General features: G+C 73.1%; 30 protein-coding genes and 2 pseudogenes. 16 read left to right on the top strand and 16 right to left on the bottom strand.

The window, feature by feature from the left end; all coding sequences use genetic code 11:
• Positions 1–172: 172 nt before the first annotated feature.
• The 4 genes from ABZX30_RS26760 to ABZX30_RS26745 form a co-directional block, all read right to left on the bottom strand.
• Complete coding sequence (locus ABZX30_RS26760; protein WP_355937800.1) at positions 173–2,104, bottom strand: RICIN domain-containing protein; 1,932 nt, start codon at positions 2,102–2,104, stop codon at positions 173–175.
• Positions 2,105–2,339: 235 nt separating this feature from the next.
• Entirely contained in the window at positions 2,340–3,116 is a 777-nt protein-coding gene (locus tag ABZX30_RS26755) for an SDR family oxidoreductase (protein ID WP_355937798.1), read from the bottom strand.
• A gap of 115 nt (positions 3,117–3,231) precedes the next feature.
• Complete coding sequence (locus ABZX30_RS26750) at positions 3,232–4,812, bottom strand: AMP-binding protein (protein WP_355937796.1); 1,581 nt, start codon at positions 4,810–4,812, stop codon at positions 3,232–3,234.
• 204 nt (positions 4,813–5,016) lie between these two features.
• Entirely contained in the window at positions 5,017–6,234 is a 1,218-nt protein-coding gene (locus ABZX30_RS26745) for an acetyl-CoA C-acetyltransferase (RefSeq protein WP_355937794.1), read from the bottom strand.
• A 299-nt stretch (positions 6,235–6,533) separates the two neighbouring features.
• On the opposite strand from ABZX30_RS26745, the gene ABZX30_RS26740 reads away from it, so the two are divergent.
• The 7 genes from ABZX30_RS26740 (at position 6,534) to ABZX30_RS26710 (ending at position 12,912) form a co-directional block, all read left to right on the top strand.
• Positions 6,534–8,183 (top strand): class I adenylate-forming enzyme family protein, encoded by a 1,650-nt coding sequence (locus tag ABZX30_RS26740; RefSeq protein WP_355937792.1) that lies wholly within the window; start codon positions 6,534–6,536, stop codon positions 8,181–8,183.
• A 37-nt stretch (positions 8,184–8,220) separates the two neighbouring features.
• Positions 8,221–9,381 (top strand): acyl-CoA dehydrogenase family protein, encoded by a 1,161-nt coding sequence (locus ABZX30_RS26735; protein WP_355937790.1) that lies wholly within the window; start codon positions 8,221–8,223, stop codon positions 9,379–9,381.
• A gap of 34 nt (positions 9,382–9,415) precedes the next feature.
• A complete protein-coding gene (locus ABZX30_RS26730; RefSeq protein WP_355937788.1) occupies positions 9,416–9,910 on the top strand; it encodes a MaoC/PaaZ C-terminal domain-containing protein in 495 nt (164 codons plus the stop codon).
• Positions 9,907–11,094, top strand: coding sequence for a lipid-transfer protein (locus ABZX30_RS26725; protein WP_355937786.1), 1,188 nt, complete (start codon positions 9,907–9,909; stop codon positions 11,092–11,094). Before ABZX30_RS26730 ends, ABZX30_RS26725 begins: the two co-directional genes overlap by 4 nt.
• Positions 11,091–11,552, top strand: a complete 462-nt coding sequence (locus ABZX30_RS26720; protein WP_355937784.1) for an OB-fold domain-containing protein — start codon at positions 11,091–11,093, stop codon at positions 11,550–11,552. Before ABZX30_RS26725 ends, ABZX30_RS26720 begins: the two co-directional genes overlap by 4 nt.
• Positions 11,553–11,721: 169 nt before the next feature.
• A complete protein-coding gene (locus ABZX30_RS26715; RefSeq protein WP_355937782.1) occupies positions 11,722–12,393 on the top strand; it encodes a TetR/AcrR family transcriptional regulator in 672 nt (223 codons plus the stop codon).
• A gap of 9 nt (positions 12,394–12,402) precedes the next feature.
• On the top strand, positions 12,403–12,912 hold the full coding sequence (locus ABZX30_RS26710) for a nuclear transport factor 2 family protein (protein ID WP_355937781.1): 510 nt from the start codon (positions 12,403–12,405) through the stop codon (positions 12,910–12,912).
• 73 nt (positions 12,913–12,985) lie between these two features.
• Here ABZX30_RS26710 and ABZX30_RS26705 read toward each other — a convergent pair whose 3' ends face one another.
• Positions 12,986–14,857, bottom strand: a complete 1,872-nt coding sequence (locus ABZX30_RS26705; protein WP_355937779.1) for an acyl-CoA dehydrogenase — start codon at positions 14,855–14,857, stop codon at positions 12,986–12,988.
• 353 nt (positions 14,858–15,210) lie between these two features.
• Here ABZX30_RS26705 and ABZX30_RS26700 point away from each other — a divergent pair, with 353 nt between their 5' ends.
• Complete coding sequence (locus ABZX30_RS26700) at positions 15,211–16,986, top strand: hypothetical protein (protein ID WP_355937778.1); 1,776 nt, start codon at positions 15,211–15,213, stop codon at positions 16,984–16,986.
• Positions 16,987–17,203: 217 nt separating this feature from the next.
• On the opposite strand, the gene ABZX30_RS26695 is transcribed toward ABZX30_RS26700, so the two are convergent.
• The 5 genes from ABZX30_RS26695 to fae form a co-directional block, all read right to left on the bottom strand.
• Positions 17,204–18,367 (bottom strand): iron-containing alcohol dehydrogenase, encoded by a 1,164-nt coding sequence (locus ABZX30_RS26695; RefSeq protein ID WP_355937776.1) that lies wholly within the window; start codon positions 18,365–18,367, stop codon positions 17,204–17,206.
• 47 nt (positions 18,368–18,414) lie between these two features.
• Positions 18,415–19,350 carry an NAD(P)-dependent oxidoreductase gene (locus ABZX30_RS26690; RefSeq protein ID WP_355937774.1) on the bottom strand — a complete coding sequence of 312 codons (936 nt, stop codon included), beginning with the start codon at positions 19,348–19,350 and terminating at the stop codon, positions 18,415–18,417.
• A gap of 70 nt (positions 19,351–19,420) precedes the next feature.
• Positions 19,421–20,941: an aldehyde dehydrogenase gene (locus ABZX30_RS26685; protein ID WP_355937772.1), complete on the bottom strand. Its 1,521-nt coding sequence runs from the start codon at positions 20,939–20,941 to the stop codon at positions 19,421–19,423.
• Positions 20,938–22,050 (bottom strand): mandelate racemase/muconate lactonizing enzyme family protein, encoded by a 1,113-nt coding sequence (locus ABZX30_RS26680; protein ID WP_355937770.1) that lies wholly within the window; start codon positions 22,048–22,050, stop codon positions 20,938–20,940. Before ABZX30_RS26680 ends, ABZX30_RS26685 begins: the two co-directional genes overlap by 4 nt.
• The gene (gene fae, locus ABZX30_RS26675; protein ID WP_355937768.1) at positions 22,047–22,586 is read right to left on the bottom strand and encodes a formaldehyde-activating enzyme; all 540 of its coding nucleotides are present in this window, start codon (positions 22,584–22,586) and stop codon (positions 22,047–22,049) included. The genes ABZX30_RS26680 and fae overlap by 4 nt, the downstream gene beginning before the upstream one ends.
• 223 nt (positions 22,587–22,809) lie before the next feature.
• Here fae and ABZX30_RS26670 point away from each other — a divergent pair, with 223 nt between their 5' ends.
• The 3 genes from ABZX30_RS26670 to ABZX30_RS26660 all read left to right on the top strand — a co-directional run bounded on the left by ABZX30_RS26670 (position 22,810) and on the right by ABZX30_RS26660 (position 26,721).
• Positions 22,810–23,619, top strand: coding sequence for an IclR family transcriptional regulator (locus ABZX30_RS26670; protein ID WP_355937767.1), 810 nt, complete (start codon positions 22,810–22,812; stop codon positions 23,617–23,619).
• 139 nt (positions 23,620–23,758) lie between these two features.
• A complete protein-coding gene (locus ABZX30_RS26665) occupies positions 23,759–25,237 on the top strand; it encodes an NAD-dependent succinate-semialdehyde dehydrogenase (RefSeq protein WP_355937765.1) in 1,479 nt (492 codons plus the stop codon).
• 110 nt (positions 25,238–25,347) lie between these two features.
• On the top strand, positions 25,348–26,721 hold the full coding sequence (locus ABZX30_RS26660; RefSeq protein WP_355937763.1) for an MFS transporter: 1,374 nt from the start codon (positions 25,348–25,350) through the stop codon (positions 26,719–26,721).
• A gap of 204 nt (positions 26,722–26,925) precedes the next feature.
• Here the strand turns inward: ABZX30_RS26660 and ABZX30_RS26655 are convergent.
• The 5 genes and pseudogenes from ABZX30_RS26655 to ABZX30_RS26635 form a co-directional block, all read right to left on the bottom strand.
• A pseudogene (locus ABZX30_RS26655) lies at positions 26,926–27,150 on the bottom strand (ATP-binding cassette domain-containing protein); the annotation flags it as partial.
• Positions 27,151–27,222: 72 nt separating this feature from the next.
• Positions 27,223–28,374: a homoserine O-acetyltransferase gene (locus ABZX30_RS26650; RefSeq protein ID WP_355937761.1), complete on the bottom strand. Its 1,152-nt coding sequence runs from the start codon at positions 28,372–28,374 to the stop codon at positions 27,223–27,225.
• Positions 28,375–28,379: 5 nt separating this feature from the next.
• Positions 28,380–29,741 carry a bifunctional o-acetylhomoserine/o-acetylserine sulfhydrylase gene (locus ABZX30_RS26645; protein ID WP_355937759.1) on the bottom strand — a complete coding sequence of 454 codons (1,362 nt, stop codon included), beginning with the start codon at positions 29,739–29,741 and terminating at the stop codon, positions 28,380–28,382.
• 331 nt (positions 29,742–30,072) lie between these two features.
• Positions 30,073–30,563: pseudogene (locus ABZX30_RS26640) on the bottom strand (LysR family transcriptional regulator substrate-binding protein); the annotation flags it as partial.
• Between the two features lie 95 nt (positions 30,564–30,658).
• The gene (locus ABZX30_RS26635; protein ID WP_355937757.1) at positions 30,659–31,288 is read right to left on the bottom strand and encodes a response regulator transcription factor; all 630 of its coding nucleotides are present in this window, start codon (positions 31,286–31,288) and stop codon (positions 30,659–30,661) included.
• Positions 31,289–31,860: 572 nt separating this feature from the next.
• On the opposite strand from ABZX30_RS26635, the gene ABZX30_RS26630 reads away from it, so the two are divergent.
• The 5 genes from ABZX30_RS26630 to ABZX30_RS26610 all read left to right on the top strand — a co-directional run bounded on the left by ABZX30_RS26630 (position 31,861) and on the right by ABZX30_RS26610 (position 41,810).
• Positions 31,861–34,812, top strand: a complete 2,952-nt coding sequence (locus ABZX30_RS26630; protein ID WP_355937755.1) for a BTAD domain-containing putative transcriptional regulator — start codon at positions 31,861–31,863, stop codon at positions 34,810–34,812.
• Positions 34,809–35,651, top strand: coding sequence for an alpha/beta hydrolase (locus tag ABZX30_RS26625; protein WP_355937753.1), 843 nt, complete (start codon positions 34,809–34,811; stop codon positions 35,649–35,651). The genes ABZX30_RS26630 and ABZX30_RS26625 overlap by 4 nt, the downstream gene beginning before the upstream one ends.
• A 218-nt stretch (positions 35,652–35,869) precedes the next feature.
• Positions 35,870–37,180, top strand: coding sequence for an RICIN domain-containing protein (locus tag ABZX30_RS26620; protein ID WP_355937751.1), 1,311 nt, complete (start codon positions 35,870–35,872; stop codon positions 37,178–37,180).
• Positions 37,181–37,205: 25 nt separating this feature from the next.
• Positions 37,206–40,475 (top strand): BTAD domain-containing putative transcriptional regulator, encoded by a 3,270-nt coding sequence (locus tag ABZX30_RS26615; RefSeq protein ID WP_355937749.1) that lies wholly within the window; start codon positions 37,206–37,208, stop codon positions 40,473–40,475.
• Positions 40,476–40,532: 57 nt separating this feature from the next.
• Positions 40,533–41,810 (top strand): S8 family serine peptidase, encoded by a 1,278-nt coding sequence (locus tag ABZX30_RS26610; protein ID WP_355937747.1) that lies wholly within the window; start codon positions 40,533–40,535, stop codon positions 41,808–41,810.
• A gap of 364 nt (positions 41,811–42,174) precedes the next feature.
• Here the strand turns inward: ABZX30_RS26610 and eccCa are convergent, their stop codons facing one another.
• Positions 42,175–46,173 (bottom strand): type VII secretion protein EccCa, encoded by a 3,999-nt coding sequence (gene eccCa / locus ABZX30_RS26605; RefSeq protein ID WP_355937745.1) that lies wholly within the window; start codon positions 46,171–46,173, stop codon positions 42,175–42,177.
• Between the last annotated feature and the right edge of the window lie 354 nt (positions 46,174–46,527).

Below are 46,527 nucleotides of genomic sequence, written 5' to 3'. Positions count from 1 at the left end.
GACTACACCGTCGAGACCGGCCGCAGCATCGCCGACCTGCGGCTCGGCGCGCACCTGACGGTCTGACGAGCCGGCCGGGGCCACCCGGCCGGCCGTCGGGCTCCGGGGGCGGGGCCTGACACCCGCCCCCGGTCTGCCGTGCCCGCCCCCGGTCGCGGGCGGGCCGCCCGGGTCAGGACGGCACGATCCGCCACTGCTGCTGCGGAGCCGCGAGGTACGTCCACTGGTCGATGCCGGCACCGTCGTCCGTGGAGCCGCCGCTGACGTCGAGCGACAGGCCGCTGAGACGGTTGACGAGCAGGTGGTGGCCGTCGCCGGTGGGGGTCACCGCCCAGTGCTGCTGGGGCGCGTCGGCGTCCGCCCATGTGGCGACGTTCCCCGCGTCGGCCCGGGACAGCCCGGCGACCTCCAGCAGCTTGCCGCTGCTCACGCTGCGGATCTTGTAGTAGCCGTCGCCGGTGGGCACGAAGGTCCACTTCTGGTTCGCCCCGCCGTGCCACGTCCACTGCACGACGTCGGTGCCGTCGGCGGTGCCCGAGGAGGCCACGTCGGCGACCTTGCCGCTGTGCCGGGCGACCAGCCGGTACACGGTGCCGTCACCGGGCAGTGCGGTGGACACCAGCGCCGGTCCGGCGCTGCGGCCGCCGATCCTGACCCCGCCGATGTTGGCGTAGCCGCCGGTGGCCGCGTCGACCCGGATCCGTACGAAGCCCACGTTCCCGGCGGGCCACTCAGCCGTTTTCAGACTGCGGTCGCCGGCCCAGGTGCCGGCCGCGACCTGGGTGAAGGTGGTGCCGTCGGTGCTGGTGGAGATCGTGTACGACGTGATGTCGCCGTCCGTGGAGCCGGTGCGGTTCCACTGCTTGGGCAGGTACTCGAGGGCGGAGACGTCGCTCCACACTCCGCCCAGGTCGATCGTGATCGACTGGGGGAGCGGCAGGCTCCAGGTCGACCAGCACGTCTCGACGCTCTTGTCGCTGAGCCCGTCGATGGCGTTCAGCGGGCCTTCACCCGTGTGGAATCCGGTGGCGTAGGCGCTGACGGGGGTGACGGGGTGCTCGACCCGCGGCGGCTGCGGGGGCAGCGGGGCCCGGGAGGGGTCCGGGCTCCAGGCGGCACCGACCTCGGCGAGCCGGTTGACGATGTTGGTGTCCAGCACGCCGTCGCGGTTGGGCGGGCAGTTCAGGATGAACGAGGTGTACTTGGGCTCCAGGTCGGCCAGATGGGACAGGATGGAGGCCTTGCTCATCGGGTCCGCGGCCGGCGTACTGGGATGCCAGAACCAGCCGTCGCTGATCGTCTGCCCCTGCAGCCCGGCGTAGGTGTTGCCCGCGGGGGCGGTGACGCCGAGGGGTTCCTCGAAGAAGATGGCGTCGCCGAGGAACGGCACGGACAGCCCGCCGATGTCGATCATGACGATGTCCGGCTGCAGCGACTTCACGTGCTCGCGGACGCGTTGGTACGACACCGCCTGCTGGCCCATCTGCCAGGCGTACCCGTCCGTGACGAACAGGTCGATGGTGCCGTAGCCCGTCAGCAGTTCCGTGATCTGGCCCAGGACGTAGGTCAGGTCCGCGGGCTGGATGGCCTCGGCGCTGCCGACGCCGTGGCGGGTGTCGTAGGCCTCGACGCCGTGGGTGCGGTCCCAGATCGAGAAGTAGAGGCCGACCTTGAGGCCTCGCGCCCGGAACGCGGTGACGTACTGGGCGACGACGTCCTGCGGGTAGGAGCTGTATGCGACGTTCTGCTTGTTGTATGCGGTCGGCCACAGACAGAATCCGTCGTGGTGCTTCGTCGTCAGGACGCCGTACCCCATCTTCGCCGCCGCTGCCGCCGCCGCCCACTGGGCGCAGTCGACGCCCGTCGGGGCGAACAGCGCGGGATCCTGGTGCGGTGCCGCCCACTCCTCGTCGGTGAAGGTGCCGAGGTTGAAGTGGTTGAACATCCCGAAGCGCAGGTCGACCAGCCTGCTCAGACCGTCCTGTGGTGCGGCGGCGAACGCCGGGCCGGGTAAGCCGATGCCCGCGGCGACGGGCAGCGCCGTAGCGGCCACGGCGGCGCCCGCGGCGCCGATGAACCTCCTGCGGGGCAGTCCTCCTGACACCTGTTCACTTCCGATCTGACGGCCACTGTGGTGGGGGGCTGGTGGATCCTGCGGAACGGTGGAGCCGAGAACTCCGACCTATGGATGTCATCCGGCAGAGACGGAAGTCAATCCCCGTGCATGGATGAATGGCCGATGGATTGTGCAGATCGAAGTCACTGTGTGCGTTTTCATTCCTTTTCTCTGTCGGCAGACAGGGGATGTTTCGCCCTGGTACGGCCGTCCCGGTATCGGCTCAGGCGGAGTAGCCGCCGTCGACGTCGATGGTCTGGCCGCTGACATAGCTCGCGCGCTCGGATGCCAGGAAAGCCACCACCTCGGCGATCTCGTGGGAGAGGCCGAAGCGCTGCAGCGGTGTGAGCCGTTTGGTGATTTCGATCGACGCCGGGTCGAAGGCGCCGCTCTCCATCAGTGCCACACCCATCGCGTCCTCGACGACACCCGGCCCCACCGCGTTGGCGCGGACGCCGAACTTGCCCTCCTCGCGGGCGACCCCCCGTACGAGGACCTCGATGCCGCCCTTGGGAGCGCCGGACAAGATGTCCTTCACCGGGAAGCGGCGGACCGCGATGCTCGTGACCGCGGTGAGGGAGCCCGCCGTCCGGCGCAACAGCGGCAGCGTCGCGTGCACCACGTTGAAGAACGCGTTGAGCTCCGCGTCGACGTGCGAGGCGAATTTCTTGGGCTCCAGCGCGCTGATGTAGATCTGGTCCACGAACGGACCACTGGCGTGCACCACCGTCTTGACCGGGCCGAGCTCGTCATCGACCTGCCCGACGAACGTCTTCACCGCGTCGGTGTCCGTGAGGTCCGTTCGCTGCGCTCGCGCGACCGCCCCGGCGGCCTCGAGTTCGGTGACCAGCTGCCGCGCCTTGGCCGTGTTGGAGTGATACGTGAAGGCGACGTCGTGGCCGTCGCGCGCGAGCGCACGGCACGTGGCCGCGCCGATTCCGCCGGTGCCGCCGGTCACGAAGGCGACGGGGCGGGGTTCACGGTCGGGTGTGGTGGTCACGGAGGAGTCCTCTCATGGTGTGCGGGGGTCGGGCGGGAGACAGGGAGCCGGCCGCGACGGCCGGGCGGACCGGAGACCGCCTGGCCGGCGCCGGGCGGCACCTCGTGTCACGGCCTCAGTCGGACGTCGTGCCGGCCGCGTCCGCCGCGCGGTCGCGCAGCACCCGGCGCAGCAGCTTGCCGGACGGGTTGCGGGGCAGGGCCGCCACCATCTCCACCGAGGTCGGGCACTTGTAGCGGGCCAGGTTCTGGCGGGCGTAATCGATCACCTGCTGCGGTTCCGGTGCGGTGCCCTCCACCGGTACCACGTAGGCCTTGGGGGTCTCGCCCCATGTGGGGTGCGCGACGCCCACGACAGCGACCTCCGCCACGTCCGGGTGACCGGCGATCACCTCCTCCAGCTCGGAGGGGAAGATGTTCTCGCCACCGGAGACGATCATGTCCCCGACCCGGTCGGACAGGAACAGGTATCCGTCCTCGTCCAGCCGGCCGAGGTCGTTGGTACGCAGGAAACCGTCCGCGGTGAGGACCTCCGCGGTGAGCTCGGGCTGTTTGTAGTACCCGATCATGTTGCCGATGTACTTGACCCAGATCTCACCGACCTCGCCCCGCTTCGCCTCCTCACCGGTGAGCGGGTCGACCAGCCGGACCGTCAGGCCGGCGACGGGACGCCCGGCCGACTGAAGGCGCTCGGGATGCCCGCTGTCGTGGTGGGCGGCGCCGTCGAGAAGCGTCACGGTCCCCCAGGCCTCGGTCAGGCCGTAGATCTGGGCGAGGTCTGCCTGCGGCAGGAGGTCGAGGACCGCGTGCAGCACGGATGAGGAGATGGGGGAGCCGCCGTAGGCGACGAGCCTGAGCGAGGACAGGTCGGTGGTCCTTGCGGCCGGGTGGGCGCAGAGCCACTGGATCATGATCGGCGCCACCACCGTCGAGGTGACGCGGTTCCGCTCGATGGCGCGCAGCAGGTGGTCTCCCGAGATCTCGTTCTGGACGACGATGGAGATGCCCGCCGACAGGGCGCCGGCGACGGCGCCGATGCCGCCGACGTGGAACCAGGGGAGGGCCGGCAGCAGCACGGCGCCCGGATCGAGCTTCCACACCCCGGCGACCAGGCGGACGGTGGCCCGCAGTCCGGCGCAGCTCAGCATGACCCCCTTGGGGATGCCGCTCGTTCCGGAGGTGTAGAGCTGGGCCGCCACGTCGGTGTCCTGCAGGACGGCGAAGCGCTCGGGTGCCAGAGGGGCGGCCGAAGCCTTCCACTCGTCGTAGCCGAGCTCGCCGTGCGTGGCGGAGCCGCCGATCACGATCACGTCTTCCACACGGTCGGCGTTCTCGAGGGCCGCGCGGGCCAGTCCGAGCAGCTCGGACTGGACCACGACGACGGTCGCGTCCATGTGCTCGATCAGCGCGTGGGTCTCGCGGACGCTGAGCCGCCAGTTGACCGGGACCACGACGGCCCCCAGCATGCCGGCTCCGGCGGTCAGCTCGATCTGCTCGACCGAGTTCCTGCCCACGTAGCCGATCCGGTCGCCCTGCTCGACGCCGAGCGCGGCCAGCGCGCCGGCGACCGTACGCGAGCGGTCGCGCAACTGGGTGTAGGTGACCTTCCGGTCATCCTCGATGACGGCGGTCGCACCAGGGGTGCGGTCCGCCCAGGTCTCGACGCCTTCTACCAGGCTGTGGTGGGACGGCACCATGCACTCCTCGGGATGAAGGGAAGCGGTATCGATGGTGGTGCGGGCGGGGTACGACAGGCCCCGGCGGACCGGATGAAGGGGACCCGGCAGGGCCGGAGGCGGCGGCGGCCGGTGCCTGGCGCAGCCCGACGGTGGGCGCGGACGCCGAGGCGGCGGGCTCGCGGGGAAGGTTTTCCCGGGGGTGTCCTGCGTGGACGCCGCACGTCAGGAGAGTCGCTCGATGACCATGGCCATGCCCTGACCGCCGCCCACGCACATCGTCTCCAGGCCGAACTGCTTGTCCGTCACCTGCAGCCCGTTGATCAGCGTGGAGGTGATCCGGGCGCCGGTCATGCCGAACGGGTGGCCCATGGCGATGGCGCCACCGTGGACGTTGAGCCGTTCGGGGGCGAGGCCGAGCTCCCGCGCCGAGGCGATGACCTGGGCCGCGAAGGCCTCGTTGATCTCGACCAGGTCGATGTCGGAGAGGGCGAGACCGGCCCGCTCCACCGCCCGGCGCGAGGCCTCCACCGGGCCGAGCCCCATGATCTCGGGGGACAGGCCGCTGACCGCGGTGGAGACGATACGCGCCAGCGGTGTCAGTCCCAGTTCGGCGGCCTTGGTGTCCGACATGATCACCAGGGCGGCGGCGCCGTCGTTGAGCGGACAGGCGTTGCCCGCCGTCACCGATCCGCCGGCGACGAACACCGGGTCGAGGGCGCCGAGCGACTCCATGGTCACACCGCGGCGGGGACTGTCGTCGGTATCGGCCACCTCTCCGCCGGGAAGGGTCACCGGAATCAGGTCGCGGTGCCAGAACCCGTCGGCCTGCGCCTTCTCGGTGAGGTGCTGGCTGCGCAGCGCGAACTCGTCCTGGTCGGCGCGGCTGACGCCGTTGCGCCGGGCCACGTTCTCCGCCGTCAGCCCCATGGCGATGTAGGCGTCCGGCAGCTCGCCCGCCTCCCGCGGGTCGCTCCACGGCTGTCCGGCGGCCATCCGGTCGGCGGTGCGCGCGGCAGCGGCGGAGAAGGCCGGATTCCGGGTGTCGGGCAGGTTGTCGCTGTGGCCCTTGACCGAGCGGCTGACGGTCTCGACTCCGGCGGAGACGAACACGTCCCCCTCACCCGCCCGGATGGCGTGCAGTGCCATGCGGGTGGACTGCAGGCTGGAGGAACAGTAGCGGTTGACCGTGGTACCGGGCAGGTGATCCATGCCCATGAGCAGGGAGACCACGCGTGCCATGTTGAAGCCGGACTCTCCGCCCGGCAGCCCGCACCCCAGCATCAGGTCCTCGATGTCGGCCGGGTCCAGGGCCGGCACCTTGTCGAGGGCCGCGCGGACGACCTGGGCGGCCAGGTCGTCCGGCCGGATCCGGGCGAGTGAGCCCTTGAACGCCCGGCCGATCGGAGAGCGGGCGGTGGCGACGATGACTGCTTCACGCATGGGCGTAGGACCTCCGAAGCGTCGAACAGGAGCTTGGCGGGGGGATTCCGCAGATTGTCGTCACGTCTCTTTCCGTGCGTCAACGGTTGCGTTGATGGTGATCCGACGACGCGGGCGGTTCCCGGGCCCCCGGCACGTCGCCGGCCGGGCAGCCGGAGGTGAGGGCGGGGCCGATGGCCGGGCACCCCGTAATCAACGCAAGTGTTGACGCTTGTCTCCGTGTGTGCGCACACTGAATCAACGTCAACGTTGACGACGGAGCCGTCGATCGCTCCTCACCAGGAATGAGCAGGTTTCCCATGTTCTATGAGTGGTTCGGCCAGAGCCTTGCGGGAGTCCTCGACCACACGTGCCGCTGCCACCCCGGCCGTGAGGCCCTCGTCGTCGGGGACCGGCGCCTCACCTATCGCGAGCTGCAGGACGCGGTCCTCGAACTGACGGCCGGCCTCCAGACGATCGGCGTCGGTCCCGGCAGCCGGGTGGCGGCCCTGGTCAGCGGCTCCGAGGAGCTCGCCACCGTGGTGCTCGCCCTGCACCGGCTCCAGGCGGTCCTCATCCCGCTGAACCTGAGCTGGACCCCTCGTGAGCTGGTGCAGTCCTTCCAGCTGACCGATCCGGACCTGCTGATCACCGTCGAGGAGTTCCGCGGCAACCGGATCGTCGCCGGACTGGAGGAAGCCCTGCCGGAGCTGGCCGCCGGATCCTTCGGGGAGCTCCGGCTCGCCGACGCTCCCACGCTGCGCGGCGTCGTCACGGTCGGCGCCTCCTCCGGCCGCCCCTACGCGCGGAGCTTCGCGGACGTCAAGGCGGCCGGCCGGGGGTACGACCGTGACGCGCTGCTGCGCCTGTCGGAGACCGTCGACCCCGAGGCACCCGTGCTGTGCCTGCCGACATCGGGCTCCACCGGCACCCCCAAACCGGTGGTGCACTCGCAGAACAGCTTCCTGGCCAACTGCGCCAACTTCGCCGACGCGGCGGAATTCGGCCCCGGGGACCGCTTGCTCAACTACGGCACCACCTACCACGTCTCCGGCCAGCTGCTCTTCTTCATGCCACTGCTGCGCGGCGGCTCCCAGGTGCTGCTGGACTGGTTCGAGCCCCGGACCGCGCTGGAGCTCATCCAGCGCGAGAAGATCACCGTCACCTGGGGCTTCGACGTGCACTACCTGATGATGCGGCGCCATCCGGACCTGGCCGACTTCGACATCAGCTCGCTGACCCGGGCACTGATCGGCAGTGATCCCGCCACCTTCGACGAGATCGCCGAGCTGGGCTTCGAGCACCACGGCAACATCTACGGCTGCTCGGAGTACGTCTCCAACCTGTTCCCCTACCGGGACCGCTTCGACCGTGAGCGGATGAAGCACTCGCACGGCCGTCCCACGGAGGGACTGCTCCAGAAGATCGTCGATCCCGCCTCCGGCGAACGGGTGCCGACCGGCCGGACCGGCGAGATCTGCCTCAAGGGTCCCGGCCTGTTCAAGGGCTACTACAAGATGCCCGAGGTGACCGCGCGGGCCTTCGACGACGAGGGCTACTTCCACACCGGTGACCTCGGCTACGTCGACGACGCCGGCTACACCTACTACCGGGGCCGGCTCAAGGACGTCGTGAAGACCGGGGGCGAGAACGTCTCCGCCCGCGAGGTCGAGCTCTTCCTGCAGACCGAGACCCCCTACGTGCGGATGGCCCAGGTCTTCGGCATCCCGGACCCGAAGTGGGGGGAAGCGGTCACCGCGATGGTCGAGCTCCGCGCCGGCGTCCGGGTCACCGAGCAGGAACTGCGCGACTTCTGCCGCGGCAGACTGGCCGGCTACAAGATCCCCAAGCGCTTCGTCATCGTCGGCGAGGACGACTGGATCGTCGCCCCGACCGGGAAGCTCGACAAGAAGGCCCTGCGCAGCCGCGCGCTGCGCGAGATCGAGGCGTCCGACGCCGCCCGCCGTTGAGACCCGGGCACACGACCCCACCGAGTGAGGACACTTCATGGATTTCGACATCTCCGAGGAGCAGAAGGCGATGGTCGCCGGCGTGCGGGACGTTCTGCGGGGAAAGTTCAGCGGCTCGCACTTCCGCGAACTGGAGGACAACGCCGAGTGGCCGTGGGAGGCGATGCGGGCACTGGGCGACCACGGCTACCTCAGCATCCTCGCGCCCGAGGAACTCGGCGGCGCCGGTGGTACCAGCCTGGACGCGATGCTGTGCCTGGAGGAGGCCGCCCGGGTGATGGGCGGCCCGGCGATGGCCTACTTCACCACCATGTGCTTCGGGGTGCGCTCGCTGGTCGAACTCGGCACGCCCGCGCAGCAGGAGAAGATCCTGCCGGGACTGATGGCGGGAACCAGCTTCGTGGGTCTGTCCCTCACCGAACCGGACGGCGGGACCGACGTCCTCGGCGCCATGCGCACCCGTGCGAAGCAGGACGAGGACGGCAGCTGGGTGATCAACGGCGCCAAGATCTTCACCACCGGTGCGCACATCGCCGACTACGTCATCGCCGTGGTCCGGACCGGCGGATTCGACAAGCGCGGCAGCCACGGCGTGACGATGTTCCTGGTGCCCACCGACGCGCCGGGCCTCACGATCACCCCGATACCGCTCTTCGCGCAGCGCACCACCGGCGCCAACAACGTGGTCTTCGACGACGTCCGGGTGCCCGGCGACGCGATCCTCGGTGAGGTCGACAAGGGCCTCTACGCCCTGTTCGGCGTGCTCAACGACGAGCGCATCGGTGCCGCCACGATGGCCCTGGGCATCGCGCAGGCCGCTTTCGACGAGGCCCTGGAGTACGCGAAGACACGGACCGCGTTCAACCGCCCGATCGGCCAGTTCCAGGCCGTCCAGCACAAGCTCGCCGAGATCTGGGTCCGGATCCAGGCGGTGCGCCAGCTGGTCTACCGCGCCGCGTGGCTGCAGACCGAGGGCAAGCCCGCCGAGATGGAGTCGTCCGGCGCCAAGCTACTGGCCTCGGAGACCTGCATCTGGGTGGTCAACGAGTGCATGGACGTCCTCGGCGGCTACAGCCACACCCTGGAGTTCAACATGAGCTACTACCTGCGGGACGGCCGCTACACCTTCGCACCCGTCACCAACAACGCGGTGAAGAACCTCATCGGCGAACGCCTCGGGCTGCCGAAATCCTACTGACCCACCCTCTCGAACCGACCCCCCTCGCACACCCATGAGAACGGACGGCACCGTGCAGGAACGCGACTCCTTCGAGGACTACACGATCGGTGAGCGGCTGGTCAGCCCGGCCCGCACCATCACCGAGTCGGACGTGGTCAACTTCGCGATGATCACGGGTGACTGGCACCCGATCCACGTCGACAAGGAATACGCCGAGAAGAGCGGCTTCGGGCAGCGCATCGCCCACGGCATGCTCACCATGAGCCTCGGCGGCTCCATGTGCATGTGGATGGGCCCGAACGTCTTCGCCCCCAAGAGCTTCATCGCGTTCCTGGCCATGGACGAGATCCGGATGAAGAACCCCACGCTGATCGGCGACACCATCCACTGGGAGGGCGAGGTCGTCGGCCTGGAACCCAAGAGCAACGGGCGCGGCGTCATCACCTACGCCTGCGAGGTGCGCAACCAGCGCGACGAGGTGTGCGCCTCCTACGTGCAGAAGATCCTGGTCGGCCGCAACAGCGACGAGAACGGGGCGAACCGATGACCCTCTCCGGCCGTGCGGCCATCACCGGCCTGGGCGAGACCCGCTTCGCGTCGGGTGCCACACGCAACCCCCTCGCCCTCGCCCTGGAGGCCGTCCAGAAGGCCGCCGACGACGCCGGCATCGCCGTCGAGGACATCGACGGCATCGTGCGCTACTCGATCGACGGCTCGGCCAACGACCAGATCCTGCACCAGAACCTCGGCATGAAGGACCTGTCCTTCTCCGTGGAGATCCCGTACTACGGCGGGTCCGGCGCGGCGGCGGTCGGGGCCGCGGCCGCCGCCGTCCACTCCGGGCTCGCCAGGAACGTGGTGGTCTACCGGGCCTTCACGCTCAGCGACATGACCCACTTCGCCAAGCGGAACTCCGCCACCGTGTGGGCCATGCAGGGAGGCGTCGCCGATTTCATGCGGCCCTACGGGTGGCTGTCGATGATGGACACGTACGCGCTGACCTACGAGACCCACCGTGCGAAGTACGGCACCACCACCGAGCAGCTCGGCGCGATCGCGGTGGCGATCCGCAAGGCCGCCAACCGCAACCCCAACGCGATCCTGCGGGACGTGCCGCTGACACTGGAGGACCACGCCCGCGCCAACCCGGTCTCGGGGCGCCTGGTCGTGGACGACGTCACCCTCAGCGACTGCGAGGGGGCGGCCGCCGTCATCGTCAGCTCCGTGGAGCAGGCCCGCGACGGGCGGCACAGGCCCGTGGTCATCCTCGGGGCGGCGGCCGGCCTCGGTCCGGACCCGTCGCTCAACTGGGAGATGCACCTCTTCAAGGACGACCCGACGGTGTCGCCGGCCCACTACGTGGCGCCCAAGGTCTTCGGCATGGCCGGTGTCTCACCCGCCGACATCGACGTCGCCCAGATCTACGACTGCGCGACCGTCAACGTCCTGCTGCAACTGGAGGACTACGGATTCTGCGCCAAGGGCGAGGGGGGTTCCTTCGTCGAGAACGGCAACGTCGAACTGGGAGGCGCGCTTCCGATCACCACCAGCGGCGGCATGCTGGCGGAGGCGTCGATCCATGGTTTCAACCACGTCATCGAGGGGGCCAAGCAGATCCGCTCCACCTCGACCAGCCAGGTCGACGACGCCGAGCTGTGCCTGGTCACCAGCTCCGTTCCCACGCCCACCAGCGCCGTGATCCTCGGCACCGACCGCGGAGGTTCCCGATGACCGGCACCTACGACCGTCCCCTTCCCCGCTTCTACGCCGAGGGGGCCAGGGAGTTCTACGAGGCGGCGCGCGCGCACGAGCTGCGGATCCAGCAGTGCGCCGACTGCGCCGCGTTCCGGTTCCCGCCGCAGCTCATGTGCCCCTCCTGCCGCTCGACCCGGTCGCGGTGGACCCGGGTCTCGGGCCGGGGCACCGTGCACACCTTCACCGTGGTGCGCGGCTACGAACCCCGCTCGGTCCCCATGTACTCGTGGCCGGCCGAGCGGTATCCGATCGTGGTGGTGATCGTCGAGCTCCCCGACGCCGACGGGGTGCACATCGTCAGCAACATCGTCGACTGCGACCCGGACGAGCTGCGGGTGGGGATGCCGGTGGAGGTCGTGTTCGACGACGTCACGGACCAGGTGACCCTGCCCAAGTTCCGCCCGGTGCGGGACACCGCCGAAGGGTCGGCATGACCGTCCCCTGGGTGCCCGCCGACCCGCGGTGACCGGCACGGCCCCGCACTGCCGAAAGGGGCGCCCGGCCGGCCCGCATCCCCCGCGCCGGGCGCCCGTCGGAATCCCGCGGACCGCCCGGGCGGGGGCCACTAGAGTTGGCGTCCCGTACAGGCCGGTCAGGAGACGTATGTCCGAGAGCAATATCGCCCGACGCCGTGCGCTCGCACGCAAGGAGGGGAACGCCGCCTACCTGGAGAAGCGCGCTCAGGTGGTCGCCGCTGCCACGCACCTCTTCAAGCAGAAGGGCTTCGGCGCGACGACACTCGCCGACATCGCCGAGTCCGTCGGGATCGACCGTGCCTCGCTGTACTACTACTTCCCGAGCAAGGACGAGATCCTCCAGGAGGCGGTCGCCGGGGTCACCAGCCGCAACCTGGAGATGATCCAGGGGCTGCGCGGCTCCGGTCTGTCGTCGTCCGAGCGGATAGAGCGCCTCATCCACAACGCGCTGGTGTCGTTCCACGACAACTACCCCCAGGTCTTCGTCTACATCCAGGAGGACATGACCCGCATAGGCAGCCGCAAGGACCTGTGGGCCAAGACCATGCTCAAGCAGACCCGCGAGTTCGAGGAGGCGCTGCTCGACCTGATCAAGGACGGCGTCACCGAAGGGGTCTTCCGCCCCGACCTCGACCCCGACCTCGTCGCCCACGCGCTCTGGGGCATGATCAACTGGACGCACCGGTGGTACCGGCCCGGTGCCGTCGAGCCCGATCGGATCGCACGGGAGTTCGCAGCCGTCTTCCTGCGCGGCATCGAACGCCGACCCGAGAACACCCACGGACCGACGAGAGAGTAGGACGGCCCCGTGCACGACCTCGACGAACTGGCGAGCCGGCTCGCCATCCAGAACAGGATCGCCCAGTACGCGCACGCCGTGGACCGGCGTGACTTCGAGCTGGTCCGGGACTGTTACCACCAGGACGCCTATGACGACCACGGCCGTTACAAGGGCGGACTCGACGGCCTCATCGACTACTTCCACCGGCTCGCCCGCAAGCTGGACAGTACGTATCACCTGATGGGAACGCCCTACATCGTGCTGGAGGGCGACACCGCCCGGGTGGAGACGTTCGCGCTCCATCGCGCCCAGGTCACCGGCGACGCCCCGGTCCTGCAGGGGCTGCGGTACGCCGACCGGTTCGAGCGGCGCGAGGGTGACTGGCGGATCGCCCACCGGCTGGTGATCCTCGACTGGGAGCACGCCGCCGGCGACGCGCCGCGGCTGCCCAGCCCCCCGGAGTGGCTCCGCGGCGACCTGGGCGAACGGGACCCGGCGTACGAGATGTTCCGTGAGGCGCGGCCGGCGGCGGAATGAACACCTCGCCCGGCTGATGACGTGAGGGCCGCCCCGGCCGGGGCGGCCCTCGCCGTTCGGGTGCCCGGCCGGGTCAGAAGGACGCCTCGTCCAGGTCCATGAGCGAGTTGTCGGTCGTCTGGGCGATCACCCGCTCGGCGGCCAGCCGGGGCAGTACGGTGCGGGCGTAGAAGGACGCCGCGGCGATCTTGCCCTCGTAGAAGTGCCTGTCCCCGGTGCCGACGTCGCCGAGCAGTGCCCGCCGCGCGACCTCCGCCTGGCGCAGCAGCAGCCAGCCGATGACGAGGTCGCCGGCCGCGAACAGCAGCCGTGTGGTGTTCTGGCCGACCTTGTACACGTTGCGCGGGTCGTTGGCCGCGTCACGCCGCGGGTCGGACTTCGCCAGCTCGTCGGTCATGAAGCCGAGGATGCCCAGCACGTCCCGCAGCCCCTCGCGCAGCAGCTCGCGCTCGGCCCGCAGGAACCCGGTGCCGTCCTCGCGGGCGGCGAACTCCTCGATCTGCGCGGTGAGGTGGGTCAGCGCCCGGGACCCGTCCTTGACGATCTTGCGGAAGAAGAAGTCCTGGCCCTGGATCGCGGTGGTGCCCTCGTAGAGGGTGTCGATCTTGGCGTCGCGGACGTACTGCTCGATCGGGTGGTCCTGGAGGAAACCGGAGCCGCCCAGGACCTGCAGCGACTCCTGGCCGAGGAGCACCCAGGCCCGTTCCGAGCCGACGCCCTTGACGATCGGGAGCAGGAGGTCGTTCACCCGGTCGGCCGTCTCGGCGGCGCTTCCCTCCTGCGGTCGCCCGCCGCCGGACTCCAGGAGCGCCTGGTCGACGAGGTCCTGCTGCGTCGCGGTGTAGACGACGAGGGCGCGCAGACCCTCGGCGTACGCCTTCTGCGTCATCAGCGAGCGCCGGACGTCGGGGTGGTGGGTGATGGTGACACGCGGTGCGTCCTTGGCCGGGACGGCCGGATCCGAGCCCTGGACCCGCTGCCGGGCGTAGTCGAGTGCGTTGAGGTAGGCGGTGGACAGCGTCGAGCTCGCCTTGGTGCCCACCATCATCCGGGCGTGCTCGATGACGCGGAACATCTGAGCGATGCCGTCGTGCCGGTCGCCGAGCAGGGTGCCGACGGCCGGCTCCCGGTCGCCGAAGGTGATCTCGCAGGTGGGAGAGGCCTTGAGACCCATCTTGTGTTCGAGGTTGGTGACGTGGGCGCCGTTGCGTCCCGTCAGCTCGCCGGTCTCCAGGTCGACATGGAACTTGGGAACGATGAACAGCGACAGCCCCTTGGTGCCGGGTGCGCCGCCTTCGGGGCGGGCGAGCACGAAGTGCACGACGTTGTCGGCCAGGTCGGAGTCGCCGGAGGTGATGAACCGTTTCACCCCGGTGATGTTCCAGGTCCCGTCGGCGTTGCGCGTGGCCCTGCTGCGGCCGGCGCCGACGTCGGAGCCCGCGTCGGCCTCGGTCAGCACCATCGTGCAGTGCCAGCCCTTCTCCAGGATCCAGCGGGCCATCCTCCGCTGCTGCTCGTTGCCGAGCCGGTGGAGGAGCTTGCCGAAGAAGTAGGAGGCCGCGAACATCGCGATGGCCGGATTGGCCCCCAGTACCAGCTCGTTCATCGCCCACCTCAGGCTCGGCGGGACCACCGTGCCGCCGAGCCGGTCGGGCACGTCGACGTTCCAGAAGCCCGCGTCCAGGTAGGCCCGGTAGCTCTTCGCGAACGATGCGGGCATGGTCACCGAGCCGGTGGCGCGATCGTGGACGGGCGGATTGCGGTCGGCGTCGGCGAACGACTCGGCCAGCTCGTGCTCGGCCAGCCGGGCGAGCTCTCCCAGCATGGTCCGGGCCGTGTCCGCGTCGATCTCGGCGTACGGGCCGCGGCCCAGCACGTCCTGGCGGCCGAAGACCTCGAACAGGTTGAACTCGAGGTCCCGCAGGTTGCTCTTGTAGTGGCTCACTGGACCGTCCTGGAGTCGTGGCAGGGGCGCGACCTCTGCAGACTAGGTCCCCGGCGGCATCCGATCAACGGAAGTGTTGACTATTTTCAACGTTGCCGTTGACGGTTGTCGGCCGCGTGGCGCGGCGTCGGCGAACGGGCGGCCCCGCGTCGTGCGGGGAGTGTCCGCACCTCGGGCGTTGGTCGGTGTGCTCCGTTGTGGGAGCCCTGCCCGTTTCGTCAGGGACCCTCTGCGTACTCGCGGGAAACATCCCGCCAATCCTTGGGAGTTGATGCGATTGGTGGGGCATGTGGGGTGGAAAACACTGGCAGACATGGGATTTTTGTCGGCGGGACGAGCCGAAGGGACAGACGATGCGACAGGGGTACAGCCGCAGACAGGTGCTCGCGGGCGGCGGGGCGGCCGTAGCGGGTGCGGCCACCGCGGGGCTCGCGACCGGTACCGCGTCCGCCGGGGAGCGTGACGCAGGCGGCCGACGGCTGCCGTGGATCCTGGACACGGTCATGTGCAACCCGGGCGAGGGCGTGGTCCTGACCGCCTTCAACGACACCCGGCGGCTGCGGGACTACGGCTACAACGCCCAGGTCGTCAGCGAATGGCATCCGCCGAGCGCCGCGATCACCTACGACTCGCTCGCCGCGGACATCCTTCCCCAGGGCTCCGACGAACGGACGTGGGTGGAGACCAACGCCGGCCGCATCGAGGCCCGCATCCGCCAGATCCGGGCCGCCGGGCTCAAGGCGCTGTACTTCATCGACATCATCACCCTGCCCAAGCGGGTCGTCGACCGGTACGCGAGCCAGATCCTCGACTCGTCGGGCCGGATCAACCTCGACTACCCGCAGACCCGGGCCATCCTCCGGGTGATGCTGGCCGAGATCTTCGACCGCTTCCCCGACCTGGACGGCCTGGTCGTCCGCACCGGCGAGACCTACCTCCCCGGCGTCCCCTACTTCCGCGGCAACAACCCGGTCACCCGCGGCGCCGACAGCCACGTGATCCTGCTCGACATCCTGCGTGACGAGGTGTGCGTCCAGCGCGACAAGCTGCTCTTCTACCGGACGTGGAGCTTCGACGGCTTCACCACCAGCCCGGACTACTACCTCAGCGTCACCGACCGGATCGAGCCCCACCCCAACCTGGTCTTCTCGGTCAAGCACACGGCCGGTGACTTCCTGCGGACCTACAAGTTCAACCCCACCCTCACCCTGGGGCGGCACCCGCAGATCGTCGAGGTGCAGTGCCAGCGCGAGTACGAGGCCAAGGGCGCGGTCCCCGACTACGTCCTGAACGGCGTGATCGACGGCTTCGAGGAGTACGAGGGGAACACCGGCCCCCAGGGCCTCGCCGCCATCAAGGACCATCCCAACTTCCAGGGCGTGTGGACCTGGTCGCGGGGCGGAGGCTGGCGCGGGCCGTACATCCCGAACGAGATGTGGTGCGACCTCAACGCCTATGTGGCCGCGCACTGGGCGCGGGACGTGGACCGCACCGAGGAGGAGGTCTTCGGCGACTGGATGAGCAGAGCGGGGCTGAAGGGCGCCGACCGGGACCGGTTCCGCAGGCTCGCGCTGCTGTCCGCGACGGGGACCCTGCACGGCAAGTACACCGCGCTGTTCACGATGGCCAACCCCTTCTGGATGCGGGACCAGTTCATCGGGGGCTCCGACGGCCAGCTCAAGGCCGACTTCGAACGGATCCGGCGCGAGGGACTGACCGACACCGCGATCCGGGAGAAGGCGGACGCCGTCGAGACCTGGCGGGAGGTGGCCCGGCTCGCCCGCGGCATCCACCTGCCCGACCGCGCCGACCGCGACTACCTGCGGATATCCAGCGAGTACGGCCTGCGGCTCTACACCGTCGTGTACCACGCCTGGGCCGTCATGCTCAAGGGCGTCGAGGGCGACGGCAGCGGCACCTACGACACCGCGGCGATGCGCGAGCACCTCGCCGCCTTCGACACGGCCTGGCAGGCGTACCAGCAGCTGCACGAGCATCCCCAGTGCCCGACGCTCTACGTGCCGTACGCTTTCGGCGGCCAGGACGCCAACGGCCTGTACCACGCCGACCTCACCCGGGGCGCGAAGCCCACCCTGGACCACTACCGCGCGATCGTCGGCGACGGCTGACCCCCGCGCCCCGCACCGGCCCCGGTGCCCGCACCGGAGCCGCTGTGCGGCCGGTCCGGGCACCGCGGCCGGTGGCCCGGGGTCCTTCGCCTGGATCGGACCGGACCATGGAGCGGGGTCCGGTGAGGGGGGTACCTCCCATGCCGCTCAGGCGGTAGGGGAGCGGTGCCGGGCCCCGCGAGCCCGGCGTGGCCGGAACGAGCGGCCCCTAGGGCCCCTAGTACGCCAGCGTGAGGATCTCCATGACCTCGGACTCGCTCGGCAGCCGGGGAGCGTTCTTCGTCACCGCGTCCGCGACCGCTCCGGCCGCGATGGACCGCAATGTGTCGCGGTCGGCGCCCAGTTCGCGCAGGGGCCGCTTGACCTCGACGGCCCCGGCGATCTCGCGCACGCCCTGTACCGCCGCCCGCGCCCAGTCGCCGTCGGCGGGCGGGGCGAGGCGCATGGCGCGGGCCACCTGTTCGTAGGCGTCCCGCGCGGCCGGGGCGCTGAACTCCATGACCTCCTCCAGTACGGCGGCGAGCGCGACGCCGTGCGGGGTGCCGGTGTGGGCGGTGAGGGCGTGGCCGATGCCGTGGACCAAGCCGAGTCCGGACAGGGTGAGCGCCTGGCCCGCGAGGTGGGCGCCCATCATCAGCGCGGCGCGGGCGTCGAGGTCCGCGCCGTCCCGGTACGCCGCCGGCAGCGCGGCGCTCACCATCGTCACGGCCTGCGTGGCGTAGGCGGCGGAGACCGGGCTGGCGCCGCGCGAGGCGAGCGACTCGATGCCGTGGACCAGGGCGTCGATGCCGGTGGCCGCGGTGGCGGGCGCGGGCAGGCCCAGGGTCAGTTCGGGGTCGAGCAGGGCGACGACGGGCTTCACGGACGGGTGTCCGATATAGACCTTGCGGCAGGCGACGGTGTCCTCGATGACGCCGAAGCCGTTGGTCTCGGCACCGGTCCCGGACGTGGTCGGGACGGCGACCAGGGGCAGTCCGTCGGCCGCCTCCCACAGCCGGTCGGCGTCGGCGGCCACGGCATCCGGGTTGCCGACGAGCAGGGCGATGCCCTTGGCCGCGTCGAGCACCGAGCCGCCGCCGAGGGCGACGACCGCGGCCGGCCCGAAGGCACGGGCCCGGGCGGCGCCCGCGTCCACGTTGCCGGTGGAGGGGTTGGGGGCCACCTCGTCGTACACGGTGTGCTCGATCCCGGCGGCGTGGAGCAGCTTCAGGACGCCGTCGACGATGCCGGCCGCGCGCAGGCCGCGGTCGGTGACCACGAAGGCACGGGTGTGGCCCGTCGACGCGACCAGTTCGGGGAGGCGTTCGATGCGGCCGGGGCCGAACTCGATGCGGCAGGTCGGTTCGATGCTGAGCGGCGCGAGGCCGTGGAGGAAGGTCATGGGTGCGGCTCCTGGCTTCTTCGTGCGGGGGCGGATACGGCGGGCCGTCAGACCCCGGCCACCGCGCCGGCCGGCGCGGCCGTCGGGTCGGGCAGCCGGAACTCCCGCCCGGCGAGCGCCTCGTAGAGGCGGACCGGGCTCATCTCGCCCGCCAGGTCGCCGTACTGGGCCTTGGCGCGGCGGTAGATCTGCTCGACCAGCGCGGACAGCTCCGTGGACACGCCGATGTCGCGGCCGAGGTCGACGGCGAGCCCCAGGTCCTTGCAGGCGAGCGCCATCGCGAACGAGTCGTCGTAGTCGCCGTCGGTGAGCACGCACAGCACGTCGTTCTCGAGGAAGTTGGAGGCGGCCGGGCTGGCGAGCAGCGCGTTGCGCAGCACACCGAGGTCGACGCCGGCCTTGACGCCCATCGCCAGCACCTCGGAGGTGGCGACGAGGTGGCTGAACCACAGCAGGTTGATCATGAGCTTGACGGTGTACCCGGCGCCGAGCGGCCCGACGTGCAGGATCCGCTCCGGGTCGCCCATCGCCTCCAGGGCGGGCAGCGCGCCGCGGAAGTCCTCCACGGCGCCGCCGACGAAGATCTGCAGGGCCCCGGCCTCGGCGCCGCGCGCCATGCCGCTCACCGGAGCGTCCAGCCGGCGCACCCCGCGCCGGTCCAGCACCTCGGCGGCGACCCGCTCGGCGGCGGCCGGGGTGGAGGTCGACATGTCGATCCAGAGGGCGCCCTCGGGCAGTGCCTCGGCGGCCCCGCCGCGCAGCAGCACGTCCTCGACGATGCGCGGGTTGGGCAGCATGGTGATCAGCAGTTCGGCGCCGTCGGCGCACGCCGCGGGGGTCTCGGCCCAGTGGGCGCCGAGCGCCAGGTGCTCGGCGGCCGCCTCGGGCCGGGTGTCGTGCACGGTGACCTGGTGTCCCGCGTGGATCAGGTGGCGGGCCATGTGGCGTCCCATGTTGCCCAGGCCGATGAAACCGATCCTCATTGTGTCCTCGCTACGGCTCTGTAGAGGTCTTGCAGGTAAGGGAAGGTGAGGGGGTGGAGCGGGGGCCCGTTCAGGCCAGGTTGATCCAGGTGGTCTTGAGCGCCGTGTAGGCGTCCAGCGCGTGCAGCGACTTGTCCCGTCCGGCGCCGGTGGCCTTGAAGCCGCCGAACGGGGTGATGACGTCGCTCGCGTCGAAGGTGTTGATCCACACGGTGCCGGCCCGCAGCCGTTTCGCCGTGCGGTGCGCCACGGTCACGTCACGGGTCCACACGGAGGCGACCAGACCGAAGTCGCTCTCGTTCGCGAGCCGTACGCCCTCCTCGACGTCGCCGTCGTACGACACCACGGCGAGCACCGGACCGAAGATCTCCTCCTGTCCGACCGCCGAGGTGTTCTCGACGCCGTCGAGGATCGTCGGCTCGACGAAGCTGCCGCCCGACTCGACGCGGGTGCGCTCTCCGCCGAGCAGTACGGTCGCCCCGTCCTGCCGGCCGCGCTCGATGTAGCCGAGGATCTTGCCGAGTTGGGTCTCGTCGACGATGGGGCCCATGACGGTGGCCGGGTCGAGCGGGTCGCCGACCCGGAAGGTCCCGTCGGTGATCCGCCGTACGGCGGCGAGGAGTTCGTCCTTGACCGAGGCGTGGACGACGACCCGGGATCCCGCGTTGCAGGTCTGCCCGGCGTTGTAGAAGATGCCCCAGGCCACGGCCGACGCGGCGGCCTCGAGGTCGGCGTCGGGCAGCACCAGCTGCGGTGACTTGCCGCCGGCCTCGACGGCGACCTGCTTGCCGTTGGACTCGCCCGCGTACACCTGGAAGAGCCGGGCCACCTCCGCCGAGCCGGTGAAGGCGATCTTGTCGACGTCCGGGTGCCGGCCGAGCGCCTGCCCGGTCACCTCGCCCCGGCCGGGAACGACGTTGAGAACACCGTCCGGCAGCCCGGCCTCGGTGGCGAGCGCGGCCAGCCGCAGGGCGGCCAGGGACGTCTGCTCGGCCGGCTTGAGGACCACGCTGTTGCCCGTCGCGAGGGCGGGGCCGAGCTTCCAGCTGGCGATCAGCAGCGCGTAGTTCCACGGCACGACCGCGGCGACGACACCCAGCGGCTCGCGGGTGATCAGCGCCAGGGCGTCGCCGGGGGTCGGCGCCACCTCGTCGTACGTCTTGTCGATCGCCTCGGCGTACCAGGCGATCGTCTCCGCGGCTTTGGCCACGTCGATGCGCACCGACTCGGTGATGGGCTTGCCCATCTCCAGGGTGTCCAGCAGCGCCAGTTCCTCGGCGTCGCGGAGGATCAGCTCCGCCCAGCGCAGCAGGACGCGCTTGCGCTCCTTGGGCGCGAGGTCGCGCCAGCGGCCGTCCTCGAAGGCGGCCCGCGCGCAGCGCACCGCCCGGTTCACGTCCGCCTCGCCGGCCGCCTGCACCTCGGCCAGCACCGATCCGTCGCGCGGCGAGACGCTGGGGATGCGGTCGCCGGAGGTGGCGTCCGTGAAGGCGCCGTCGATGAACAGCCGCGTCTCGAAGGCGAGCTTGCCCGCCGCGGCCAGCCAGTCGTCGTGCGAGCGTGCCAGCAACTCGTCGATGGAGTACGTCACTTGATCCTCCAGCGGTCGATCGCGTCCTCGTCCAGTTCGATGCCGAGACCGGGCTTGTCGGGTACTTCGAGGCAGCCGTCGGCGTCGACGCGCACCGGTTCGGCGAGCATGAAGTCGCGGCGTTCGGGGGTCCAGCCGGGCGGGTCGTAGGGGAACTCGAAGAACGGTCCGCCGCCGACGCCGGCCGCGACGTGCAGGTTGGCGAGCACTCCGATGCCGTTGGTCCAGCTGTGCGGGGTGAACTGACGGTGTTTCAGCTGGGCCAGTTCGGCGAGGGTGCGGGCGCGGTGCATGCCGATCGCGAGCACGACGTCCATCTGGTAGATGTCGAGGGCGTCCTCTTCGAGGTAGCGCAGCAGCTCGGTGGGGGAGTGGTGCATCTCGCCGGCCGCGATGCGCACGCCCGGGTTCTCGGCGCGCAGCCGCTTGAAGCCGTCGAGGTCGGCGTAGGGCAGCGGTTCCTCGACCCAGAACACGTCGAGCTCGGCGAGCCGCGCGATGGTCTTGCGGGTCTTGGCGAGGTCGGAGGCGTTCGCCGTGTCACCGGCCATCCGCCAGGACTGGTTGAGGTCGACCATGATCTCGAAGTCCGGGCCCAGCTCCTCGCGGACGGCCCGCACCGCCGCGACGCCCTCGTCGACCCGGTTCCGGTCGATGCGGATCTTCATCGCGCGGAAGCCCGCCTCACGGACGTGCAGCGCCGTGGCGACCCGCTCCTCGGGGGACTTGAGCTCGCCGGAGGAGGCGTACGCGGGCAGCCTGCGGGCCGCGTTGCCGAACAGCTCCGACACCGGCCGGCCGTGCACCTTGCCGATCAGGTCCCACAGCGCCGCCTCCAGGGGCCAGTAGAAGGCGCCGTGGAAGTTGGCGGTCTCGATGGCCCTGACGTGCCGGGTGATGTCGAGCGGGTCCTCGCCGATGAACAGGTGACGGTAGGTGTCGAAGCCGTCCATCAGGTCACCGGAGCCGATGCCCGTGACGCCCTCGTCGGTGTGGACGCGGACGATCGTGGCGTCGAAGTGGCGGCGCGGCTCGGGGTCCCAGGCGGCGCGGAACGGCGGGTCGAGCTCGAGGCGCAGCCGGTCCAGGGTGATGTCGGTGATCTTCATCGGGCGAGCACCTCGGGGCTCGGGGTGTAGAACGGGTTGGTCGGGCCCTCCTTCGCGGCGGCCTGGACGTCCGCGACGGTGGGGGTGCCGGTCACGGCGGCGCGCACCGCGCCGTACGCGGCGGCACGCTGGTTGCGGAACGAGACGTCCAGGTCGTCGACGGCCGGGTTCACCCACACCGCGGCGATGATCAGCAGCTCGTCGGCCTCCTCGGCGGGCAGCAGTCCCTCCTCGACCGCGTCCGCGACGCCCTGTGCCAGGCCCGCCTGGGCCGATCCCCAGGTGGCGCGCTGGTGCAGCTCGCCCTCCGCGGCGGCCTTGGACACGAACAGCGTCAGCGGCTTGACCGGGACCGACGGGCGCACGACGGTCACGAACGGCACGTGACCGGCGCTCGGCGTGGCCAGCGCGGTCGCCCACGCGGTCTCCACGGGGCCGCCCTTGCGTCCGATCACGAGGTTCGTGTGCGCGGCGTTCGCGCCCTCACCGACGAAGGACTCGCCGATGAGCGCGGCCGGGGCGAAGGGGGAGGGCATCAGAGGGACTCCTGGGCCTTGGCGGGGTGGCGGGGGGAGACGAACGTCGGGACAGCGGTACGAACCTCGCATTCGGTGCAGTTCATCCGGCCCGATGCGGCGAATCTAGGTCCGCGACCACCCCCTCGCAAGGTGCTCAAGGGAATCGCAATGCCGGTTGCTCTCCTGACAACTCACGGCATGACCTGCGATTCCGCTGGGGGCGGCGCCTAGGATGAGGGATGTGACGCACATCGCTCCGCGCACCCCCGACCCCTCGGCCGCCCCGCGCGGGCACGGCCTCCGCCGGGACATCGACCTGCTGGAGGCGCTCGCCTCCGACGAGGCGCAGAACGCCGGCGGCCTGGGCGTCGTACGTCTCGCGCAGCTGGTGGGCCGGGAGAAGACGCAGGTGTCACGGGCGCTGAAGGCGCTGGCCGCCGAGGGCATCGTCGAGCGGGACCCCGACACGCTGGAGTACCGGCTGGGCTGGCGGCTGTTCTCGCTGGTCGCCCGCACATCGGAGAACCGGCTGGTGCGGATGGCCGAGCCGGTCATGCACCGGCTGTCGGCGGATCTGGAGGAGACCAGCCACCTGTGTGTGCTCCGGGACCGCGAGGTGCTCACCCTGCTGTCGGTCTCCGGGCACTCCTTCCGCGTGCACGGCTGGGAGGGGCGTGGCGTGCCCGCCTGGCAGACCTCGGCGGGGCGCGTGCTGCTGGCCGACGCCACGCCGGACGAGCTGTACGTCCGCTTCGGCACGAGCGGCGACCTGCCGGTGCCCGAGCTGTGGGCGCTCATCCAGGAAGCCGCGCGGCTGGGGTACGGGCGGGTCAGCGAGGAGTTCGAGGAGGGGCTCGTCGGCGTCTCCGCGCCGGTGCGCGACTTCCGCGGGCGGGTCGTCGCGGCGCTCAACATCTCGGCACCCAAGTCCCGGCTCGGGGACCGTCTCGACGTGGCCGGACGTACCACGGCCGCGGCGGCGGCCCGGGTCTCCGCGCTGCTCGGCTGGGAGCCGCGGCGAACCCCGCCGCGGCGGGCGCGGCTGGCCTGAACCCCGCTCGCCCCGCGGGTTGCCCTGACAGCAACCCCCATTGCGATCCGGTGGCGGGGCCTTGTCGGCCCTGTGACGCGCTCGTACATTCGCCGGCAACTGGACGGTCCCTGTCCGGGAACGGAGAAAAGAGCAGCTCATGAATCTCGCCGGCATCGACACCCTGGCCAAGGCGCCGCTCGCCGAGGGCGATGTGCTCATCGGCGGCACCTGGCGTGCGGCCGAGGACGAGCGGACGTACCCCGTATACGACCCGGCCACCGGCGAGCTCCTGCGCGAGGTGTCGGCGGCCGGCCCGGGCGACGCCCTCGCCGCGATCGCGGCGGCCGAGGACGCGGCGGCCGGGTGGCGTGCCACGCCCGCCCGCCGCCGCTCGGAGATCCTGCACGGCGCCTTCACACTGATGCGCGAGCACACCGACACCCTCGCCCGGCTGATCGTCCTGGAGAACGGCAAGGCCTACCGGGACGCGAGCGCCGAGGTCGGCTACGCGGCCGAGTTCTTCCGCTGGTTCGCCGAGGAGGCCGTCCGCATCGGCTCCTCGTTCGGGGACGCGCCGGCCGGCGGCTTCCGGCACGTCGTGCGCAAGCACCCGGTCGGTGTCACCGCCTTCGTCACCCCCTGGAACTTCCCGGCCGCCATGGCCACCCGCAAGATCGCGCCCGCGCTCGCCGCCGGCTGCCCCGTCCTGCTCAAGCCCGCCCCGGAGACCCCGCTGACCGCCCTCGCGGTCGCCGCGCTGCTGACCGAGGCCGGGCTGCCCGACGGCCTGCTGAACGTGCTGCCCACCGACCGCGCGCCCGAGGTCGTCTCCGTCTGGCTCGGTGACGAACGCGTCCGCAAGTTCTCCTTCACCGGCTCCACCGGCACCGGCCGCAAGCTGCTGGAGCAGTGCGCCGCGAACGTGGTCAACGTCACCATGGAACTGGGCGGCAACGCCCCCTTCGTGGTCTGCGCGGACGCCGACGTCGATGCCGCCGTACGCGGCGCGATGGACGCCAAGATGCGCGGCGGCGGGGAGGTCTGCATCGCCGCCAACCGGTTCTACGTCCACGAGTCCGTGGCCGCCGAGTTCACCGAGAAGTTCGGGGCCGCCATGGCCGCCGTGCGCACCGGCCCCGGCCTGGAGGAGGGCGTCACCCTCGGCCCGATGATCAACCAGGCCGCCGTCGACAAGATCCGCTCCCTGGTCGACGACGCGCTCGCCCGCGGCGCCCGCATCGCCGCGCAGGGTGCCGTGCCCGACGGCCCCGGCCACTTCCACCCGGCGACGGTCCTCACCGGCGTACCCGACGACGCCCGTATCCTCCATGAGGAGGTCTTCGGACCCGTCGCGCCCCTGACCACCTTCACCGACGAGGACGAGATGCTGGCCCGCGCCAACGCGACGGTCCACGGCCTCGCCTCGTACGTCTACTCCCGCGACGTGGCCCGGGCCCTGCGCCTGGCCGAACGTCTGGAGGCCGGCATGGTGGGCCTCAACCGGGGCCTGCTGTCCGACCCGGCCGCCCCGTTCGGCGGTGTCAAGCAGTCCGGTATCGGCCGGGAGGGCGGGCGCGAGGGCATCGAGGCGTTCCTGGAGACGCAGTACATCGCCCTCGACTGGCCGGCCGTCTGACCCCCTTCCGCCGCTCCCCCGTCCCCTCCCCGTCTCGCCACCCCACCCCCCGCTGCGCACGCACGGTGCCCCGGCGCCCCACCGGGCCACCGACAAGACAAGGACCGCTCATGGCCATGACGCCCGCGACCGAGCACCAGCCGCTCGGCACGCCGCCGTCTGCGACCACCGCCTCCGACAAGGAGCGCAGGCGGCTGCACACCAAGCTGAAGCTCGCCACCCAGATCGGCGAGGGCATCGACGGCTACATCATCGGTGGCATCGGCATGGCGATGGCCGCGCTCACCACCGACCTCCATCTCTCCACGCTGATGGAGGGCCTGGTCGGCGCCTCGCCGTTGCTCGGCATCTTCGTCGGCGGCCCGCTCTTCGGACGGCTCGCCGACCGGTTCGGACGCCGCCCGGTGTTCCTCGCCGACATGCTGATCTTCCTGATCGGCTCGGTCCTGCAGTTCTTCGTGACGGACGGCCTGCACCTGTTCCTGCTGCGCCTGCTGATGGGCGTGGCGATCGGCGGGGAGTACGCCATCGGCGCGCCGCTGCTGTCGGAGTACGCGCCCAGCAAGGGCCGCGGCCGGCTGCTCGCCAGCCTGGAGATCAGCTGGTACGTCGGCTACGCCCTCGCCACCGTCGTCGGGGCCCTGTTCGCGACCGTCGACGGCGGCTGGCGCTGGTCCCTGGCCAGCAGTGCCGTGATCGCCGTCGTCTGTGTGTCGCTGCGCGGCGGCGTGCCCGAGTCCGCACGCTGGCTGCTGTCCCGGGGCCGCCGGGAGGAGGCCGAGCAGCTCATCGCCAAGTACGGCATCGAGGTCGACGTCGAAGCCGAACTCGAGGAGCGGGCCGAGTCCCGGCAGGACGGCTTCCGCGCCCTGTTCAACCGCCGCAACCTGCGCAGCACGGTGTTCGCGAGCGTCTTCTGGGCCGCCCTGGTCCTGCCCTACTTCGCGATCGGCACCTTCTGGACCCAGGTCTTCGACGCCCTGCACATGGGCGACAACGCGGTCGCGGCCCTGCTCGTCTACTCCTTCACGGCCGTCGCGGGCGTCACCGTGGGCTGCCTGGTCGTGGACCGGATCGGCCGCCGCAGGCTGCTCATCCCGCCGTTCTGGATCACGGCCGCCGCCCTGGCGCTGGTGGCCGCCTGGCCGTCCGCCACGCCGGTCGTCGTCGGCGGGTTCCTGTTCTTCATCTTCCTCAACGCCGCCTCCAGCGCGCTGACCGCCGTCTACCCGCTGGAGGTGTTCCCCACCTCGCTGCGCACCACCGGTGTCGGCTTCGCCACCGCGATGAGCCGGGTCGGCGCCGCCATCGGCACCTTCCTGCTGCCGATGGGCCTGGAGAGCTTCGGCGTGCGGTTCGTGCTGCTGGTCGGGGCCGGAGTGCTCGCCCTCGGCGCCGTGGTGTCCCAGTTCCTGGCCCCGGAGACCACGGACATGGACCTCGCCCGGGCCGCCCGCACCGCCCGGGAGAAGACGGCGGCCTGAACGCCGGGAGCGCGGGCAGGCACGCCGTACCGGCCGCTCACGGTACGGCGGGCCCCGGCCATGAGGCGGGCACGCCGGTGAAGGGCCGGCGGGGTGCTGGTGGGCGGGCCGCTCGTGCGCGGCGGGGCCTCAGCTCGTGGTGGTGCCGGCGGCGGGGGAGAGGGCGTGACCGCCGGGGATCGCCGCGAGCAGTTCCCGGGTGTACTGGTAGACCAGCTGGGCGCGGCGCCGCAGCTCCCGGGCCCGGGTGCCACGCGCGGAGGTGACGTCGGTGCCGTCGAACAGGACGTGTCCGGCGGTCGGGTCGGCGAGGCGGAGCACCAGACGGGCGGTGGTGGACTTGCCCGACCCCGACTCGCCGACCAGCGCCAGGGTCCGGCCGCGGTGCAGGGTGAAGCTGACGTCGTCGACCGCGCGCAGTGTCCGGGGCGCGGCGCCGGCGCGCGAGCCGGGAGAACACCATGGCGACGGCGGAGGAGGAACAGAGGGGCGCGTGGTGCCTCATGCCTTTCCTCCTCGGGGAAGCAGCTCACCCACGAGTGCGGCGACCTGCTCCACCTCGATGAGGAAGCCGTCGTGGCCGTGGGGGGAGTCGATCAGCCGGAGGTCGTCGGCCGTGGTGATGCCCGCCGCCAGTTCCGCCTGCTGGGACGGCGGGTAGAGGCGGTCGGAGACGACCCCGGCCACGAGGGTGCGGGCGGTCACCCGGCGCAGGGCGGCGCGCACACCGCCGCGGTCCCGGCCGATGTCGTGGCTGTTCATGGCCTCGGACAGCACGACGTAACTGCCCGCGTCGAAGCGGCGCACCAGCTTGGCGGCGTGGTGGTCGAGGTAGGACTCGACCTGGTACCGGCCGCCGCTGAAGGGGTCCTCCGTGCCCTGGGGCGCACGTCCGAAGCGGAGCTGGAGTTCCGGCTCGCTGCGGTAGGTGACGTGGGCGAGCCGCCGGGCCAGGCCGAGTCCCGCGTGCGGTCCCTCGGCACGGTCGTGGTAGTGACCGCCGTGCCAGTGCGGATCGGAGCGGATGGCGTGCGTCTGTATGCCGGCCCACGCGATCTGCTCCGCGCTCGCCCGGGCCGCCGTGGCGAGCAGCAGCAGCGCACCGGTGCGCTCCGGGTACGCGACAGCCCACTCCAGCGCCCGCATCCCGCCCATCGAGCCGCCGATCACCAGCGCCCAGCGGCGCACGCCCAGGGCGTCGGCCAGGCCGGCCTCGGCCGCGACCTGGTCACGCTGGGTCAGGAACGGGAAGTCACCGCCCCAGGGACGGCCGACGGGGTTCGGGGAGGACGGGCCGGTGCTGCCCTGGCAGCCGCCGAGCACGTTCGGGGCGACGACGAACCAGCGGTCCGTGTCGAGCGCCAGCCCGGGGCCGACGAGCCCGTCCCACCAGCCCGGAGTGGGGTGACCGGGTTCGGCGGGCCCGGCCACATGACTGTCGCCGGTGAGGGCGTGCAGCACCAGCACGGCGTTGCGGCGGTCCGGTGCGAGCCGCCCCCAGGTCTCGAACGCCAGCCGCACACAAGGCAGTTCTCCGCCGGCCTCCAGGGGCAGTGGTACGGCGCGCCGATGCCACTGGCGACGCCCGTGCGGGTCCCCCTCCCGCCACGCACCGGTGGCCGGCGGCAGGGGAACCTGAGCGGGCGTCAGCAAGGGATTCAGGAGGCGCCCTTGGCCGCGCGGAACCCGGCCTCGAGGTCCGCCTTCAGGTCGGCGAGGTTCTCGATGCCGACCGACAGGCGCACCAGGCCGGGCGAGGTACCGGTGGCCGCCAGCTGCTCCTCGTCGAGCTGACTGTGGGTGGTGGACGCCGGATGGATGATCAGGCTGCGTACGTCGCCGATGTTGGCGAGGTGGCTGAACAGCTCGACGGCGTCCACGAACCGCTTGCCCGCCTCCACCCCGTCCCGCAGCTCGAAGGAGACCACGGCACCGGCGCCCCGCGGCAGATACCGCCGGGCCGCCTCGTACCACCGGTTGGACTCGAGGCCCGGGTAGTGCACCGCGGCGACCTCGTCCCGCTGCTCCAGCCACTCGGCGATCGCCTGCGCGTTCGCGGAGTGCCGCTCGATGCGCAGGCTGAGCGTCTCCACGCCCTGGAGCAGCAGGAACGCGGAGTGCGGGGACAGGGCCGGGCCGAGGTCGCGCAGCAGCTGCACCCGGAGCTTGACGGCGAAGGCGCCCGGGCCGAGCGCCGGCCAGTACCGCAGCCCGTGGTAGCTGGGGTCGGGCTCGGAGAAGTCCGGGAACCGCTCGCCGTGCGCCCCGAAGTGGAAGGTGCCGCCGTCGACGACCACACCGGCGATGGTGGTGCCGTGGCCGCCCAGGAACTTGGTGGCCGAGTGCACGACGATGTCCGCGCCGTGCTCGAGGGGCCGCAGCAGATAAGGGGTGAGGACCGTGTTGTCGACGATCAGCGGTACGCCCGCCTCGTGCGCCACGTCCGCGACCGCCCGCACGTCCAGCACGTTCGCGCGCGGGTTGCCCAGGGTCTCGGCGAAGAACGCCTTGGTGTTCGGGCGGACCGCCGCCCGCCACGCCTCGAAGTCGTCCGGGTCGTCCACGAAGGACACCTCGATGCCGAACTTCGGGAGCGTGTGCCGGAACAGGTTGTAGGTGCCGCCGTACAGCGACGTGCTGGAGACGATGTGGTCGCCGGCGCTCGCCAGGGTGAGGATCGCCAGGGTCTCCGCCGCCTGCCCGGAGGACAGCGCCACGGCCGCGACCCCGCCCTCCAGCGCGGCGACGCGCTGCTCGAAGACGTCCTGGGTGGGGTTGTGGATCCGGGTGTAGATGTTGCCGGGCTCGGCCAGCGAGAACAGGTCCGCGGCGTGCTGGGTGTCCCGGAACACGAACGACGTCGTCTGGTAGATCGGCGTCGCGCGAGCGCCGGTCGCCGGGTCGGGCGCGGCCCCGGCGTGGATCTGCTTGGTCTCGAAGGACCAGGCCGAGGTGTCGGGACCGGCGGGCGACTCCTCGGGCGTGTGGCCGGCGGTGACGGAGTCGATGGGCTGGCTCATGGTGGTGCTCCCTGTACGGAGGGTGGGAACGCGAAGGCGTGCGTGAACCACGGCGCTGCCGGCCCCGCCCGGAAGAAGGGCGTAGGGGGACGGCGTTCAGCGCGATGCGGTGGGAGAGGAACTGCTCGGAAGCCGGAGCGCGGCGTCAGCTCGCGGCGGAACAGCCCGTGGTGGTGACACGCACGTAGTCGACGTGGCGGCGGGTCACGAGCACGGTCATGGAGTCAGGTAACCACATGGGGGCGGCACGCACCAGCACGTCGGAGGGTTTCTCATGTGCTGGGACGCGGGACGGACGCGCCGTTCGGCACCGCGTCGGCGCGGCAGGTGCTCACGAAGAGGCCTTGACCGTGCGGGCGTTGCGCACGAAGAGCTCGCGCAGATCGCGGACGGCCCGCGGAGCGGCGCCGAAGTGGCGGCGCCGCAGGACCAGCAGCACATCGGTCGAGTCCCCGCGAGCGGGCGCACGGTGATCACGCCCCGCCGCTCCAGCGGATCGCCGAGGACGCCGACGTCGGGCAGCACCGTGGCGCCCAGCCCTTCGGCGACCATCGGCTCGCCCGTCTCGGCGCCGTCGGCCGAGGACGGGAAGGACGGTGTCCGGCCACGGAGCAGCCGGTGCGCGAAGCGGTGCAGGACGTAGCCGGACCGCATCACGATCAGCGGCTCGCCAAGGAGGCTGCCGGCGTCCACCGCCTCCAGGGCCGCCGGCGGGCTGTCCGGGCGCACGCGGGCCACCGGCCGCCCGCGCAGCAGCTCCGTGGTCTCGAAGCCGGGCGGCATGTCGTCGCCCCGGAGGTCGTACACCAGCCGTGGGTCGAAGGCGGCCGGCCGCGCTCCGGTCCGCCGTGCGTCCGCCGCGTGTCGCCGCGCGTCCGCCGCGAGCCGTCGTGCGTCCGCGGTACGGCCCGCCGTCGTCACGGCAGCGTCCCCGACCTCAGCGCGAAGGCGACGGCGTGGGCGCGGTTGCGCAGCCCGAGGCGGTTCATCATGGCGCCGACGACGCTCTTGATGGTGCGCTCCGAGTAGTTCAGCTTCCGGGCGATCTCCGTGGTGTCGAATCCGTCCGCCAGCAGCCGCAGCACGTCCACCTCGCGGTGGTCCAGCCCCGACGGCGTCAGTCCTCTGGGCCGCAGCACGTCCCGCTCGACCGTCCCGACGTGGTCGACCAGCCAGCCCTGGACCCGGGCGGGCAGCGTCGCGTCCCCGGCGGCGACGTTCCGCACGGCCCGCACGACGTCGTCGTATCCGCTGTCCTGACGCCACACCACGGCGCGCAGGCCGCACCGCACGGCCCGGGCCAGCTGCGCCCGCTGCAGGCTCCCGGTGACCAGCACGATGCCCATGCCGGGCCTGACCGAACCGGCGGCGGCCCGCTCCATGAGCGCCATGGTCTCCTCGGTGGCCTCCGTCGTCAGGATCAGGATGACGTCCGCTCGCGCGTGCTCCTGCTCGGTCAGGACTTCCAGCCCGCGCTGACCGCGCAGGCAGCAGACGGCCCCCTCGCCGGTGATCCGGTCACCGGCGAGGACCGCGATCGAGATCATCCCCAACGTCCTTCCTGGTCCGGCACCTGAGAACCGGATGCCGGGCGGGACGATCGTCACCCGCCCCCCTTGACGTTTTCTTGGCCGCCACTTGTAGAACGTGCGTTCGTCGGGCGGGCGACGCAGGGCCCCAGGGGCAGGACAATCTGTCCGGCGGGGCAGGTCCCCGCCTCCGTGCCTGGACGCCGGGCCGGGAGGCATGGTGCGGTGAGCACCGTGTGCCGGCACCGGACACGAGCGGCTTCCCGGGCCGCTTGACGCCCCGGTGGCGCCGTGCGGCCGTGCCCGTTCGGGCACCGACTGTGCACGCCCCCACCGGCGCTCGGTCCGCGTGGAACGCGGCGCGCCCGCCGGGGGTCGAGCCCCGGCGGGCGCCGGCGCCTGCTGCTGTCCGGTGCCGACGGGGTGCGCCCCGCCCCGCCCTCGGCCGGTCCGTCCCGCGCCGCCGGTCCGGTTCCAAGACGATCGCAAGAGGATCGCAAGACGCTGTTCCTAGGGTCTGTCCACACGCCGGTGATCTTCACCTGAGGGCGGTCGCGCTCACCGCGCCGGCGCCGAAAGGAAGGACGACCATGCCCGCGGAAGCGGACAGGAGACGGTTGCGTTTCGCCGTGCTGGGCCCGGTCCGGGCCTGGCGGGACGGCAGGGTCCTCGAGCTCGGCCCGCCCCAGCAACGCGCCGTGCTGGCGCTGCTGCTGGCCCGTCCCGGGCAGCCCATGGAGGTCGAGGAGATCGTCGACGTCCTGTGGGGCGACGACCCGCCGGTCAGCGCGCTCACCGTCGTCTACCGCCACATCGGGCTGCTGCGCAGGCTCCTCGAACCGGACCTCCCCACCAGGGCGTTCGGGCAGTGGCTGCTGCGCGGCGCCGGCGGCTACCGCATGGAGGCCGATCCGGACTCGCTGGACCTGCTGCGCTTCCGGCAGCTCACCCAGGACGCCCGCCGCCTGAGGGACAGCGGGGCGCAGGACCTGGGGGTGGCGCGGTACGTGGAGGCGCTGGCCCTGTGGCAGGGCCCCACCGCCGACGGGATCCCGCCCGCGGTGCGCGCGCATCCGGTGTTGACGGCACTGGATCGGGAACGGCACGCCGTGGTCAAGGAGGCCGCCGACGCGGCGCTGCGCTGCGGCCGGGCCGGGGAACTGCTCGGGGCGCTGCGCCGCTGCGCCGCCGAGCGCCCGATGGACGAACCGCTGCACGCCCGGCTGCTGCAGGCCCTGACCGCGACCGGCCGCACCCAGGAGGCGGTGCGCACCTACCGGGAGGTACGCGCCCGGCTGGGGGAGGAACTGGGCATCGGCCCGGGGGCCGAACTGCGGGCCGCCGCGCGGCTGGTGCTCGGCGCCGGCGTCCCCGTACCACCCGGCGGCGCCGGCCGCTCGGCGTCCGCCCGTACCGAGGAACGGCGCGGCACGTCCCCCGACGCCTTCTCGGTCCCGGCCCAGCTGCCCGCCGACCTGCCGGTGTTCGTCGGCCGGCAGCGGGAGCTGGCCCTGATGCCCACGCCGGACGGCGGCCGGCCGGGCCGGGCCGCGGTGGTCGCCGTCAGCGGGACACCCGGTTCCGGCAAGACCGCGCTCGCGGTGCGCTGGGCCCATCGAGCCGCGGCCGGCTGCCCGGACGGGCAGTTGTACGCGAACCTGCGCGGCTTCGGCCCCGGCGGGCCGCCGGTGGATCCCGTCCTGGTGCTGGGAAGGTTCCTTCAGGCGCTGGGCGTGCCGCCGGAGCAGGTCCCGGCCGACGGGCTGGAGCGGGCCCGGCGCTACCGCGAGGTGCTGGCCGGCCGCCGGATCCTGGTCGTGCTCGACGACGCCCGGGACGCCGGGCAGGTACGGCCGCTGCTGCCCGGCCGGCCCGGCTGCCTGGCCGTCGTCACCAGCCGCGGCCCCCTGGAGGACCTGGCCGAGGGACCGGACGACGTACGGTTCCTGGCGCTGGAGCCGTTCGACGCCGACGAGGCCCGCGACTGCCTGGCCGCCCGGCTCGGCGGCGACCGGGTCGCCGCCGAGGAGGACGCGGTCGCCGAGATCACCGGCCTGACCGGAGGGCTGCCGCTGGCCCTGGCCGTCGTGGCCGCCCACGCCGGTGCCCGCCCGGCCTTCCCGCTCGCCGCGACCGTGGCCGAACTGCGGGAGAGCCGGGCCGACCTGGACGCGTTCGCCGAGGTCCGCACGGCCTGCGACGGCTCGTACCGGGCGCTCTCGCCCGCCGCGGCGCGCCTGCTCCGAGGGCTGGCCGAACACCCGGGCCGGACGTTCGACGTATCCCTGGCCGCCAGCGCGGCCGGTGTCCCGGTGGAGCGGGCCCGCGCACTGCTGGGTGAGATCGCCGGGGTCTCGCTCCTGACCCCGGCCGCGGACGGGAGGTTCGCCCGGCACCGGCTGCTGCGGGTGCACGCCGCCGAACTCGGGGAGACGCACGAGGACGCGGGCAGCCGGCGTGCCGCGCTGCACCGGATCCTCGACCACTGCCTGCACACGGCCCACGGCGCGGTACGGACGCTGTCCCCGAACGGCACCAGGATCCACCTGCCCCCGGCGGAGCCGGGCGTGAGCCCGTCGGAGCATCCGGCGCGGGCCGCGGCGCTGGCCTGGTTCGGCGCCGAACTGCCGGTGCTGCTCGAGATGGTGGGGCGCGCGGCCCGGGAAGGGTTCGACCGGCACGCCTGGCAGCTGGCCTGGGCCCTGGAGCGTCTCCTCGACCAGCAGGGGCTGCACCACGACTACGCCGAAGCCCTGCGGCCGGCGCTGGCGGCCGCCCGACGGCTCGGTGATCCTACGGCCCTGGCCCACGTGCACCGCGCCCTCGGCTGCGCCTCGGCACGGCTGGACCGCCACGACGACGCCCACGCACACCTGCGCCGCGCACTGGACCTGTTCGGGGAACTCGGCGACATGACGGGCCAGGCCCGCACCCATGGTGAGTTCGGCCGGGTGTTCGACTGGCAGGGCCATCAGGCCCACGCCCTGTACCACCGGGAGCAGGCCCTGGAGGGATACCGGGCGGCCGGCGACCCGGTGGGCCAGTCCGGGGCGCTCCAGGCGCTCGGCCGGACGCACACCCTGCTCGGGCAGTACCGGCAGGCGCTCACCCACACCCGGCAGGCCCTGGAGCCACTGCGTGGGCTGGACGAACCGCACGCCGAGGCCGCGGTCTGGCGCGGGCTCGGCCACTGCCACCAGCACCTGGGCAGCCACCGGCGGGCCGTCGCCGGCTACCAGCGCGCCCTCCAGCTGTACCGCGCCGCCGGTGACCGGTACAACGAGTTCCGGTCGCTGGTCTGGCTCGGTGACGCCCACCGCACGGCAGGGGACCCGGCGGCGGCGCGGGCCGCCTGGCGGCAGGCGCTCGCCGTACGGGACTGCGCGGGCCTCCCGGCGCACGGGCCGCTGCCACCCGCCGAGGCCGTCCGCACCGGACTGCGCGGCTGCGGTCCGGCCGGCCGCCGTCCGGTCGGCCGCGGTCCCGAGGAGGACGCGACCGGACGGCCCACGCTGCGGGCGGTACCGGGGGGACCGGCGTGACGCACCGGGACGGTTGCGCCGAGGTCCCGCTCTTCCACACGGTGGAGGGCGCCGGACAGCGCACACTGCTGCTCGTCCACGGCGAGGCCTGCGACTCCCACGACTGGGCTCCGCAGATCGACGCGCTCGCCGTCCGGCACCGGTTGATCATCCCCGACCTGCCCGGTCACGGCCGGTCCCGGCCCGCGCCGCACGGCCACACCCCGAGGGACTTCGCCGCCGACCTGGCCGGAGTGCTCGCCGCCACCGGCACCGGACCCGTGATCGTCGTGGGCCACTCGGCCGGAGCCGTGATCGCCTCCGTCCTGGCGGTCGAGCGGCCCGACCTCGTCGAGGCCGTGGTGGCGGTCAGTCCCCGCTACGGCATGGACGCCGGCCGGGCGGCGGCGCGGGCCGCCGCGGTCAGCGTCCCGGATCCGGCCGGGGCGATGGCCCGGCTGCTGGCGGACGACGAGGGGCCGCCGACCGGACCCGCCGCCGGCTGGCTGCCCGCCTGGCACCGTCGGCGGGCGCTCGGTACGGCCGGTGACGTCATCGCCCGGACGGTCGCCGGTCTGTACGACGCGCACACCGGCCCCGTGGTGCGTCCCGCCTGCGAGCCGTACCTGCGCCGCCGGACCTGTCCGGTGCTGACGGTCTGCTCGCCGGCCTCGCTCGCGGCGAGAGGCGTCGGGCCCGACTGGGACCGGTCGGTCAGCCCGCATCCGTACAGCGCGTCCGTGGTCCTGGACGCAGCGGGCCACTGGCCGCACCAGGAGCGGCCGGAGGAGTTCAACGCCCTGGTGCTGGACTGGACGGCCGGACTGCCCGACGTCCGGCGGCCCGGGAGGGCCTGCTGAGCGCCGGTCAGTTTCCAGTCATTCGGCAGAACTAGGCTCGCCCGGCGGGCGGGGACCATCCGGCCGTCCCGTCCGCCGGGGCGTTACGACCAGGTGCCCCGGACCGGAGCGGGCGGAGCCGTCCGGCGGCCGGCCGGACGATCCCGTCGCACCGCATCGGGACATCGGGGTGAGCGCGCGAAGCGCGGCCGAGCAACGTGTGATCCAGGAGAGTGCACATGACACGCTGGGGGATCCAGCGCTCGCGTACCGAGGGCTCGGCGGTCTCCGCCGCCGCTGCGGAGACCGAAGAGGGCGTCGACGGGGCGGTGACCGCCACGCCGGACACGACCTTGCCGGAGCGACCGGAGCGACCGGAGCGACCGGAGCCGGGCCGAGCTGAGTCAGGACGACCGGCAGGGGCGGGGCGGCGGACGGCATCGGTCCCGGAGCCGGACGCCGCCCCCGCCGCCGACATGGACGCGGACGCCGATTCCGACGCGGAATCCGAGGCGGCGGAGTCCGCAACCGCGGGCTCCGCCGCCCGGCCCGACGGGGACGCGGCCGGGGAGACGGCGGGCCGCGCCGCGGAAACGGACGGACGGGCCACCGCGGCCGCGTCCGTGGGCTCGCCGGACGGCGGCAGCGGGGACGGTGAGGAGACCGAGGAGAGCGGCCGGCAGCTCTCCAAACAGACCGTGGTCGGGGCGGCCCTGCTGGCGCTGCTGGTGACCGGCACGTCCTTCCTTCTGCTCGGCGGCGGTGAGGACCGGACGGCCCGGGCCGAGAACGGCGCCCAGGGGACGTTCTCCCGCGACGGTGAGAGCGGGGCCGGCGGCATACCCGGCGCGGCAGCCCCCGCGACGTCCTCCGCCACGCCCGGCAAGCGCTCGGGGAGCGCCGCACGGGCCGCGGAGGCCGGACACCCCGGCGGCGGTGCTGGGCACCACGGTTCCGGTTCCGGTTCCGGAACCGGAACCGGAACCGGAACCGGTTCCGACGCCGACAAGCCCGCCTCCGCGAAGGGGGGCAAGAAAACGACGACGAAGGAGTCCTCGGGCGCCGGCGCGGCGGCGACCGTGGTGAACGGTCACACCAAGTCGGGCTCTTCCGGCACCTCCTCCGGCTCGTCCGGTTCCTCCACCGGTGGCGGGAGCACCGCGGCGTCGGCGACCAGCCTGGTCGGCTCCGCGTCCGGCCGCTGCATCGACGTCACCGACGGACACGCCGAGGACGGAACACCGCTGCAGATATGGGACTGCAACGGCGAGAAATGGCAGCAGTGGTCGCTCAGGTCCGACGGCACGGTGCGGTCCCTCGGCCTGTGCATGGACGTCGCCTGGGGCTCCAGCGCGGACGGCACGACGATCCAGCTGGCCACCTGCAATGGGGGCGCGGCCCAGAAGTTCCGGCTCACCGCCGCGGGCGACCTCGTCAACCCGCAGACCGACAAGTGCGTGGACGTGCGGGACCAGCAGACGGGGAACGGAGCCCGGCTGCAGCTGTGGACGTGCACCGGCACGCAGAACCAGAAGTGGTACCGGGGCTGAGGACGGCCCGGTGGAAGGCGGGAAGATGAGCGGCGGCGACCCGGGCGCGGTGCGCTTCTCCGTGCTGGGCCCGGTGCGGGCCTGGCGCGACGGTGCCGAACTGGACCTCGGCCCGCCGCAGCAGCGCGCCACCCTTGCCGTGCTGCTCGTGCGGGCCAGACGGCCGGTGGGCCTCGCCGAGGTCTCCGACGTGCTGTGGGGCCAGGAACCGCCGGTGAGCGCGGTCAACGTGATCCACCGTCACATAGGCATGCTGCGGCGGCTGCTGGAGCCCGGCCTGCCGAACCGGGCCGAGGGCGAGAGGCTGATACGGGTCGACGGAGGCTACCGGTTGCGGGTGGCCGCCGACGACATCGACCTGCTGCGTTTCCGCGGACTGCGCGACCGGGCGCGTGACGCCGGCCGCCACGGGATGCCGGCGGAGGCCGTGCAGCGGTGGAACGACGCCCTCGCCCTGTGGCGGGGCCCGGTCGCCGCCGGGATCCCGGCGGCCGTACGGACCCACCGGTTCTTCACCGCTCTGGAACGCGAGTACCTGACCGCCGTCCGGGAGGCCGCCGACACCGCGCTGCGGCACGGGCTGGCGGACCGGGTGCTGACCTCGCTCGAACAGTGCGCCGCGCGCCATCCGCTCGACCAGCAGGTGCAGGCCCGGCTGGCCCTGGCGCTGGCCGCCACCGGCCACCAGGCCGAGGCGCTCGAGACCTGCCGGCTGGCACGGGTCCGGCTGGCCGCCGAACTGGGCATCCTCCCCGGCCCCGAACTGCGCGCCGCCCAGCAGAAGGTGCTCGAGGGGAACGGCACCGGCCAGGCTCCGTCCGCGCCCGCGCCCGCCCCCTCGGCCGTGCCGCAGCGGGCGGACCTCGACGCACCGCCGCCTCCGCGGCAGCCCGCCGACGCCCAGTCGGCCGGTCTGCGCCCGGCCCCGCTCCGGCAACTGCCCGCCCCGCCGCCCGCCCTGGCCGGCCGCCGGGCGGAGACCGGGCGGCTGTCGGCGCTGGCCGACGGCGCCGGGCCGGGAACCCCGGTCGTCGGTGCCGTGTGCGGACCGGCGGGGATCGGCAAGACGGCACTGGCGCTCCACGTCGCCCACCGGCTGGCCGGCCGCTTCCCCGACGGGCAGCTCCACGTGGACCTGCGCGGCTTCGATCCGGCCCGCCCACCCGTCCCGCCGACCGATGCGGTGGGCCGTCTGCTCGGGTCACTGGGTGTCCCGGCACACCGGATCCCCGAGGACCCGGACAGCCGGACCGCCCTCTACCGCAGTGTGCTGTCCGGACGCCGGGTCCTGCTGCTGCTGGACGACGCCCGCGACGCCGAGCAGGTGCGTCCGCTGCTGCCCGGCGGTCCCGGCTGTCTGGTCCTGGTGACCAGCCGCAACCGGCTCTCCGGCCTGGTCGCGGCGGAAGGCGCCCACCGGGTCACGCTGGAGCCACTGGCGCCCGAGCAGGCGGCGGAGCTGCTGGCGGGCCGCATCGGTGCCGGACGGCTCGCCGCCGAGGCGGAGGCGTCCCGGCGGATCGTCGCGGCCTGCGCGGGCCTCCCCTCGGCGCTTGTCGCCGCGGCGGACGAAGCGACGGCCGGCGGCGGCACCGGCCTCACCTCCGTCGCGGCCGAACTGGAGCACCACGAGTCCGCCGGGCCTGCCGGCTGCGCCGGTTTCGTCGACGGGTCTGCCGAGTCCGCCGGGTCTGCCAGGTCTGCCGGAGCGGCTGGGTTCGCCGGGGCCGGCGGATCCGTGGTGTCGGACGGGCCGAAGGGGTCCGTCGCGTCGGACGGGCCCACCGGATCCGCCGGGCCTGCCGGGCCGCTCGTATCGGCCGGACCTGTCGGACCTGCCGGGTCCGCCGGCTCGACCGGGCCGCAGGGGTCCGCAGGTTCCGCTGCCTCCGCAGGATCTACGGGATCCGCCGGGTCCAGGGAGGACGCCGGGTCCAGGGAGGACGCCGGGTCCAGGGAGGACGCCGGGTCCGGCCGGTCCAGCGGATTCGGTCCGGTCGCCGGTCCGCGCCGGGCGCTGTCCGCGTCGTACCGGACGCTCACCCCGGCGGCGGCCGGGCTGTTCCGGCTGCTGGCGCTGCACCCCGGACCGGACGTCGGCACGGCGGCCGTGTCGGCCCTGGCCGGTGTCGCGTCGCGGCGTGGCCGCACACTGCTGGCCGAACTGGCCGACCTGCACCTGGTCACCGAGCGGGCCCCGGGTCGCTTCGCGCTGGGCGCGGCGGAACGCGCCTGTGCCACCGAGCTGGTGCACGAGGTCGACTCCGCCGAGACGCGGGGCGCGGCGGTACGCAGGCTGCTCGGCCACGTCCTGCACACGGCGCGGGCGGCGGCCCGGCTGCTCGCCCCGGCGCCGTACTCCCAGGCGGAACCGGACGCCGCACCGGACGCGGAGCCGGACCGGGCCGGGTTCCCGGACGCCGCGGCGGGGTCGGCCTGGTTCGCCGCCGAACTGCCGGCCCTGCCGGAGATGGTGCGGCTGGCCGCGCACGCGGGCAGCGCCCCGGACGACGAGATCACCGCCTGGCGGCTGACGGCGGCCCTTGAACCGCTCTTCGAACGCGGGGGGCACGGGCAGGCGTGGGCCGCGGCGGCCGGTACCGCACTGGCCGCCGCCCGGCGGGCCGCCGACCTGCCCGGCCAGGCCCGCGCCCAGCTCAGCCTGGGCCGCGCCTACGGGCGACTGGGCCGCGACGCCGAGGCCCTCGCCCCGCTGGAAGAGGCGCTGGGACTGTTCACCGCCGCCGGCGACGGATCCGGGCGGGCACGGGCCCACCTGGCCCTGGCCGCCGTCCACGACCGGCAGGGGTGCCACGAGCGGTCGGCGTGGCACGCCAGGTCGGCGACGGAACTGTCCAGGGCCGTCGGCGACCGGCACGCGGAGGCGTCCGCGCTGAACGCCCTGGGCCGGGCCCGCTGGCACCTCGGCCACCCCGGCGAGGCCCTCGCCCACGGCCACGGTGCCGCCGTGCTCCACCGGGAACTGGGCGACCGGTACGGGGAGGCCCTGGCATGGGACGGCCTCGGCGACGCCCAGCACCGGCTCGGCTTCCCCGAACAGGCGGCGGCCTGCTACGAGCGGGCGGTGTCGTTGCTGACGGGGGACGAGCACGAACCCGGGGACGCGTACGAGGACGGCCACGCCGCCGTCGCCGCGGTCCGCGGGAAGCTCCGCGGCCTGGAGCGGGAGACGGGCCGCGCGGCGGATCCCGGCGGCGCCCCCGGCCGGGACGCCGCGCGGACCGGGCGGGCACTGCGGGCCGCCCGCCCCCCGGCGCTGATCTCCCTGATCTGACCAGACCCCGCCCCGACGACGACCCCGGCCCCCGACCAGCGAAGGACCCCGACGCAGATGTCCGCCCCCCAACCCCACCGGCACCGCGGCGAGCGGCGGGCCCCCGGCACGCTCGCCGCCGTCTGCGCGCTGGCCCTGGCGCTCGGCCCGGCCACGGCGTCGGCCGCGACGGCCGCCGACTCGACGCCGGCGGCGTCCGGTACGTCCGGCACGTCCGGGGAAGGTGTGCGACTCCCCGTCATCCCGGGCACGCTGCGGTCCGGGGCAGCGTGCACCAAGGCATCGCCCACCGTCATGAACGTCACCCCGTGGACGCACGACGTGCTGGACCTGTCCGGCGCGTGGGCGTTCTCCCGGGGCGCCGGAGTCACCGTGGCCGTCGTCGACACCGGCGTGGCACCCGGCACCCGCGGGCTGACCGGCCGGGTCACGGCGGCCGGGGCCGCCGACGACTGCGTGGGGCACGGCAGCTTCGTCGCCGGCCTGATCGCGGGCGCGGCGGGCAGCGGCGGCGGAGCCGACTTCGGCGGGATCGCGCCGCAGGCCCGCATCCTCGCCGTACGCGGTACCGACCCGCTCGGCCGGGCGGACGCCGACCGGGTCGCGGCGGGCATCCGCACGGCCGTCGACGCCCATGCCCAGGTGATCGCGGTGCCGCTCGCACTGCCCTCCGGCAGCGCCGCGCTGACCTCCGCGGTGCGGTACGCGGCCGCGCACGACTGCGTGGTGGTGGCGGCCGCCGTACCCGACAGCGCGCCCGCTTCCAGCACCGGCTCCGGCTCCGGCTCGGCCTCGGCCGATGCCGCCCGGCCCCGGAAGTACTGGCCGGCCGCCGAACGGGACGTTCTGTCGGTCGTGGACTTCGGGCCGGACGGCACCCGCCCGAAGGACGCACCGGAGCCCGAACAGGCCGACCTGGCCGCGCCGGGCGACAAGGTCGTCGGCGCCGGGCCGCGCGGCAAGGGCCACTTCACCGGCAGCGGTGCCTCGTTCGCCACCGCCTACGTCGCCGGCGCCGCCGCCCTCGTACGCTCCCACGCCCCGCGGCTGACCGCCCCTCAGGCGGTCCGCAGGCTGACCTCGACGGCGTACCCGGCCGACGTCCCGCGGCTGGACGCGTACGCGGCCCTCACCGCCGTACCGCACGGCGGAACCGGTCCGGCGACCGCGGTGTCACCCCGGCCAGTCGTGTGGTCCTCGGCAGATGGCCGGGGTGCCCGGCTGATCGCGGCGGTGGTGGTGGCCGTGGCGCTGGGGGCGGTGGCCGTCGCGGCTGCCGTCCGGGGAGCGGTCCGCGGTCGTCGTCGACGGGCTGTTCCTGGCGCGGCGGACTGAACGGCCGCGCCGGGGTCCGCCTGTCCGGCGGTCGGGTGGTGCCTGCGTCCGCGCCGGCTCTCGGGCTGCCGGTCCGGTGGCGGTGTGCCGGCCTGCCCGGTGGTGTGGTCCTCGGCAGATGGCCGGGGTGCCCGGCTGATCACGGCGGTGGTGGTGGCCGTGGCGCTGGGGGCGGCGGCCGTCACGGGCCGCCGCGCGGGGTCGGCCCGGTCAGCGGTCGGTCCGGTCCGCAGGTGGCGGCCCGTCGCTCCGGCCGGTGGTGCCGTCTTCGGTGCGACGGCCGGGGCCCGCTCGTGGTCGTGGGCCCGCTCGTCGCCGTGGCACCGGTGTCGGAGGGGCCGGCCTTCAGCCGGCCCCCCGGCCGTCACTCCTCCAGCAGCGCCGTCTGCACCTGGACCGTCTTGCGGCGGGTGATGCGCAACGCCCGGCCCGGCGGCAGGACCCGTGGCTTCACACTGCCGAACAGGTAGCCCTCGGAGGGCGGGCAGGACAGCAGCAGACCCGGCGTGTTCACCTCCAGCATGCGGCGCAGCACCATGTCGCCCAGGCCCCGGCCCGCGCCCGCGGCGGACCGGGTGACCACCAGGTGGAACCCGATCTCGTAGCCGAGGGCGAGGAAGTCGAGCAGCGGCTCGAAGGGATTGCGGCCCAGCGCGCCGCCGACCAGGTCGTAGTCGTCGACCAGGACGAACAGGGTGGGCCCCTGCCACCAGTCGCGCAGCCGCATCCGGGACGGCGCGATGTCCTGGCCCGGCATCCGGCTGCGCAGGGCCCGGCTCGCGCCCTCCGCCAGTTCCCGCAGTTGGTCGACCGAGACCGCGTGGCCCAGCCGGTACTCCTGAGGTACCGCCTCGACCAGGTCCCGCCGGTAGTCCACCACCAGGATCCGGGCCTCGTCGGGGCCGTAGCGCTCGGTGATGCCCTTGGCCACCAGCCGCAGCAGGTTGGTCTTACCGGTCTCCGAGTCGCCGACCACCACCAGGTGCGGGTGTTCGGAGAAGTCGTGCCAGGCCGGGGCGAGCTTCTCCTCCTCCACGCCCAGCGCGATCCGCAGGTGCCCGTCGGGGGCCGGCAGCCCGGCGGCGGGCAGCGTGACCGGCAGCATCCGGACCGCCGGGGCCGCCGGTCCGTGCCAGTGCCCGGCGATCTCGAGGACGGTCCGCTCCACGCCCTCGGCGAGGTCCTCCTGGTCCTGGGTGCCGTCGACGCGGGGCAGCGCGGTCAGGTAGTGCAGCTTGGTCTCCGGGGTCAGGCCACGGCCGGGGACACGCGGCACCGAGCGGGCCTTGCGGATGTCGATCACCGACTCCATGGGGTCGCCCATCTTGAGTTCCAGACGGGTGCCCGCCTGGTCGCGTACCTGCGCCGCGAGTTCCACCCAGCGGGCGGTGGTGACGACCAGGTGCACCCCGTAGTTCAGGCCGCGCATGGCGAACTGGGAGAGCGTGGTGACATGGTCGAGGTGGTCCTGGCGGAGTGTGCCCCAGCCGTCGACCACGAGGAAGACGTCGCCGTACGGCTCGTCGGGGAACTCCCCGGCGGCCCGCCGCTTGCGGTACGTCGCCATCGAGTCGATGCCGTGCTCGAGGAAGAACCGCTCCCGGTCGGCGAGCACCGAGGCCACCGCCGCGACGGTACGGCCGATGCGCTCGCCGTCCACGTGTGCGGCGACCCCGCCGACGTGCGGCAGGCCGGCCAGCCCGGTCAGGCTGCCGCCGCCGAAGTCGAGGCAGTAGAACTGCACCTCGCGCGGGGTGTGGGTGAGAGCCAGGGCGACGATGAGGGTGCGCAGCAGCGTCGACTTGCCGCTCTGCGGGCCGCCCGCGATGGCCACGTGGCCGCCGGCCCCGGACAGGTCGACGACCAGCGGGTCGCGCCGCTGGTCGAACGGCCGGTCCACGACGCCGAGCGGCACCCGCAGCGCGCCACGGACCACGGCCTGACCCTGGGCCCGGCCCGCGCCGGAGACGGCCGCGACGGTGAAGCCGCGTTCGGCGTCGGGCCCCAGCTCGGGCAGCAACTGGTCCAGGGTGGGCGGCAGGTCCAGCGGCGGCAGCCACACCTGGCGGGCGTCGGGCCCGGAGGCACGCAGCCGGTCCACGGCGGTGGCCAGCAGCGACGGGGCGGCGGCCTCCTCCGTGCTCTCCTCGCTCTCCTCCCCGGCCCGCGGAGCCGGGTCCGGCAGCTGCCGGGGCGCCACCCAGCCCACGCTCCACGGCACCACTTGACCGGCCACCTGGGCCCGGGCCAGGGCGCCGCGCCGCTGCCGGTACGGTCCGGAGACGTAGGCGGCCCGGAACCGGGTCAGCGCCTCCACGCCGGTCTTCAGGTAGCCGCTGCCCGGCTGCGACGGCAGCTGGTAGGCGTCGGGCACACCGAGCACGCCGCGGCTCTCCATGGCGGAGAACGTGCGCAGGCCGATCCGGTAGGACAGGTGGCTCTCCAGCTGGTGCATCCGGCCCTCGTCCAGGCGCTGCGAGGCCAGCAGCAGATGGACGCCCAGCGACCGGCCGAGCCTGCCGATCATCACGAACAGCTCCATGAACTCCCCGTGCGCGGCGAGCAGTTCGCTGAACTCGTCGACCACCACGAACAGGCTGGGCAGCGGTCCCAGCGGAGTACCGGCCGCGCGGGCCTTCTCGTACTCCAGGGCGGAGGTGTAGTTGCCGGCCGCGCGCAGCAGTTCCTGGCGGCGGATCAGCTCGCCGTGCAGGGCGTCCTGCATCCGGGAGACCAGGGCCACCTCGTCGGCCAGGTTGGTGATGACCGCGGAGGTGTGCGGCAGCGCGTCCAGTCCCAGGAAGGTCGCGCCGCCCTTGAAGTCGACGAGGACGAAGTTCAGCGTCTCCGAGGAGTGGGTCAGCGCCAGCCCCAGCACCAGGGTGCGCAGCAGCTCGCTCTTGCCGGAGCCGGTGGCGCCGATGAGCATGCCGTGCGGGCCCATGCCGCCCTGCGCCGACTCCTTGATGTCGAGTTCGACGGGCGAGCCGTCGGCGCCGACCGCGATCGGCACCCGCAGCCGGTCGGCGGCCGCGGTACGGCCCTGCCAGTACGCGGCGGGATCGTGCCGGTGCAGGTCGGGGATGCCGAGCAGGGTGGCCAGCTGGATGTCGGAGGACAGCGGCTCGGTGCTGTCGGTGGCCAGGCTCAGCCGGTACGGGGCGAGCAGCGCGGCCAGCGAGCGGGCGGCCGCCGGGCCCATCCGGTCGGGCCGGCCGAGCACGGTGGTCTGCTCCTGGCGGCTGCGGTCGGTCCGCACCAGCCGCAGCTCGCCGTCGGAGAAGTCCAGCCGCAAGGTGGTGCGTCCCGGCCGCCAGGTCAGGGCGCCCGACAGGTCCAGGACCACGCAGTTGCGGAAGCCCTGCCCGTCCAGGCGGTGCCCCGCCGGCACCTGGCCGCCGTCCACCACGATCACGGTGAACGGCTCCTCGCGCCCGGGCACCGCGTCCGGGTCGAACGGCGGGCGTTCCTGGAACTCGGCGCCGAGCAGGTTCTCCAGCTCGGTCACCGACGGCGCGACCAGCCGGGACGGTCCGGCGCCGTCCCGGTCGTGGCGGTGGTGGGCGTGCGGCAGCCACTTCAGCCACTCCCACTCCCCGCGCCGCTCGTCCGACACGCACAGCGCCACCCACAGGTCGTCCGGTGCGTGGAAGACCGCCAGCTGGGCCAGCACCGCGCGGCAGGCCGCCCGGATCCGTTCCTCCTCCCCGCGGGTCAGCACCTTCGCCCAGGCCCGCAGATAGACGCCGACCGGCTGGTCGGGGACCGTGGAGTAGGCCCGGATGAACCGGCGCAGGGCGTGCGCGCTGAGCGGTTCCAGGTCCTCGACCGGCTTGGTGGACATCGGAGTGAGCCGGATGCCGAGCCGCTGGTCGCCGACGGCGATCCGGACCTCGGCGAAGTCGTCGTCGGTGGGACGGCGCTCCCACAGCCGGGTGGTGCGCACCATCGACCACAGCACCGCCGGCTCCGGGTGCCGCCAGATGAGCGCCTGCCGCTGCTCGGCGACCGCCTTGCGGATCTTGCGGCGCACCTGGCTCAGGTAGCGCAGGTAGTCGCGGCGCTCGCCCTTGGTGCGGCGCTTGCGGTCCGCCCGGCCCCGCATCACCTGGCCGACCAGCATCGCCACCGAGGACAGCACCATCATGCCCATGGCGATGTAGCTGAGGACGGTGTTCTCGCCCGGCCGCAGGAACATCACCAGCATCGACGCGGACATCATGCCCATCGGCAGGAACGTCCAGACCGCCGAGGTGTCGGCCTGTGCCTCCGGCAGCGTCGGGGGTTCCTGGAGGGACAGCTCACCCTGGGGCATGCCGGGGCCGCGGCGGCGGGCTGGTCTGCGGAAGAGTTCCACGGACAACGGAACGGGGCTCCTTAGGGTGGCGCCGCGGCACCGCCGGACCGGTGCGTACCGCCGGGCGGCGGTGTGCGCACCGGTCCGGCGGCGGCAGGCGGTCCGGTCGTCGGCGGGCCGCCCGGAACGGGCGACCCGGTCCCCGGAGCGGGTGGACGCGGGCGCATACGAGCGGATCTGAGCGGATACGAGCGCAGGGGACGGCCGCGGGCAGCCGTGCCGGCCGCGGCCGTACCGTGTCGTCCGCTCGCGCGTGCGCGCGGCGTGCGCCGGGAGACCTCGCCCGGATCCTAGGCAGGCGGCAGTGCGCGAAAAGTGCCTCCACCGGTATCCCGTGCCGGGCCGCACCGCCCGCCGCCC

It is taken from the genome of Streptomyces sp. NPDC004542 (assembly GCF_040610035.1).
In the GTDB taxonomy this organism is placed as follows: domain Bacteria; phylum Actinomycetota; class Actinomycetes; order Streptomycetales; family Streptomycetaceae; genus Streptomyces.
The sequence above is the reverse complement of the archived record's forward strand: the minus strand, read 5'-3'. Positions and strand labels throughout refer to the sequence as shown.

Coding starts and splice junctions, on each gene's coding strand:
- ABZX30_RS26740 (WP_355937792.1), top strand. CDS start 6,534: ATGTTCTATGAGTGGTTCGGCCAGAGCCTTGCGGGAGTCCTCGACCAC.
- ABZX30_RS26695 (WP_355937776.1), bottom strand. CDS start 18,367: ATGACCTTCCTCCACGGCCTCGCGCCGCTCAGCATCGAACCGACCTGC.
- ABZX30_RS26690 (WP_355937774.1), bottom strand. CDS start 19,350: ATGAGGATCGGTTTCATCGGCCTGGGCAACATGGGACGCCACATGGCC.
- ABZX30_RS26680 (WP_355937770.1), bottom strand. CDS start 22,050: ATGAAGATCACCGACATCACCCTGGACCGGCTGCGCCTCGAGCTCGAC.
- ABZX30_RS26645 (WP_355937759.1), bottom strand. CDS start 29,741: ATGAGCCAGCCCATCGACTCCGTCACCGCCGGCCACACGCCCGAGGAG.
- ABZX30_RS26735 (WP_355937790.1), top strand. CDS start 8,221: ATGGATTTCGACATCTCCGAGGAGCAGAAGGCGATGGTCGCCGGCGTG.
- ABZX30_RS26630 (WP_355937755.1), top strand. CDS start 31,861: ATGCCCGCGGAAGCGGACAGGAGACGGTTGCGTTTCGCCGTGCTGGGC.
- ABZX30_RS26750 (WP_355937796.1), bottom strand. CDS start 4,812: ATGGTGCCGTCCCACCACAGCCTGGTAGAAGGCGTCGAGACCTGGGCG.
- ABZX30_RS26730 (WP_355937788.1), top strand. CDS start 9,416: ATGAGAACGGACGGCACCGTGCAGGAACGCGACTCCTTCGAGGACTAC.
- ABZX30_RS26700 (WP_355937778.1), top strand. CDS start 15,211: ATGCGACAGGGGTACAGCCGCAGACAGGTGCTCGCGGGCGGCGGGGCG.
- ABZX30_RS26665 (WP_355937765.1), top strand. CDS start 23,759: ATGAATCTCGCCGGCATCGACACCCTGGCCAAGGCGCCGCTCGCCGAG.
- ABZX30_RS26620 (WP_355937751.1), top strand. CDS start 35,870: ATGACACGCTGGGGGATCCAGCGCTCGCGTACCGAGGGCTCGGCGGTC.
- ABZX30_RS26720 (WP_355937784.1), top strand. CDS start 11,091: ATGACCGGCACCTACGACCGTCCCCTTCCCCGCTTCTACGCCGAGGGG.
- ABZX30_RS26660 (WP_355937763.1), top strand. CDS start 25,348: ATGGCCATGACGCCCGCGACCGAGCACCAGCCGCTCGGCACGCCGCCG.
- ABZX30_RS26610 (WP_355937747.1), top strand. CDS start 40,533: ATGTCCGCCCCCCAACCCCACCGGCACCGCGGCGAGCGGCGGGCCCCC.
- ABZX30_RS26745 (WP_355937794.1), bottom strand. CDS start 6,234: ATGCGTGAAGCAGTCATCGTCGCCACCGCCCGCTCTCCGATCGGCCGG.
- ABZX30_RS26725 (WP_355937786.1), top strand. CDS start 9,907: ATGACCCTCTCCGGCCGTGCGGCCATCACCGGCCTGGGCGAGACCCGC.
- fae (WP_355937768.1), bottom strand. CDS start 22,586: ATGCCCTCCCCCTTCGCCCCGGCCGCGCTCATCGGCGAGTCCTTCGTC.
- ABZX30_RS26635 (WP_355937757.1), bottom strand. CDS start 31,288: ATGATCTCGATCGCGGTCCTCGCCGGTGACCGGATCACCGGCGAGGGG.
- ABZX30_RS26715 (WP_355937782.1), top strand. CDS start 11,722: ATGTCCGAGAGCAATATCGCCCGACGCCGTGCGCTCGCACGCAAGGAG.
- ABZX30_RS26615 (WP_355937749.1), top strand. CDS start 37,206: ATGAGCGGCGGCGACCCGGGCGCGGTGCGCTTCTCCGTGCTGGGCCCG.